General features: G+C 69.5%; 49 protein-coding genes and 1 riboswitch (1 of these 50 only partly in view). Of the genes, 16 read left to right on the top strand and 33 right to left on the bottom strand.

Translation table 11 applies throughout. The features are described from left to right. Positions 1–415, top strand: partial view of a 23S rRNA (adenine(2030)-N(6))-methyltransferase RlmJ gene (locus tag AC07YZ_RS17500; protein WP_494795661.1) — the 3' end only. It extends 500 nt beyond the left edge of the window; 415 of the gene's 915 nt are visible here — the last part of the coding sequence; its start codon lies beyond the left edge, outside the window; the stop codon is at positions 413–415. Between the two features lie 14 nt (positions 416–429). On the opposite strand, the gene AC07YZ_RS17495 is transcribed toward AC07YZ_RS17500, so the two are convergent. Continuing rightward, positions 430–1,029, bottom strand: coding sequence for a CAP domain-containing protein (locus AC07YZ_RS17495; protein WP_494795660.1), 600 nt, complete (start codon positions 1,027–1,029; stop codon positions 430–432). Between the two features lie 175 nt (positions 1,030–1,204). On the opposite strand from AC07YZ_RS17495, the gene paaA reads away from it, so the two are divergent. The 5 genes from paaA to AC07YZ_RS17470 all read left to right on the top strand — a co-directional run bounded on the left by paaA (position 1,205) and on the right by AC07YZ_RS17470 (position 5,147). Next, a complete protein-coding gene (paaA, locus tag AC07YZ_RS17490) occupies positions 1,205–2,227 on the top strand; it encodes a 1,2-phenylacetyl-CoA epoxidase subunit PaaA (protein WP_494795659.1) in 1,023 nt (340 codons plus the stop codon). After that, on the top strand, positions 2,224–2,571 hold the full coding sequence (gene paaB, locus AC07YZ_RS17485; protein WP_226490060.1) for a 1,2-phenylacetyl-CoA epoxidase subunit PaaB: 348 nt from the start codon (positions 2,224–2,226) through the stop codon (positions 2,569–2,571). Before paaA ends, paaB begins: the two co-directional genes overlap by 4 nt. Before the next feature lie 89 nt (positions 2,572–2,660). Then, a complete protein-coding gene (gene paaC, locus AC07YZ_RS17480) occupies positions 2,661–3,503 on the top strand; it encodes a 1,2-phenylacetyl-CoA epoxidase subunit PaaC (protein WP_494795658.1) in 843 nt (280 codons plus the stop codon). Positions 3,504–3,508: 5 nt separating this feature from the next. Beyond that, positions 3,509–4,033 (top strand): 1,2-phenylacetyl-CoA epoxidase subunit PaaD, encoded by a 525-nt coding sequence (gene paaD, locus AC07YZ_RS17475; RefSeq protein WP_494795657.1) that lies wholly within the window; start codon positions 3,509–3,511, stop codon positions 4,031–4,033. A gap of 4 nt (positions 4,034–4,037) precedes the next feature. Then, positions 4,038–5,147 carry a 2Fe-2S iron-sulfur cluster-binding protein gene (locus tag AC07YZ_RS17470; protein WP_494795656.1) on the top strand — a complete coding sequence of 370 codons (1,110 nt, stop codon included), beginning with the start codon at positions 4,038–4,040 and terminating at the stop codon, positions 5,145–5,147. A gap of 137 nt (positions 5,148–5,284) precedes the next feature. Here AC07YZ_RS17470 and AC07YZ_RS17465 read toward each other — a convergent pair whose 3' ends face one another. The 4 genes from AC07YZ_RS17465 to AC07YZ_RS17450 form a co-directional block, all read right to left on the bottom strand. Continuing rightward, positions 5,285–6,646 carry an O-acetylhomoserine aminocarboxypropyltransferase/cysteine synthase family protein gene (locus tag AC07YZ_RS17465; RefSeq protein ID WP_494795655.1) on the bottom strand — a complete coding sequence of 454 codons (1,362 nt, stop codon included), beginning with the start codon at positions 6,644–6,646 and terminating at the stop codon, positions 5,285–5,287. Positions 6,647–6,686: 40 nt separating this feature from the next. Further along, entirely contained in the window at positions 6,687–7,247 is a 561-nt protein-coding gene (locus AC07YZ_RS17460; protein ID WP_494795654.1) for a septal ring lytic transglycosylase RlpA family protein, read from the bottom strand. An 84-nt stretch (positions 7,248–7,331) separates the two neighbouring features. Continuing rightward, positions 7,332–8,894 carry a hypothetical protein gene (locus tag AC07YZ_RS17455; protein WP_494795653.1) on the bottom strand — a complete coding sequence of 521 codons (1,563 nt, stop codon included), beginning with the start codon at positions 8,892–8,894 and terminating at the stop codon, positions 7,332–7,334. Beyond that, positions 8,891–10,192, bottom strand: coding sequence for an SPFH domain-containing protein (locus AC07YZ_RS17450; protein WP_494795652.1), 1,302 nt, complete (start codon positions 10,190–10,192; stop codon positions 8,891–8,893). The genes AC07YZ_RS17455 and AC07YZ_RS17450 overlap by 4 nt, the downstream gene beginning before the upstream one ends. Before the next feature lie 184 nt (positions 10,193–10,376). On the opposite strand from AC07YZ_RS17450, the gene AC07YZ_RS17445 reads away from it, so the two are divergent. Next, positions 10,377–11,123, top strand: a complete 747-nt coding sequence (locus AC07YZ_RS17445; protein WP_494795651.1) for a response regulator transcription factor — start codon at positions 10,377–10,379, stop codon at positions 11,121–11,123. Continuing rightward, positions 11,120–13,294 (top strand): sensor histidine kinase, encoded by a 2,175-nt coding sequence (locus tag AC07YZ_RS17440; protein WP_494795650.1) that lies wholly within the window; start codon positions 11,120–11,122, stop codon positions 13,292–13,294. The genes AC07YZ_RS17445 and AC07YZ_RS17440 overlap by 4 nt, the downstream gene beginning before the upstream one ends. 101 nt (positions 13,295–13,395) lie before the next feature. On the opposite strand, the gene AC07YZ_RS17435 is transcribed toward AC07YZ_RS17440, so the two are convergent. The 7 genes from AC07YZ_RS17435 to ahcY form a co-directional block, all read right to left on the bottom strand. Continuing rightward, positions 13,396–13,992: an OmpW/AlkL family protein gene (locus AC07YZ_RS17435; protein ID WP_494795649.1), complete on the bottom strand. Its 597-nt coding sequence runs from the start codon at positions 13,990–13,992 to the stop codon at positions 13,396–13,398. 241 nt (positions 13,993–14,233) lie between these two features. Continuing rightward, entirely contained in the window at positions 14,234–15,214 is a 981-nt protein-coding gene (locus tag AC07YZ_RS17430) for a Bug family tripartite tricarboxylate transporter substrate binding protein (RefSeq protein ID WP_226490071.1), read from the bottom strand. Between the two features lie 127 nt (positions 15,215–15,341). Then, positions 15,342–16,607 (bottom strand): LysR family transcriptional regulator, encoded by a 1,266-nt coding sequence (locus AC07YZ_RS17425; protein ID WP_226490072.1) that lies wholly within the window; start codon positions 16,605–16,607, stop codon positions 15,342–15,344. Positions 16,608–16,661: 54 nt separating this feature from the next. Further along, positions 16,662–17,081: a septal ring lytic transglycosylase RlpA family protein gene (locus AC07YZ_RS17420; RefSeq protein ID WP_413465683.1), complete on the bottom strand. Its 420-nt coding sequence runs from the start codon at positions 17,079–17,081 to the stop codon at positions 16,662–16,664. Beyond that, positions 17,078–17,908 carry a methylenetetrahydrofolate reductase [NAD(P)H] gene (metF, locus tag AC07YZ_RS17415; protein WP_226490073.1) on the bottom strand — a complete coding sequence of 277 codons (831 nt, stop codon included), beginning with the start codon at positions 17,906–17,908 and terminating at the stop codon, positions 17,078–17,080. The genes AC07YZ_RS17420 and metF overlap by 4 nt, the downstream gene beginning before the upstream one ends. 36 nt (positions 17,909–17,944) lie before the next feature. Continuing rightward, positions 17,945–18,712 carry a TlyA family RNA methyltransferase gene (locus AC07YZ_RS17410; RefSeq protein ID WP_494795648.1) on the bottom strand — a complete coding sequence of 256 codons (768 nt, stop codon included), beginning with the start codon at positions 18,710–18,712 and terminating at the stop codon, positions 17,945–17,947. 150 nt (positions 18,713–18,862) lie between these two features. Next, positions 18,863–20,299 (bottom strand): adenosylhomocysteinase, encoded by a 1,437-nt coding sequence (gene ahcY, locus AC07YZ_RS17405; RefSeq protein WP_494795647.1) that lies wholly within the window; start codon positions 20,297–20,299, stop codon positions 18,863–18,865. 71 nt (positions 20,300–20,370) lie between these two features. Next, positions 20,371–20,458: riboswitch (S-adenosyl-L-homocysteine riboswitch) on the bottom strand. A 55-nt stretch (positions 20,459–20,513) separates the two neighbouring features. Between ahcY and AC07YZ_RS17400 the strand changes: the two genes are divergently transcribed. After that, the gene (locus tag AC07YZ_RS17400; protein ID WP_494795646.1) at positions 20,514–21,317 is read left to right on the top strand and encodes an HAD-IIB family hydrolase; all 804 of its coding nucleotides are present in this window, start codon (positions 20,514–20,516) and stop codon (positions 21,315–21,317) included. Further along, positions 21,314–22,567 carry an MFS transporter gene (locus AC07YZ_RS17395; protein WP_494795645.1) on the top strand — a complete coding sequence of 418 codons (1,254 nt, stop codon included), beginning with the start codon at positions 21,314–21,316 and terminating at the stop codon, positions 22,565–22,567. Before AC07YZ_RS17400 ends, AC07YZ_RS17395 begins: the two co-directional genes overlap by 4 nt. Before the next feature lie 202 nt (positions 22,568–22,769). On the opposite strand, the gene AC07YZ_RS17390 is transcribed toward AC07YZ_RS17395, so the two are convergent. Continuing rightward, complete coding sequence (locus AC07YZ_RS17390; RefSeq protein WP_494795644.1) at positions 22,770–23,891, bottom strand: YeeE/YedE family protein; 1,122 nt, start codon at positions 23,889–23,891, stop codon at positions 22,770–22,772. A 146-nt stretch (positions 23,892–24,037) separates the two neighbouring features. Between AC07YZ_RS17390 and AC07YZ_RS17385 the strand changes: the two genes are divergently transcribed. Further along, complete coding sequence (locus AC07YZ_RS17385) at positions 24,038–24,421, top strand: hypothetical protein (protein ID WP_494795643.1); 384 nt, start codon at positions 24,038–24,040, stop codon at positions 24,419–24,421. Between the two features lie 33 nt (positions 24,422–24,454). On the opposite strand, the gene AC07YZ_RS17380 is transcribed toward AC07YZ_RS17385, so the two are convergent. Further along, positions 24,455–25,186 carry a class I SAM-dependent methyltransferase gene (locus AC07YZ_RS17380; protein ID WP_494795642.1) on the bottom strand — a complete coding sequence of 244 codons (732 nt, stop codon included), beginning with the start codon at positions 25,184–25,186 and terminating at the stop codon, positions 24,455–24,457. Between the two features lie 85 nt (positions 25,187–25,271). Continuing rightward, on the bottom strand, positions 25,272–31,091 hold the full coding sequence (locus AC07YZ_RS17375; RefSeq protein WP_494795835.1) for an excinuclease ABC subunit UvrA: 5,820 nt from the start codon (positions 31,089–31,091) through the stop codon (positions 25,272–25,274). Positions 31,092–31,628: 537 nt separating this feature from the next. Here AC07YZ_RS17375 and AC07YZ_RS17370 point away from each other — a divergent pair. Further along, complete coding sequence (locus tag AC07YZ_RS17370) at positions 31,629–32,762, top strand: ABC transporter substrate-binding protein (protein WP_494795641.1); 1,134 nt, start codon at positions 31,629–31,631, stop codon at positions 32,760–32,762. A gap of 24 nt (positions 32,763–32,786) precedes the next feature. Here the strand turns inward: AC07YZ_RS17370 and AC07YZ_RS17365 are convergent, their stop codons facing one another. From AC07YZ_RS17365 to AC07YZ_RS17355, 3 genes are all read right to left on the bottom strand, one after another. Beyond that, a complete protein-coding gene (locus AC07YZ_RS17365; RefSeq protein WP_226490083.1) occupies positions 32,787–33,224 on the bottom strand; it encodes a universal stress protein in 438 nt (145 codons plus the stop codon). Positions 33,225–33,361: 137 nt separating this feature from the next. Next, a complete protein-coding gene (fdhF, locus tag AC07YZ_RS17360) occupies positions 33,362–36,271 on the bottom strand; it encodes a formate dehydrogenase subunit alpha (protein WP_494795640.1) in 2,910 nt (969 codons plus the stop codon). Beyond that, positions 36,268–38,043, bottom strand: a complete 1,776-nt coding sequence (locus AC07YZ_RS17355) for an NAD(P)H-dependent oxidoreductase subunit E (RefSeq protein ID WP_494795639.1) — start codon at positions 38,041–38,043, stop codon at positions 36,268–36,270. The genes fdhF and AC07YZ_RS17355 overlap by 4 nt, the downstream gene beginning before the upstream one ends. 88 nt (positions 38,044–38,131) lie before the next feature. On the opposite strand from AC07YZ_RS17355, the gene AC07YZ_RS17350 reads away from it, so the two are divergent. Next, positions 38,132–39,202 (top strand): substrate-binding domain-containing protein, encoded by a 1,071-nt coding sequence (locus tag AC07YZ_RS17350; RefSeq protein ID WP_494795638.1) that lies wholly within the window; start codon positions 38,132–38,134, stop codon positions 39,200–39,202. 31 nt (positions 39,203–39,233) lie between these two features. On the opposite strand, the gene AC07YZ_RS17345 is transcribed toward AC07YZ_RS17350, so the two are convergent. The 15 genes from AC07YZ_RS17345 to AC07YZ_RS17275 form a co-directional block, all read right to left on the bottom strand. Then, positions 39,234–39,926: a 2-hydroxychromene-2-carboxylate isomerase gene (locus AC07YZ_RS17345; protein WP_494795637.1), complete on the bottom strand. Its 693-nt coding sequence runs from the start codon at positions 39,924–39,926 to the stop codon at positions 39,234–39,236. A gap of 64 nt (positions 39,927–39,990) precedes the next feature. After that, complete coding sequence (locus AC07YZ_RS17340) at positions 39,991–40,266, bottom strand: DUF1289 domain-containing protein (RefSeq protein WP_494795636.1); 276 nt, start codon at positions 40,264–40,266, stop codon at positions 39,991–39,993. Positions 40,267–40,271: 5 nt separating this feature from the next. Beyond that, positions 40,272–40,796 carry a YbaK/EbsC family protein gene (locus tag AC07YZ_RS17335; protein WP_494795635.1) on the bottom strand — a complete coding sequence of 175 codons (525 nt, stop codon included), beginning with the start codon at positions 40,794–40,796 and terminating at the stop codon, positions 40,272–40,274. Positions 40,797–40,825: 29 nt separating this feature from the next. Beyond that, positions 40,826–41,488: a LysE family transporter gene (locus AC07YZ_RS17330; RefSeq protein WP_494795634.1), complete on the bottom strand. Its 663-nt coding sequence runs from the start codon at positions 41,486–41,488 to the stop codon at positions 40,826–40,828. A gap of 5 nt (positions 41,489–41,493) precedes the next feature. Further along, positions 41,494–42,426 carry a hydroxymethylglutaryl-CoA lyase gene (locus AC07YZ_RS17325; RefSeq protein ID WP_494795633.1) on the bottom strand — a complete coding sequence of 311 codons (933 nt, stop codon included), beginning with the start codon at positions 42,424–42,426 and terminating at the stop codon, positions 41,494–41,496. Between the two features lie 45 nt (positions 42,427–42,471). Continuing rightward, positions 42,472–42,885, bottom strand: a complete 414-nt coding sequence (locus AC07YZ_RS17320) for a hypothetical protein (RefSeq protein ID WP_226490091.1) — start codon at positions 42,883–42,885, stop codon at positions 42,472–42,474. 76 nt (positions 42,886–42,961) lie between these two features. Next, entirely contained in the window at positions 42,962–43,882 is a 921-nt protein-coding gene (locus tag AC07YZ_RS17315; protein ID WP_494795632.1) for a 2-hydroxyacid dehydrogenase, read from the bottom strand. A gap of 129 nt (positions 43,883–44,011) precedes the next feature. Beyond that, on the bottom strand, positions 44,012–46,018 hold the full coding sequence (locus AC07YZ_RS17310; RefSeq protein ID WP_494795631.1) for an acetyl/propionyl/methylcrotonyl-CoA carboxylase subunit alpha: 2,007 nt from the start codon (positions 46,016–46,018) through the stop codon (positions 44,012–44,014). 8 nt (positions 46,019–46,026) lie between these two features. Then, positions 46,027–46,761: a DUF4126 domain-containing protein gene (locus tag AC07YZ_RS17305; RefSeq protein ID WP_494795630.1), complete on the bottom strand. Its 735-nt coding sequence runs from the start codon at positions 46,759–46,761 to the stop codon at positions 46,027–46,029. Positions 46,762–46,791: 30 nt separating this feature from the next. After that, entirely contained in the window at positions 46,792–47,580 is a 789-nt protein-coding gene (locus AC07YZ_RS17300; RefSeq protein ID WP_494795629.1) for an enoyl-CoA hydratase/isomerase family protein, read from the bottom strand. Continuing rightward, positions 47,577–48,110 (bottom strand): DinB family protein, encoded by a 534-nt coding sequence (locus AC07YZ_RS17295; protein ID WP_494795628.1) that lies wholly within the window; start codon positions 48,108–48,110, stop codon positions 47,577–47,579. Before AC07YZ_RS17295 ends, AC07YZ_RS17300 begins: the two co-directional genes overlap by 4 nt. Beyond that, on the bottom strand, positions 48,098–48,505 hold the full coding sequence (gene vapC, locus AC07YZ_RS17290) for a type II toxin-antitoxin system VapC family toxin (RefSeq protein ID WP_226490097.1): 408 nt from the start codon (positions 48,503–48,505) through the stop codon (positions 48,098–48,100). The genes AC07YZ_RS17295 and vapC overlap by 13 nt, the downstream gene beginning before the upstream one ends. Beyond that, a complete protein-coding gene (locus AC07YZ_RS17285; protein ID WP_226490098.1) occupies positions 48,502–48,828 on the bottom strand; it encodes a type II toxin-antitoxin system VapB family antitoxin in 327 nt (108 codons plus the stop codon). The genes vapC and AC07YZ_RS17285 overlap by 4 nt, the downstream gene beginning before the upstream one ends. A 44-nt stretch (positions 48,829–48,872) precedes the next feature. After that, positions 48,873–50,495, bottom strand: a complete 1,623-nt coding sequence (locus AC07YZ_RS17280; RefSeq protein WP_494795627.1) for a carboxyl transferase domain-containing protein — start codon at positions 50,493–50,495, stop codon at positions 48,873–48,875. Between the two features lie 13 nt (positions 50,496–50,508). Continuing rightward, positions 50,509–52,236, bottom strand: a complete 1,728-nt coding sequence (locus AC07YZ_RS17275; protein WP_494795626.1) for an AMP-binding protein — start codon at positions 52,234–52,236, stop codon at positions 50,509–50,511. A 130-nt stretch (positions 52,237–52,366) separates the two neighbouring features. On the opposite strand from AC07YZ_RS17275, the gene AC07YZ_RS17270 reads away from it, so the two are divergent. From AC07YZ_RS17270 to AC07YZ_RS17260, 3 genes are read left to right on the top strand one after another with little or no spacing between them, the layout of a single operon-like run. Beyond that, complete coding sequence (locus AC07YZ_RS17270) at positions 52,367–53,434, top strand: AraC family transcriptional regulator (RefSeq protein WP_494795625.1); 1,068 nt, start codon at positions 52,367–52,369, stop codon at positions 53,432–53,434. Between the two features lie 52 nt (positions 53,435–53,486). After that, positions 53,487–55,121, top strand: a complete 1,635-nt coding sequence (locus AC07YZ_RS17265) for an AMP-binding protein (protein WP_494795624.1) — start codon at positions 53,487–53,489, stop codon at positions 55,119–55,121. A gap of 16 nt (positions 55,122–55,137) precedes the next feature. Beyond that, complete coding sequence (locus tag AC07YZ_RS17260) at positions 55,138–55,806, top strand: glutathione S-transferase family protein (protein WP_494795623.1); 669 nt, start codon at positions 55,138–55,140, stop codon at positions 55,804–55,806. Positions 55,807–56,091 lie beyond the last annotated feature (285 nt).

Here is a 56,091-nt window from a genome sequence, read left to right as displayed (position 1 = left end):
GCCCCCGTCGGCCACCGGCTCCAAGCGGGCCCTGGTGCTGATCGACCCCAGCTACGAGATCAAGAGCGACTACGGCAAAGTGAGCGCCTGCATACAGGAGCTCATCCGCCGCTTCCCGACCGGCACCTACCTGGTTTGGTACCCGATCATTCCGCGCCCGGAGGCGCACGACCTGCCACGCCGACTCAAGACCCTGGCCAACCAGGCGCAACGGCCCTGGCTGCACGCCACGCTGGCGATCGGGCAGGACCCGACGCACGGCCCGGACGACCGCCCCGGCCTGACCGCCAGCGGCATGTTCGTCATCAACCCACCGCACACGCTCAAGGCCGCGCTGCAGGCGACCCTGCCGCAACTGCTGGCCATTCTGGGACGCGGCCGGGGCAAGTCCCAGTCGCTGGACACCGGCGGCTGAGCCGTGCCGGCGCTTCAAGGACGCGCCAGCACCATCGTCCAGTAGCGGCCATAGGTGCTGCCACTGCGCTGCACGCAGGCCACGCCCACGTGCACATACCCCGTACGCATGAGGTTGCTGCAATGGCCGGGGCTGTCCAGCCAGCCTGACATCACGGCCGAAACGGATGACGGACCAGCGGCGATGTTCTCCCCCACCGAGGTCCAGGCGTAGCCCTCGGCCAGCACGCGCTGGTCGACGTTGCGGCCATCACGCCCGGTGTGCGAGAAATAGTTGTGCCCCGCCATGTCGGTCGAGTGGCGGGCCGCCGCTGAGAACAGGCGCGCGTCCCAGGCCAGCGGCGGCACCGCCGGCATGGCCGTCGAGCCACAGCTGCGCGCACGGGCCCTGGCCGCGTTGATCTGCTGGAGCAGGGTCGCCTGGAAGTCGGGCAGGCCGCAGCTGGTGCTGGCGTCCAGGGGCACCCAACCGCTGGCGGCCTGATCGGGCTCAGGGGCGTCGGCCCCATCGCCGCCGCCACAGGCGATCAACAGCGCCACCCCCACGGCCCCCACACCCATCCAGGCCGGCACACGCCGCGCCACCGGGCCAGGAAACACGAGGGAAGACATCATGAGGCGCGACTCTAGGGGCAAATGCCGCCCGTCGGGTAAGTGAATGTGTCGCCTCGCGGCACCTTCGGTAAAACCCTGATGCCGCTCCCCATAATTAACCAACCGATCGGTCGGTTAATTATCTATACTGCCGTCCTACCCGTGTCGCACCCACCGACCGGAGCAGGAGAAGCCCATGTACACCCAGTCTTTTTCGGTCGCGGACAGCGAGGCCAAGCCGGGCCTGAAGTCGGTGGCGCCACCGCCAGGCGCCGAAGAGGCGGCGCTGCAAACCCATTTCGATGCCGTGATCGACGCCGACGGCAAGATCGAGCCTCGCGACTGGATGCCCGAGGCCTACCGCAAGACCCTGGTGCGCCAGATCAGCCAGCACGCCCACAGCGAAATCGTGGGCATGCTGCCCGAGGGCAACTGGATCAGCCGCGCGCCCAGCCTGAAACGCAAAGCCATCCTGATCGCCAAGGTGCAGGACGAAGGCGGCCACGGCCTGTACCTCTATTCCGCCGCCGAGACGCTGGGGACCAGCCGCGACCAGATGCTCGACGGCCTGCACAGCGGCAAAGCGAAATACAGCTCCATCTTCAACTACCCCACGCTGAACTGGGCCGACGTCGGCGTGATCGGCTGGCTGGTCGACGGCGCGGCGATCATGAACCAGATCCCGCTGTGCCGCTGCAGCTACGGCCCCTACGCCCGCGCCATGATCCGCGTCTGCAAGGAAGAGAGCTTCCACCAGCGCCAGGGCTACGAGGCCCTGCTGGTGATGATGCAGGGCACGGCCGAGCAGAAGGCCATGGTGCAGGACGCGGTGAACCGCTATTGGTGGAAATGCCTGGCCATGTTCGGCCCGCCCGACGCCGACAGCCCCAACAGCGTGCAGGGCATGCGCTGGGGCATCAAGCGCATCAGCAACGACGACCTGCGTCAGAAGTTCATCGACGCGACCGTGCCGCAGGCCGAGGTGCTGGGCGTGACCCTGCCCGACCCCGACCTGAAATGGAACGAAGCGCGTGGCCATTGGGACCACGGCCCCATCGACTGGGACGAATTCTGGGCGGTGGTCAACGGCCACGGCCCCTGCAACAAGGAACGCCTGGCAACCCGCGTGAAGGCCCACGAACAAGGCCAGTGGGTGCGCGACGCCGCGATGGCGCACGCCGCCAGACAACAAGCCCGCAACCTGAAGGAGGCCGCATGAACAAAAGCCCTCACCCCAACCCTCTCCCCAAGGGAGAGGGAGCGCCCACATCGACACCCGCGCTCAAGGAATGGCCGCTCTGGGAAGTGTTCGTCCGCAGCAAGCAGGGCCTGGAGCACAAGCACTGCGGCAGCCTGCACGCCAGCGACGCACAACACGCGCTGCAGATGGCGCGCGATGTGTACACGCGTCGGCAGGAAGGCGTGAGCATCTGGGTGCTGCCGTCCAACGCCATCACCGCGAGCGAGCCCGACAGCAAGGACAGCTTCTTCGACCCGGCGGCCGACAAGATCTACCGCCATCCGACCTTTTACGAGATCCCTGAAAAAGTGGGGCACATGTGATGGCCGCGACCGACCCGAGCGCCGCGCAGGACCGCTCCAAGCCAGCGAGCGCCCCCTTGGGGGGCAGCGCACCACACAAAGTGGGAAGCGTGGGGGCTCCCATTGAGTATTTGCTGCACCTGGCCGACAACGCCCTGGTGCTGGGCCAGCGCAACGCCGAGTGGTGCGGCCACGGCCCCATCCTCGAAGAGGACCTGGCCCTGGCCAACAACAGCCTGGACCTGATCGGCCAGGCGCGGATGCTGTACCAGCACGCGGCCGGCTTCATCAACGCCGACCCGGCCGAGACGCTGCGATTCGCGCACCTGCAGGGTGCGCGCCAGAACGGCCTGATCACCGAAGACACGCTGGCCTACTTCCGCGACACCGCCGAGTTCCGTTGCCACACGCTGATGGAGCTGCCGCACCACGGCCCGCTGGTGGGCTATGCGGTGAGCGAACGCGACTACGCCGTGACCATCGCACGCAACTTCCTCGTCAGCGCGCTCATGGTGCTGGTGTGGGACCGCCTGCAGACCTCGAAGGACGCACAGCTGGCCGCCATCGCCGCCAAGTCCTTGAAGGAAGTGCGTTACCACCTGCGCCATGCGAGCGACTGGCTGGTGCGCTTCGGCGACGGCACCGAAGAATCCCACCGCCGCGCGCAGGCGGCCATCGACCACCTGCTGCCCTACTGCGAGGCCTTCTGGCAGCCGTCGCCCGCCGAGCAGGCGGCTTCGGCCGATGGCAGCGGCGTGGACACCGCCGCCCTGCGCGATCACTGGAACGCCCTCGTCAACGACACCCTGACCGAGGCCACGCTCTCGCGCCATGACCAGCCGCACGCGGGCTACGTGGCCCAGGGCCATGTGGGCGTGCACTCGGAGCACCTGGGCTTCCTGCTGGCCGAGATGCAGAGTCTGGCGCGTGCGCACCCGACCGCCATCTGGTGAACCCCATGGATGTGGCCACCCACCCCTCGCTGCAGGCCATCACCGAGGCACTGGCGCACCTGGCCGACCCGGAGATTCCGGTCATCAGCCTGCGCGAGCTGGGCATCCTGCGCGACGTGCGTGAAGGTGCAGACGGCGTGCCGGAAGTGGTGATCACACCCACCTACAGCGGCTGCCCGGCCATGGGCCAGATCGAAGACGACATCCATGCGGCCTTGACTGCTGCAGGACTGCCCGGTCGTGTCATCACGCAACTCTCGCCCGCCTGGACCACCGACTGGATGAGCGAGGGCGCGCGCGAGAAGCTGCGCGCCTATGGCATCGCGCCGCCGCAATGTGGCAGCCAGTCCGACACGCCCGCCGGGGTGGTGAAGTTCAGCCGCTACGCGGTGCGGCACACCGCGGTGCCCTGCCCGCAATGCGGCTCGCCCAACACCACACAAACCTCACCGTTCGGCTCCACCGCGTGCAAAGCCTTGTACCGCTGCCTCGACTGTCTGGAACCCTTCGATTACTTCAAGCCGTACTGACACCATGAGCCACGCCGCCCCCCGCTTCCACGAGCTCACCGTCTCGCGCATCCACCCCGAGGCCGCCGGATCGGTGGCGGTGTCGTTGCGCATTCCGCCCGAGCTGCGCGAGACCTTCGCCTTCGAGCCGGGCCAGTTCCTCACACTGCGCACAACCATCGCCGGGCAGGACGTGCGGCGCAGCTACTCCATCAGCAGCCCGCGCAGCCTGCTCACGCAACAGGGTGAACTCACGCTGGGCATCCGCCCGGTCGAAGGGGGCGTGTTTTCCAACTGGGCGGCGGCCGACCTCCAGGCCGGGGACACCCTCCGAGTGATGCCGCCCGACGGCCGCTTCACCGTGCACAAGCCGCGCGCCATCCACCGCGTGGGCTTCGCGGCCGGCTCGGGCATCACGCCCATCCTGTCCATCATGGCCAGCACGCTCGAAGAGTCGCCCGAAGCGAAATTCACGCTCGTCTACGGCAACCGCCGCATGGCCAGTGTGATGTTCAACGAAGCGCTGCAAGATCTGAAGGACCGTTACCCCGGCCGCCTCACGCTGATCCACGTGCTCTCGCGTCAGGCGCAGGAGGTGCCGCTGCTCGAAGGCCGCATCGACGGCGACAAGGTGCGCGCCATCATCGCTGCGCTGCTGCCGGTGGGCAGCATGGACGAGGTGTTCATCTGCGGGCCGGAGGCCATGATCGAGGCCACACAACAGGCGCTGCTGGAAGCCGGCGTGCGGTCCGACCGTGTGCACACCGAGCGCTTCACCTCGCCCACGCTGGAAGCCCTGCCCGCCGATCAGCGCCGGGCCGCGGTGCTGGGCCATCCGGCCGTGCCGACCAAAGGTGAAGTGGCGCTGACCGTGGTGCTCGACGGCAAACCCCACCAGCTGCGCATGGGCAAGGACGAACACGTGCTGGACGTGGCGCTCAACGCCGGCCTGGACCTGCCCTGGTCGTGCCGCGGTGGCGTGTGCTGCACCTGCCGCGCCAAAGTGGTGGAAGGCGCCGTCACCATGGACAAGAATTTCACGCTCGAACCCTGGGAGACCGACAAAGGCTTCGTGCTGAGCTGCCAGGCGCGACCGACCACGGACAAACTGGTGGTCAGCTACGACGAGCGCTGAACAAGACGGTCAGCGCTGCCGGCGCCCACCGGTCGAGCCGGAGCGCGTGCCCCACCCCCACACACGCCGAATATCCGGCTTCGCCGGTCCAAGGGTGTGGTCCCCCTGGGGGGAAGCCGCAACGCGGCGCAGGGGGGTCACACCGTGCCCAACGCCTGCTCCAGATCGGCGATCAGGTCGTCGATGTGTTCGATGCCGATCGACAGGCGGACCATGTCGGGGCTCACACCGGCCTTCTTCATCTCGTCGGGGTTGAGCTGGCGGTGCGTGGTGGTGGCCGGGTGGCAGGCCAGCGACTTGGCATCGCCGATGTTGACCAGGCGGGTGAAGAGCTGCAGCGCATCCTGGAAGCGCGCGCCGGCCGTGATCGCATCGCCAGTTTCAACGCCCCCACACTCCACCGCTTCGCGGGTCGCTGCCCCCCGAGGGGGCTGACCTTGCTCGGGGCGGCCCTTCGCAGCGGTCTTCAGGCCGAAGCTGATGATGCCGGAAGCCTTGCCGCCCATGGTCCGCTGCACCAGCGCGTGGTCGCGGTGATCGGGCAGGCCGGCGTAGTGGACCCAGGCCACCTTGGGGTGGTTCTGCAGGTGCGTGGCGACCTTGACCGCGTTCTCGCAGATGCGGTCCATGCGCAGCGCCAGCGTCTCGATGCCCTGCAGGATCTGGAACGCGTTCATGGGCGAGAGCGCCGCGCCCATGTTGCGCAGCGGCACCACACGGGCGCGACCGATGTAGGCGGCGGCGCCCAGCGCTTCGGTGTAGACCACGCCGTGGTAGCTCACATCGGGCTCGTTCAGGCGCTTGAAGCGGGCCTTGTGCTGGGCCCAGGGGAACTTGCCGCTGTCGACGATGGCGCCGCCGATGGTGGTGCCGTGGCCGCCCAGGTACTTGGTGAGCGAGTGCACCACGATGTCGGCGCCGTGCTCGAACGGGCGGCACAGGTAGGGGCTGGTCACGGTGTTGTCCACGATCAGCGGCACGCCCGCGGCGTGGGCCACGGCGGCGAGTGCGCCGATGTCGGTCACGTTGCCCAGTGGGTTGCCGATGGACTCGCAATAGATCGCCTTGGTCTTTTCGTCGATCAGCGCGGCGAACGCAGCCGGGTCGCGCGGGTCGGCGAAACGCACCGTGATGCCCTGCTGCGGGAAGGTGTGGGCGAACAGGTTGTAGGTGCCGCCGTAGAGCGTGGAGGCCGAGACGATGTTGTCGCCCGCTTCGGCGATGGTCTGGATCGCCGCCGTGATGGCCGCCATGCCCGAGGCCATGGCGAGCGCGCCCACGCCGCCTTCGAGCGCGGCCAGGCGCGCTTCGAGCACGCCATTGGTCGGGTTCATGATGCGGCTGTAGATGTTGCCGGCGACCTTGAGGTCGAACAGGTCGGCGCCGTGCTGCGTGTCGTCGAAGGCGTAGGCCACGGTCTGGTAGATCGGCACGGCCACGGCCTTGGTGGTGGGGTCGGGCGTGTAGCCGCCGTGCACGGCGATGGTTTCGATCCTCATGCTGTCGCTCTCCTGAGTGTGTTGTTGCGAATCCGCGCGCTCATTCTCTCAGCAGCTCCACCGCGGTCACCCCGCGCTGGCGCAGGCCCAGGGCGTTGATCGCCGCTTGGCTGAGATCGATGACGCGCCCGCGCCGGAAAGGCCCGCGGTCGTTGATGCGCACCACCACTTCCTGGCCGGTGCGCACGCTGCGCACCCGCACCCTGGTGCCGAAGGGCAGGGTCTTGTGGGCCGCCGTGAAGGCGTGCATGTCGTAGCGCTCGCCACTGGCGGTGCGCCGGCCGTGGAAACGCTTTCCGTACCAGGACGCGAGCCCTTGGTCGATCAAATCGTCGGGGGCAGATGGCGTCGCTGGCGCAGCGTGCGCCGCGGGAGCCTCCGCGCTGACAGGCCCGGGGGCTTCGGACGCGGGCGAAGGCGTCGGTGCGGCTGTCGGCTCGTCCGCCAGCGATGCGGGGGAACGGACCGCCGGGCCCGGCCGCGGCTCATCGGGTGCCTGCACGGACACGGGCGACGGCCCGGCGCAGGCAGCGACCAGGGTGGCCAGCAGGGCGATCGCGAGGCGCGGGCGGCAGGCGGTGGGGTTCGGTGCGGAGGGCATGGCATTTCCTGTCTGCTGATTGGAACCAGCCCCGCGACCTTACCCGAGCAGCGGGCACGTCACGCGCTCCCGAGCGCCCAGCCCTCAGCGCAGGCTCACGCTCTGCTGTTTCCACTGCGGCATCTGCCAGCGCTGGAAAGCGCCCAGCACGCTCGGGTCGCTGGCCTGGCGCTGGGGGGCGAGCGTGGCCAGATCGAGCACTTCGTAGCGGCGCTGGTACGCGCCCTCGCCCCGGGCTTCGCGCGCCACCAGCACCTGGCGCCCGCCCGGCACCCAGCCCGCGAGTTCGGCGTAGCCAATGCCCGGCAGGGTGGGCGCTGGCGGCAGCACGCTCAGCGTCCAGCCCCCGGCCTGCTTGCGCAGCAGCCAGAGTTCGCGCCAGCCCGCCATCGGCTGCACCGCCAGGGCCGCGGCGTTGCCTTCGCGGTTCACGCTGAACGAAGCCGTCCACACCACACCGTGGCTGCACTGCGTCAACAGCGGCGCGCTGCCCGCCGCCCCGCCGTGCAGACTCACGCAGGTCTGCCCCGCCTGCGCGCCGGGGCTGGTGCGCAGCTGCAGGCCCTTGCCCGGGGCCCTGGCGGGAACCGCCGCCCAGCGCGAGGCGTTCACGTGCATCACCGCGTCGTTCATCAGGCCCGCATCGGTGTCGGGCAGGCCCTGCGGGTCCACCCGCGCCAGCGCCTCGAGCGCGCGCTCGGCGGCGGTGGCGGCGTCTGCACCGCCCGGCGCCCGGCGCGAGCGCTCGAAAGCCACCGCCGACCAGACGCTGGCGCGGCGCATCTGCAAGCGGTTTTTCAACACCGGCGGCAGGCCCGGCGCGTCGGCCTGGTCCAGCAGGCGGGCGCTGTCTTCCTGGCGCTGGATGCGCTGCAGCACACCGAGCGCGGGGTCTTCGCACGCCGGGTCGGTCAGGGCCAGCGCGGCACGGGCGCGTTGCTCGGCACTGGCCGCGGGCATGGCCAGCACGCGGGTGAACAGTTCGCCGTCGTAACAGATCTGCATGCGGTCCCCGATCTCGTGGCTGTTGAAGCGGATGCCGTAGCGCCCCGCCGCGTCCAGCTGGCCGAGCAGCGCTTCCTGGGCGCTGCGGGACAGGCCCGCGGCCGAGGCCCGTTGCGCCAGCCGCTGCGCCGCACCGGCCACGGCGTCGAGCACCTCCGCCCCCACCGGGCCCGACAGCTGCGCCGGGCTGGCCGCCCGCAGCCAGGCCGCACCGTAGCCAAACCCCAGGCCTTCGCTGCCCGCGCTGTCCTTGACGAAACGCAGCACCGCCAGCAGCTCGTCGGCGTGGGCCGCGTCCAGCGACAGGCGGCGCAACTGGCTGGCCCGCACGTAGCCACCGCGCTCGCGCTGGTGGTCCCAGACCTGCACGTACTCCAGGCGCTCGCCGCGGATCTCCACCAGTTCGCCCTGCCACAGCCGGGCCTGCTGGGTCGCGGCGTCGCGTGGCGCGGCGCGCAGCGCCACGGCGTCCTGCACGATCAGCGCCTGCGGCGGCAGCGCCGGTGTTTGTGCCTCGGCGGCGTGGGCCGGGGGCGCCACGAACACCAGCAGCCAGGCCGCCGCCGCGGCCAGCGCGGCCGTGGCCACATAACGCAGACAGGTTTTCACGGCCGTCTCGGGTGGGTGTGCGAGGGCGTTCATTCTTCTTCCCCCTCATCGGCCGGCTCACCCCGGGCCAGCGCGACGGACTTGCCCGACTGGCCCAGCAGCCCCGAACCGATGAAGCCGCCGTCGGCCGGCGGCGCGGCGATGATGACCTGCACCTTGTCCGACAGCTTGTCGGCCATGACCTTCTGGATCAGCAGCGGATGGCGGCTCAGCAGGCTGCCTTCGCGCGCCATCTGTTCGGCGTTGGCCTTGCCCACGGCCTCCAGTCGGAACGCCTCGGCCTGGGCCAGGCGCTGGCGCGCCAATGCCTCACCGTCGGCTTCGATGCGCCGCGCCTCGGCGTTGCCTTCGGCGGTGCGGATGCGCGACTGCTTGTCGGCCTCGGCTTCCAGCTTGCGCTGTTCCACCTGGCGTTGTTTGAAGGGAAGCACGTGTTTCATGGCCTCTTCCTGCGCCTTGGCCGCGATCACCTGCACCTTGCCGGCGGCCTCGGCCTGCAACTCCTGCTGCACCATCTCGGCCCGGGCTTCGAGCTCGCTTTCCTTCACGCGTTTTTCTTTCAGCTCCAGCGTGTAGCGCATCTTTTCGCTGGCCATCTCTTCGGCCAGCAGGGTTTCCATGCGCTCGCTGTACTGGGGCGGCAGGTCGATCTTGCCCACCTGCACGTTGCGCAGGATCAGGCCCTCGGCGGCCAGCTTCGGCTTGAGTTCGGCTTCCATGGCCTGCTGGATCTCCGTGCGCCGGGTCGAGAAGATTTCCCGTGCCGTGTAGCGCGCGAAGGTCTTGTAGACCACGCCCTGCAGGGCCGGGTCCACCAGCTCGGCGCCCGGGTCCACCTGCAGCCGGCTGGCCACCAGCGCGAGCTGGGCCGGGTTGACCGCGAAGCGCACCGTCACGTCCACGCCCAGCGACAGCCCTTCCACCGACTGCACCGGCGCCGGCCCGTCGTGACGCGCCATCTCGGCCGACTTCCAGTTCTGGTCGCGCAGCGACAGCACCCGCAGGCGGTGCAGGCCGGGCAGCACCCAGACATTGCCCGCGCCCAGTTCCTGCTGGTGGCCGGTGAGCTGGTTGGTGCGCAGCGCCGCCTGGCCCGGGTTGATCGTGAGCGCGGGCGGGTGGCGCACCAGGGTGTAGCCGCCCGCCACCAGCAGCAGGGCCACCACCACCACCGGGGCGGTGTGCCGGGGCAGGCGCGGCAGTCGCAGCGGCGGGCGGGGCTGTGCCGGCGGCGCGCCGTCCTCGAACAGCGGCGCCGTGCTGGCGTCGGGCGCCGGCCGGGCGAAGGCCTGGCGCAGGCGGGCGGAGAGTTGCTTGAGCGAAAACGACATGGTGAAGACTCCTGGGGATCGGGGGGCAGACGCCGCTCAACCGATGAACCCGATTCTTCGCAAGGGCCCGGGAAGCTACAACGCGGGCGCCGGGCGAGAGGCTTCAGGCGGGCGGCGCATTTGCTTCGCCCACGGAAGATTCCTTCCGCGCCGCGCGCTGGGGGCCATTTCATAATGGCGCACCATGTCCAGCCCCACCCCGACCCTTTGCGTGGCCCTGATCGAGGACGATCAACCCACCAGCCGACAGCTGGCCACCTGGATCCGGTCGGCGCGGCCCGACATCCGGATCGACCAGTGGTTCAACCGCGACGACGCGGAAAACGCCATCAACCGCGTGCCCTACGACCTGGTGGTGCTTGACATCGAACTCGGCCACGAGCGCCACGCCGGCGTGGCCTTGATCAACGCGATCAACAAGAACCGCCAGGGCACGCCGGTGCTGGTGGTCTCGGCCATGCCCGCGGCCATCTACCGCAGCATCATGAAGGCGCTGGACGCCTGGGACTACCTGCAGAAGACCACCTTCGAAGAGCGCGATTTCATCGAGACCTTTCTGGACATCCTGCGCGTCTCACGCAAGCAGGCCGCGGTGGCCGCACCGGCGGCGCCCGCCGACGAACTGAGCCTGGACCCGCTGTGGCAGCGCACGCCGATCTGGCGCGGCCAGCGCATCAACCTGCCGCTGACCGCGCAGCGCATCCTGGCCACGCTGCACCAGCGCGCGGGCGAGGTGGTGTCGTACGAGGAGCTGTTCGACGTGGTCAAGAGCGGGCGCAACCGCGACAACGTGCGCAAGCACGTGAGCACCATCCGGGACGCGTTCCGCGAGGTGGACCCGCAGTTCGAGGGCATCGAGAACGTGCCGATGCGGGGCTTTCGCTGGGTCCGCGCGCCCCTGGTTTCCGCGCCCGGCCGAAAGCCCGCATGAAGGTGCCGGGCCTCGATCTGCCCCGCTTTCGCATGGGCAAGCTCGGCGTGCCGCGCCTGGGGCTGGCCGGCTTTCGGCGGCGCATCTTCTTTCGCGCCGTCTTTGCGCTGCTGGTGCTGGCCACGCTGGGCCTGGCGCTGACCGTGCTGCGGCACGAAAAAGAGCGCAGCTACCTCAACTACCAGAACAGCTTTCGCAAGACCCAGTCGGAGATCCTCGCGCGCCTGCGCCACCCGGCCGGTCAGCTCGCCCTGCTCAACCCGCAGCACGAACCGGCCGCGCCCGGCCAGGGCGCCGAGCTCTCGCCGTTGCTGCTGCCCTTTGGCGCGCTCGACTTCGACGACCCGTTCAAGGCCCAGCAGGCGCTGGAGAGCTCGGGCTGCGCCGTGTTGTTCCAGGACGGCTCCAGCGCTTGCGCGGCGATCGGCAGCAATCCCTACGCGGGCGGTTTCGTCTACCTCGCTGGCAGCTTCGTCAGCCCGCCATTGGTGGGCCGCCAGCGGGGGCAGCTGGAGCTGCAGGAGGTTCACCGCGCCCGGGTGCACCTGACGCTACGCGGCCAGACCACGCGCTGGATCGCACCGCTGGAGCTGGTGGCCAGCGCCGCCACCGGCCAGCCGCAGGCGCCGCTGGTGGGGCGTTGGGCCGGCTTTCGGGCACCCGCGGCCGGTGCCGAGCCCGACACGCTGCAACGCAAGACCCGCCCGGTGCGGGACTTCCGCGGCTGGGTCTGGCAAAGCCCGGACTGCGCCGACGAAGGCCAGGCGCAGCCCGACTGCCCGCGCCGCGCCTTCTATTCCATCCGCCTGCCCTCGGACGCCCTGCGCGTGGCGAATCTGCCGCCGGCCCGGGTGGTCTGGCCGCCCGCCGATCTCGCCGACATCCGCGTCGGGCTGCGGATCGTGGGGCCCGCGTCGGCGCAGTTGCTCGACACCGCCGCGCCGCGCCAGGCCGAGCCGTCCGCGCTGGCCGAGCTGGCGCAGTCCCTGCTGCCGGGCGAGAGCCTGCAGATCCAGCGCATGGCCAGTTCCCTCGCGCCCGGCCTCACACGCGCCCCCGCCACGCAGACCCTGCACGGCAGCGCCGACCCGGGCGAACGCGAATCGCCCTGGGTGCGCCACATCGTGGGCCTGCTGCCGGTGGACACCCGGGTGCCGCTGCTCCAGGCGGTGGACACCGTGGCCACGCCGGTGGGCCGCTTCGAGATCACGCTGACGGGCGACGTGCGCACGGTGGAGCGCCGCATCAGCATCGTCGCCACGCGCCTGCTCTGGTTGGTCGGCGCCATGCTGGGCGCGATCGTGCTGGCCTGGCTGCTGATCGAGATCGGGCTCATCCGCCGCGTGACCCAGCTCACGCGGCGCGCCGCGGCGGTGTCGTACAACGTGCAGGCGCCGCTGCCGGAAAACCGGCTGGCCGATCTGGACGTGAGCGACCTGCGCGGCAGCGACGAGCTCGGCATCCTGGCCGGGGGCCTGTCCGACCTGCTGCAGCGGGTGAAGAACGACATCTCGCGCGAGCACCAGCGCGCCCAGCAGGAACTGGACATGTGGCACGCCGTGGGCCACGAGATCATGTCGCCGCTGCAGTCGCTGATGGTGCTGCACGGCCGGCCCGAGGACCCGAGCCACCGCTATGTGCAGCGCATGCAGCAGGCCGTCAAGGTGTTGTACGGCCACGCCTCCCCGAGCGAGGCGATCGTCGCCGCCGACATGGCCAGCGAACGGCTGGACATCCACGCCTTCCTGCGGCAGATCGCCGACAACGCGCACTTCTCCGGCATCGACGGCGTGCGCTACCTGGACGCGGACGACCCCGCGCTGGCGGGCCTGCAGGTGCGGGCCGATGGCTTCGCGCTGGAAGACGTGGTCACGCACCTGCTGAGCAACGCCCAGCGCTGCCGCACACCGGACACGGCCATCACGCTGTCGCTGACGGCCGACCCGCAGCACGCCTGGATCGCGGTGCACAACCAGGGGCCTGCGATCGACGCGGCGCTGCTGCCGCGGATTTTTGACTACGGCGTGTCCGACCTGCCGCCCACCGACGGCCACCGCGGCCAGGGCCTGTTCGTGGTCAAGACCTACATGGGCAAGATGGGCGGTACGGTGCAGGCGCGCAACGTGGCCGATGGCGTGCTGTTCACGCTGGGATTGACCCGGATGGTCTGAGCGCACAACGGCGCCATCGGGCCGGGACGCGCGAAAAAAAGACCCGGAGCACCTTGGCGCCCCGGGCCACAACCCCTCACAAAAACCAAAAACGCTTTTTCTTAGAAGCGCCAGCCCAGGCCCATGCCGACCAGCAGCGGGTCCACCTTGAAGGTGCCGGCCTTGACGCCGCCCGCGAGCACGTCGGTCTTGATGAAGACCTTCTTCACGTCAAAGTTCAGGTACATGTTGCCCGTCAGCGGCACGTCCACACCGACCTGCAGGGCCGGGCCGAAGCTGTTGCGTTTGACGTCGGCGGCGCCGCCCAGCAGATTCACCGAGCTGAAACGGGTGTAGTTCAGGCCGGCGCCCACATAGGGTTTCACCCCGCCGAGGTCAAAGTGGTACTGCACCGTCAGCGTGGGCGGCAGGTGGCGCAGCGAGCCGATGTTGGCCCCGCCGGCGGTCATGGTGTGTTTCTGGGGCACGGTCAGGATCAGCTCGGCCGCGAGGTTCGGGCTGAGGAAATAGGTGAAGTCCACCTCGGGCAGCCACTTGTTGTTGATTTCCAGGCCCAGACCGGTGGTGTCCTTGTTGGCGCTGTCCAGGTGCACGGCGCGGGCACGCACCAGCAGCGAGCCTTCTTTGAAATCCTGCGCCATGGTGGCGCCCGATGCCAACAACGTTACAGCGGCAATCGCGATGATGTGTTTTTTCATGCTCATCTCTCAGTCCTCGACACGGGAACATTCCCGGTTGGGATTACAGAAGAGCGGGGCATGCGGGCGTTTGAGGATCGTCAAACCACGCCCTTGCACCCCCCTTGTGCGGCGTGGAATTGCCCGTAGATTGATCTGGATCAAACCGGGACATGCCCGGCTTCAAGGCCTGAGCAACACCGTCGAGACGGCGCCTTCAGCGGCTCAAAGGGCGTGCGAAGCGCTATGGGGGTGTCGCACCCTAGGGCGCTTTCATGTTGCTGATCCTGACCACTTCGGCCCAGCGCGGTATTTCCCGCACGATCAGTTCTCCAAACGCTTTCGGGGTGGTGGGCGTGGGCGTGGCGCCTTCGGTGGCGAGTTGTTGCGCCACATCGGGCAGCGCCAACGCCTTGTTGATCTCGGTATTGAGCAGGGAGACCAATGCCGGTGACATGCCCGCAGGCGCCACGATGCCGTACCACTGGTCGGCCTCAAATCCGGTATATCCGCTCTCGGCAACGGTGGGAACGTCGGGCAGAGAGGGCAGACGCTGCGGACTGGACACGGCCAGCGCGCGCAGCCTCCCGTCCTTGATGTGCGGGATGACGGCGGGCGAGCCGGTGAAGGTGGCATCCACCCGCCCTCCGATCACGTCCACCACCGACGGCCCGGTCCCCCGGTAGGGAATGTGCAACATGAAGGTTTTCGTCTTTTGCTTGAGGTATTCGAACGTGATGTGCGCAGCACTTCCGTTCCCGCCGGACGAGTGCGTCAGTCCACCCGGTCGTGCCCGTGCGGCATCGATCAACTGCTTGAAGTTCTGGATCGGGGAGTCGGCACCCACCACCAATACGTTGGGCACGCGGGCTACCCAGGCCACGGGCGTGAAGCTCTTGACGGGGTCATAGCTCAACCGGGGATAAATGGACGGGTTGACCGCCAAGGTGCCGATGTGCCCCATGAGAAGCACGCTGCCATCGGGTGCAGCTTTGGCCGCCTCGCCCGCTCCGATGGATCCCCCGGCACCGCCCCGGTTGTCGACCACCACGGTGGCACCCAGTGCGAGAGCGAGCTTGGGAGCGATGGCACGGGCCAGGATGTCGGTGGAGCCCCCCGGAGGGAAGGGAACGATCAGCCGGATGGTCTTGGGCATCTGCGCCTGGGCCCAGGGCCACGCGGCTGAAGCCAGGGCAACGGTGATGAACGTGCGGCGGTGCGTGCCGAAAACCGGGTCTGACATGAAAACTCCGTTGGCGAGAATGGGATGCGGATGAGGTTGCCAGAAGTGTCTCCACCACGGCCCCTCCGGACCAACGCTCAATGGGCTCGAACCTTCGCGTTTGACTTATACGGCCATGGGACAAACCCTAGCGATCCGGCACACCCGTGGTTTCAATACCCGTCCAGGAGCGACCCACCGCCTGCAACGCCGCCTGCAGCCCCTGGCATGCGAGGGACGGCAGGCCGTCGCGGCGCAGCGTGATGCCGATCCGGCGTTCGGTGCCCCTCAACACCAGGGGGAGCACTTCGAGCAAACCGGAGTCCACGTCCGTCTTGATCTGCTGGGGAGACAACAGGGCCACGACGTCCCCCATCAGCAGCATCGCCCGCACGACCGAAGGGCTGTTGGCCTGCAGGCAGACACGGGGCAACCAGCCCACCGCCGCGAACACGCCATCGAAGGCCCGTCGCGCCGGCGTCCCAGGCAGGGGAGCCACCCAGGTCGCCGTCCGCAGGGCCCCCAGCTGCAAGCGCCGATCCGCGAGCGCACAGGGATGACCCCGCCGGACCACCGCGACCAGAGAGTCCACGAAAAGCTCGTGCTCGACCATGTCGCCGGGCGACTGCTCACCGCGCAGCGGGCCGACCATCAGATCCACATCGCCTTGTCGCAACAGCCGCAACAGCGTCTCGTAGGTGCCATCCACCACGGTGGCCAGCACCCCCGGCTGGGTCCGCAGCAGACGGGACAAGGCCTGCGGAACCAAGGCCGTGCTGGCCATGGGCAAGGCCCCCACGACCAGTTCACCCCGCGGCTGACCAAGGAAGGTGGCCACCTCCTCGTGGGCGATGCGCAGCTCGCCCAGTGCGAGCTTCACGTGGCGCACCAGGCAGTCGCCGGCCTCCGTCAGTCGCGTGCCCTGTGCCGATCGCCTGAACAACGGCGTCGCGACCATGCGCTGCAACGCCTGGAGGTTTTGGTGTATGGCCGACTGCGAAAGACCCAGCTGCGCCGCCGCCGCAGACTCACCCGAAGCGCCCGACACCGCCACCAGCGACAGCATCATGGCGTCGGTCACCGTCCGCTCGAGAGCGGATGGCCGCGACCCGGAGCCAGCGGCACCCCAGCGCTTCTCGATCTCGGCATGTGCCGCGATCAGGTGGGCCAGGGCACGGTGGGTCCTGAGGGCAAGCACCCGACCGGCCGGCGTGCAGGCCATGCCCCTTGCCCCACGCTCGAACAACGGCAAGCCCAGACGCTGTTCGGCCTGTCGCAGCGAACGGGATACCGCCGAAACCGACCGGAAAAGCGGCTCAGCCGCGCGGGTGGCACTGCCGGTCTGGGCCACGGCAGACACGGCCCGCAGCCAGCGCAAGGGCAATCGTTCCGTGAGATGGGCAGCCCGATTCATGACAAGGGATTCGTCAGAGCGCCGTCGGGTGGACTCGTACCGGCAGGTTCGTCTTCAAGGCCTGAGCAACACCACCTGGGCCGTGCCGGACTGGACCAGCCCGATGGCCGCTGCGGCGGCGCGGCTGAGGTCGATGACACGGCCCTTGGCGAAGGGACCGCGGTCGTTGATGCGCACCACCACCTCCTGGCCGCTGCCCAGGTGGCGCACCCGCACCCGTGTGCCGAACGGCAGGGTCTTGTGGGCGGCCGTCAGCGCATGCATGTCGAACGGCTCGCCGCTGGCGGTGCGCCGGCCCTGGAACTGCTGGCCATACCAGGAGGCCATGCCGCGCTCGATCTCGCCGCCGCCCGGCCCGTCCCATGGCCCACCGGGCAACCCCAGGTCGGGCAGCGACGGCTCGCGCGTGGTGGAACAACCACCCAGCCACAGCGCCGTGGCCAGGGTCAGCAGCAGCGCGGCCCGCGAGTTCATGACAACCGCAGGCGCTGCACGATCTCCACCGTCGCGGCGCTCTGGTTCATGGTGTAGAAGTGCAGCCCGGGCACGCCGGCGCGGTGCAGGCGATCGCACAGGTCGCTCACCACGTCCAGCCCGAAGGCCTTGATGGACGCGGTGTCGTCGCCATAGGCCTGCAGGCGCATGCGGATCCAGCGCGGAATCTCGGCGCCGCAGGCGTCGGAGAAGCGCATCAGCTGGGTGGAGCTGGTGATGGGCATGATGCCCGGCACCACCGGCACGTCCACGCCCTGCTGGCGCAGGTCGTCCATGTAGCGGAAGTAGGCGTCGCTGTTGAAGAAGTACTGGGTGATGCCCGAGTTCGCGCCGGCCCGGACCTTGGCCACGAACGCGTCCAGGTCGGCCTGCGGCGACTTGGCCTGCGGGTGGGTTTCCGGGTAGGCCGCCACCTCGATGTGGAACTGGTCGCCGGTTTCGGCGCGCACGAAGGCCACCAGATCGCTGGCGTAGCGGAACTCGCCGCCCAGGCCGTAGCCGCTGGGCAGATCGCCGCGCAGGGCCACCAGGCGGTGAATGCCGGCACCCGCATAGGCCGCGAGCCGCTCGCGGATGGACTCGCGCGACTGGCCGATGCAGCTCAGGTGCGGCGCCGCCGAGCAGCCCTCGGCCATGATCTCGGTCACGGCCTGCAGCGTGCCGTCCTGCGTGGAGCCGCCGGCGCCAAAGGTGACCGAGCAGAACTCGGGCTTGAGCGCGTAGAGCCGCTGGCGCACGGCGCGCAGCTTCTCGGCGCCGTCGGGCGTCTTGGGCGGAAAAAACTCGAAACTCAGTGGCAGAGCCATGGTGTTGCCTCAGTGGGGTGGCACGGGGCGCCGGCCTCAGACCGTGCGCCGCGCCCAGACAAAAAATTCGCGGTTGCCGTCACCGCCGGTGATGGCGCTCTCAAAATAGTCCTGCATCGCCAGCCCGTTGTCCAGGCAGGCCTGTTCGATTCGCTCGCGCACCCGTGCGTAGCTCGTGGTGCTCTTCACCAGGCCGCCCTTGCCGATGTGTTCGGGCTGCAGCTCGAACTGCGGCTTGACCAGCATCAGCAAGTCGCCACCGTCTTTCAACAGCGGCACGATCGCCGGCCACACCAGGGTCTGCGAGATGAACGACAGGTCGCCCACGACCAGGTCGAACGGTGCCGCGGCGGCCTCGCCACCGGCTTGCGCCAGTTGCTCCGCCGTGAGTTCGCGGGCGTTGCATTTTTCGATGCAAACCACGCGCGCATCGCCGCGCAACTTGGGGTGCAGCTGACCCTGCCCGACGTCGACGCCCACCACCTGCGTGGCGCCGCGCTGCAGCAGGCAGTCGGTGAAGCCACCGCTGCTCTGGCCCACGTCCAGACAACGCAGCCCTGTCACATCGATGCCGCCGTGCAGGAGCGCGCCTTCCAGCTTCAGGCCGCCACGCGACACGAAACGCGACTCCGCCGTGTCCAGCAGCTCCAGCTCCACCGTCTCACGCAGTTCGTCGCCGTTTTTGGTGACGGCCTTCCAGTCGCCACCGGCCAGGCGCCAGCGCACGCCAGCGGCGATCAGCCGCTGGGCCTGCGAGCGCGAAGCGGCGAGGCCTCGCTCAACAATCAACTGATCAGCACGCATGGGTGGCACAGAGCAACGAATAGAGCAAGCTCGCCGGAGCGAAACGAGCGGTCCGAAGGCCGCGAGAGCCCCAGGGCGCCGCGGAACCGGCTTCGCCGGGCCGCCAGCGTCGCCCCCTGGGGGGTGACGCCGAAGGCGGCGCGGGGGGGATCAATACCTATACGTGTCGGGCTTGTACGGGCCTTGCTTGGGCACGCCGATGTAGGCGGCCTGCTCGTCGCTCAGCTCGCTCAGCATCGCGCCCACCTTCTTCAGGTGCAGGCGCGCGACCTTCTCGTCCAGGTGCTTGGGCAGCACGTAGACCTTGCCCACGTCGTAGCCTTCGGGGTGGGTGAACAGCTCGATCTGGGCGATGGTCTGGTTGGCGAAGCTCGACGACATCACGAAGCTGGGGTGGCCGGTGCCGCAGCCCAGGTTCACCAGCCGGCCCTTGGCCAGCAGGATGATCTTCTTGCCGTCCGGGAAGATCACGTGGTCCACCTGGGGCTTGATCTCTTCCCACTGGCAGTGGGCTTCCAGCTTGGCGACCTGGATCTCGTTGTCGAAGTGGCCGATGTTGCAGACGATGGCCTGGTCCTTCATGGCGGCCATGTGCTCGAAGGTGATCACGTCGCGGTTGCCGGTGGTGGTCACGAAGATGTCGGCCTTGTCGGCGGCGTACTCCATGGTCACGACCTTGTAGCCTTCCATCGCGGCCTGCAGGGCGTTGATGGGGTCGATCTCGGTCACCCACACCTGGGCAGAGAGGGCGCGCAGGGCCTGGGCCGAGCCCTTGCCCACGTCGCCGTAGCCGGCCACACAAGCCACCTTGCCGGCGATCATCACATCGGTGGCGCGCTTGATGCCGTCCACCAGGCTCTCGCGGCAGCCGTAGAGGTTGTCGAACTTGCTCTTGGTCACCGAGTCGTTCACGTTGATGGCGCGGAACAGCAGCGTGCCCTTGGCCGACATTTCCTTCAGGCGGTGCACGCCGGTGGTGGTCTCTTCGGTCACGCCGATGATCTGGGCGCTCTTGCGGCTGTACCAGGTGCTGTCCTCGGCCAGCTTGGCCTTGATGGCGGCGAACAGGATGCGCTCTTCTTCGCTGCCCGGGTGGGCCAGCACGCTCTGGTCGCGCTCGGCCTGCTTGCCCAGGTGCATCAGCAGCGTGGCGTCGCCGCCGTCGTCCAGGATCATGTTGGGGCCTTCGCCTTCGCTGCCCTTGGGGCCGAAGTCGAAGATGCGGTGGGTGTAGTCCCAGTAGTCGGTCAGGGTCTCGCCCTTGACGGCGAACACCGGCGTGCCGGCGGCGGCGATGGCGGCGGCGGCGTGGTCCTGCGTGGAGAAGATGTTGCACGAGGCCCAGCGCACTTCGGCGCCCAGGGCCTGCAGGGTCTCGATCAGCACGGCCGTCTGGATGGTCATGTGCAGCGAGCCGGTGATGCGCGCGCCCTTGAGCGATTGCTTGGGAGCGAATTCTTCGCGGATGGCCATCAGACCGGGCATTTCGGTCTCGGCGATGCGGATTTCCTTGCGGCCCCAGTCGGCCAGGCCGATGTCGGTGATGGCGCAGTCGGTGGCGACGGCGGCGGGAATGCGTGCGTTCATGGTTCGCTCCTGAGAAGGTTGAATGAACCACCCCACGCGCGAAACGGGAATAAAAAAGCCCATCGCACGGAAGTGGATGAGCGTCGTTGCATGGATTTCCGAGCCTCACGCCCCGCGCTGACCGGTGGTCAGGGGTGCGCTGCAACGCTCCTCGGATGGCAACGATTCTAACGCAGGCAACCGTTTTGGCTATCTGCGAAACTGGCGGGCCTTTATGACCCATCCCCCGCTATCCGACTGGCCGCTGGCCGAGCGCGCGCGCATCCACGGCGTGCTCACCGACATCGACGACACGCTCACCACCGAGGGCGTGATCACGCCCGACGCTCTGGCCGCCCTGCACGCGCTGCGCGCCGCCGGCCTGCCGGTGTTCGCCATCACCGGGCGCCCGGCGGGCTGGAGCGAGGCCTTTGCCCTGGCCTGGCCGGTGAACGCCATCGTGGCGGAGAACGGTGCCGTGGCGCTGTGGCGCGGCGCCGATGGCGCGCTGTGCAAGGCCTGGCTGCAGGACGAGGCCACCCGCCGCGCGAACTTCGCGCAACTGCAGGCGGTGGCGCAAAACATCCTGACCACACTGCCACACACCCGCTTGTCGCAGGACAGCCCGGGGCGCGAGACCGACATCGCCATCGACCACAGCGAGTTCGCCCACCTGGACGACGTGTCGATCCACGAGGTGGTGCGCCTCATGCGGGCCGGTGGCCTGAACGCCACGGTCAGCTCCATCCACATCAACGGCTGGATCGGCGGACACGACAAGCTCGCCGGCGCGCGATGGATCGTGCGCAGCCACCTGGCACGTGAGCTCGACGCCGAGCTCGACCGCTGGGTCTACGTGGGTGACTCCACCAACGACGCGCGCATGTTCGGCCACTTTGCGCACAGCGTGGGCGTGGCCAACGTGGCGCGCTTCTGGGACCAGCTGACGCACCGCCCGCGCTACGTGACGCCAGGCGAACGCGGCGCGGGCTTCGCCGAGCTGGCACACGCTGTGCTCACCGCGAAAGCGCTCGCATGATCGAGCACCCGCTGCCGCCCGGCCACGGCGGCTCGCCCCTGCCCGCAGCCCCCCCGGTCCATGCCCGGCTCGGCCTGGTGGCCATCTTCGGCGCCACCTTCTTCGAGCTGGTGGGCTATTTCATGCTGCTGCCGCTGCTGCTGTTGCGGCTCAAGGGCGACGGCGTGTCCACCACACTGGCCGGGCTGTTCGCGGCCAGCGGCTGGGTGGGCGTGTTTCTCATCACGCCGTTCGCCTCGGCCATCACCCAGCGGCTCGGGCGCCGGCCCACGCTGTGGCTGTCGGCGCTGATCCCGGTGATCTCCACCACCGGCTTTCTGCTCACCGACTGGCTGCCCGCGTGGTTCGTGCTGGACTTCATCGCCGGCGCGGCCTCGGGCCTGCGCTGGGTGCTGGCCGAGGCGGTGGTGGCCGAGTTCGCGCCGCCCCTGAAGCGCGGCCGCATGGTGGGCCTGTTCGAGACCATGGTGGGCACCACCTTCGTGATCGGCCCTGCCCTGCTCGCCGTGCTGGGGCCGCAGAACCCGGCGGCGCTGTGGCTGGTGCTGGCCAGCCTGTTCATCGGCCTGCTGTGGAGCCTGGCGATCCCTCCGCTGCCGCGCGCGGTCGACGCCCACAGCGCGCGCGTGGGCCTGCACGGCGTGTGGCATGCGCTGCGCGCGCACCCGCTGATCATGACGGTGGGCTTCGTCGGTGGTTTCTTCGAAAGCGGGCTCACCTCCATCCTGCCGCTGTACGGCCTGAGCCTGGGTCTGGGCGTCGCGGCGGCGGCCTTGCTGGTCTCGGCCAGCGGCCTGGGCAGCGCACTCATGATGCTGCCCGCCGGCCTGCTGGCCGACCGGCTGGGCGGCCTCCCGCGCTGGGGCGGCGCCCACCGCGCGCGGCTGGCGATCATGCACGCCTGCGCGCTGGTCACGCTGGCGGCCACGGCGCTCATTCCCTTCGTGGCCGGCACGCCCTGGCTGGCGGCGGCGGTGGCCTTCTTCTGGGGCGGCGCGGGTGGCAGCCTCTACACGCTGGCCATGATCGACATCGGCTCGCGTGAAGAGGGCATCACCCTGGTCAACAGCACCGCCGTGCTGGTGCTGTCGTACACCCTGGGCGGCGTGCTCGCCCCGGCCCTGGGCGCGGCCATGCTGGATTGGGCGCCGGTGCTCGGCTTCCCCGCGCTGCTACTGGCCGTGGCCGGGCCGGGCTGGTGGCTGTTGCGCAGGGAAAGCCGCTCTTCAAGGCCTCTGAGAAGCGCCTGAAGCAACACCAGACCAGGCCAGCGCGGAACTGGCTCCGCCAGGCCGCAGCTGATGGCCGCCGTGCAACGAAAGCCCCCTCAAAGCCTCAGAGCACCGCCCGAAGCAACGCCAACCCAGGCCAGCGCGGAACTGGCTCCGCCAGGCCGCAGCTGGCGCCCCCCGGGGGGGGGGTGACGCCGAAGGCGGCGCAGGGGGGGACCGTTCAAGGCGCAGCGGTCGGAGCGTTCGCCGCCCGCGGAGCCGGATCGTCCGACGGCGCTGGTGCGGGCGCGGGTTTGTTCGCGCCGTCGAACACGCGGTCGGCCACACCGCCACCGATCCACATGCCCGCCAGCGTGACCCAGGCCGTGAGCGCGAAGATCGCGCCGCCCGTCATGCCCGCGCCCACGGCGCAGCCCCCCGCCAGCATGGAGCCGAAGCCCATCAGGATGGCGCCGACGATGTAGCGCGGCATGGTGTAGCCGCCGCCGAAGCCTTCGAGCTTCCAGTCGCCCCCCACCAGGGCGCCGACCAGCGAGCCGAGGAACACCCCCGGCATCAGGCCCAGGCCAAAAGTCCAGGGTTCGCCGGGCGCACTGAGCACCCGCATCAGCCACTCGGCCGAGGGACCGCTGAAGGTCAGGCCCTGGATCTGCACCGGCTCGAAGGAATGCGCCATCACCTGGTAGGTGCCGGCCCAGGCCAGCGCCACCATCAGCCCAGTGCCGATGCCGCCGGCCCACTTCCAGAAGCCCCAGCCACTGCGGTAGGCGAAAAACAGCGCGGTCACCAGCCAGACCATGCCGAACGCCAGGCCGTCCCAGGGCCCGGCCCCGACCAGCGCGAGCAGGCTGCGCGAGGGGCCACCCTCCACCACCCACCAGGTCGACACGGTTTCGCGCCAGGGCGCGAGCACGCCGTTGAGCGAGGCCTGTGCCGTGACCGCGAAGATCAGCCCCGAGAGCAGCGCGCGCAGGTTGCCGTTGGCCGACAACACCAGCAGCCGGCTCGCGCAGCCGCGCGTCATGACCATGCCCACGCCGAAGATCAGGCCGCCCAGCAGCGCGCCCGAGAGGCTGCCGCGCGCCGAGAGCTGGCGCGCCGTGCTCACGTCCAGCAGCCCGGACAGCACCAGCAGCTGCGCGGCCACCACGGCGGTTGCGAACGCCAGCAGCCACACGGTGAGCTTGTCGCCGAAGCGGCCGTGCCAGAACTCGATCACCGCCGCGCGCAGGCAGAAACGCGAGCGCTGGGCAAAAAAGCCGAAGCCCAGCCCGGCCAACAGGCCGCACAGGGCCAGCACGCCCGGTTCCCCCACCCGCTCGATCCAGCTTGTCCAGTCCATGACGTCTCCGTTTATGAAGATATGCGCAAACGATCATGTTACGCCGACCAATCACCCCAAAGCTTGACGCGGCGCAACTTCTGGCGAACCCGGCGCGCCGGGTAAGCTCCAACGCCCCACCCGTACCCGCACCGAAAGGACTCCCCATGGCCATTCCCTGGCTGGTTGCGCTCAAAGTCATTCCCTGGGGCGATGTGATCGAACACGCGCCCAAGGTGCTCAGCGCCGCGCGCAAGCTGCTGGAGCGCCAGCGCGCGCAGACCCCGGCGACGCCCACCGCCGACGTCATCGAGATGCCGGCGGGCGAAACACCGAGCCTGGGAGAGCTGACAAACCGCCTGATCGCGGCGCAGCAGCAGATCCACCAACAGGCCCAGGCGCAGGAACAGCTGACCCAGACCGTGGCCGAACTGGCCGAACAGAACGCGCGCCTGGTCACGGCCGTGGAGGCGTTGCGCGTGCGCTCGCGCCTGCTGCTCTGGGGTTTTGTGGCGCTGGCACTGGCGCTGGCCTGGATGGCCTGGACCTGAACCGGCCGGCTCGGTTGTGTCGAACGGGTGGTCTCAGCGCCGGCGAAACGGCGCCTGGTAGAGCCACACCGGTTTGCCGTCCACGTTCTGCAGCCGGCCCTGCGGTGCCCAGCCGCCGGCCTCGAACTCCAGGCTCACCAGCCAGCTCCCGGGCCGCAGTTCGCCCGCCGCCTTGTCCATCGCACGCGGCATGCTCTCGGGCCGCTGAAACAGATAGACCAGGTCGTAGCCCGACCAGTCGGCGGCCCAGATATCGGCCCGGCGCACCTGGGCAAAACGGCAGCGCAAGGCGCACAACGCGGTGAGCGGCCAGCTCCATTCGAGGCCGTGGATGCGGGCCTGGGGGTATTCACCGTGCAGCGCCTTCAGGCCCGCGCCGAGCCCGCACCCGGCGTCCACCACCCGCGCGCCGTCCGGCAAGGGCGCCTTGTCCGCCAGGCCCCGCAGCGCCGTGGCCGGGGTGGGGAACAGCGGCGCATCGCGCCAGGTGTTGAGCGGGTAGAGCGCGAGCAGCAGCGCCAGCGGCAGCAGCCAGACCCAGGCCGGCAGACCGGCCGCCGCACCGCTGGCCAGCAGCGAGAGCGGGAACCCGGCCAGCATGAACACCCGGCGCCAGGGGGTGCGCCCGGTCCAGGCCGGCAGGCCCGAGACCAGCAACGCCAGCACAAAGGCCGCCACCGCGCCCAGCCCGGCCACGCGCAGCCCCAGGAAAACACCCCAGGCGAGCGCCCAGGTCAGCAGTGCGGGGAGCGGCCAGATCAGCATGGTGAGCGGCATTGTCGCCGCTGCCACCGGCCTGCCGGGCCACAGTCGTCGCCCCTGGAGAAAGGCACTCAGCGGCGCGAGGGGACTACACCCGCGCCAGCACCGGCCCGAGCACGCGCCCGGTGTGCGTGTCCAGCCGCACCACCTCGTCGGGCGGGGCCTCGGCCACCACACGGCCGCCGCCCCCACCGCCTTCGGGGCCCAGGTCGATGATCCAGTCGGCCTCGGCCATCACGTCCAGGTCGTGCTCGATCACGATCACGCTGTGGCCGCCGTCCACCAGGCGGTGCAGCACGCGGATGAGTTTTTCCACGTCGGCCATGTGCAGGCCGACCGTCGGTTCGTCGAGCACGTAGAGCGTGTGCGGTGCCTTCTGGCCGCGGCGTGTGACGTCGTCGCGCACCTTGCTGAGTTCGGTCACGAGCTTGATGCGCTGCGCCTCGCCGCCGCTCAACGTCGGGCTGGGCTGGCCCAGTGTGAGATAGCCCAGGCCCACGTCTTTGAGCAACTGCAGCGGGTGGGCGATGTTGGGCATGCTGGCGAAGAACCCGACCGCCTCGTCCACCTCCATCTGCAGCACGTCGCCGATGCTCTTGCCCTTCCAGCTGACGGCCAGGGTTTCGGGGTTGAAGCGCGCGCCGTGACAGACCTCGCAGGGCACTTTCACGTCGGGCAGGAAGCTCATCTCGATGGTGCGCATGCCCTGGCCTTCGCAGCCCGGGCAGCGGCCTTCGCCGGTGTTGAAGCTGAAGCGGCCCGGGCCGTAGCCGCGCGCCTTGGCTTCGAGCGTGTCGGCGAAGAGTTTGCGCACCGTGTCCCAGAAGCCGATGTAGGTGGCCGGGCAGGAGCGCGGCGTTTTGCCGATGGGGGTCTGGTCCACTTCGAGCACGCGGTCCACCACCTCGGAGCCCAGCAGCTTGTCGCAGCCGGTCCAGGTGGGGCGCTCGCCCGCGTCCCAGGCCGTGCGGCCGGCGAAGGTGCTGCGCTGGGACACGGCGGCCGCCGCGTTGGTGAGCAGCACGTCGCGCGCGAAGGTGGACTTGCCCGAACCGCTGACGCCGGTGACGACGACCAGGCGCTGCAGCGGGACGGCGACGTTGAGGTTCTGCAGGTTGTGCAGGCGGGCGCCACGGACTTCGAGCCAGGGTATGGCCCCCTCCCCCGCTGGGGGAGGGTTGGGGTGGGGGCCCGCCAGAGAAGAAGTGTCCGGCACGCCAGCCCCCATCCCTGCCTTCCCCCAAAGGAGGAAGGAGCCATTCGGGGTCACTGTGCGCCGCGGCTGCAGCGGGTGTTTCATCGCGTGCAGCAGGTAGCGCCCGGTGACGGATTCTTCGTTCGCCGAGAGGTCGGCCACCGTGCCCTGCGCCACCACGCGGCCACCGCGTTTGCCGGCGCTGGGGCCGATGTCGATGATGTGGTCGGCGCGGCGGATGGTGTCTTCGTCGTGCTCCACCACCACCAGGGTGTTGCCCTGGTCGCCGAGCTTGTGCAGGGCGTTGAGCAGGATGGCGTTGTCGCGCGCGTGCAGACCGATGGTGGGCTCGTCCAGCACGTAGCACACGCCCTGCAGGTTGCTGCCGAGCTGTGCGGCCAGCCGGATGCGCTGCGCTTCGCCGCCGGACAGCGTGGGCGCGCCGCGGTCGAGCGTGAGGTAGTTCAGGCCCACTTCTTCCAGGAAGGCCAGGCGGCTTTCGATTTCGGGCAGCAGGTCGCGTGCGATGTCGGCTTCGCGCTGCGTCAATAGCCCCCACGCGCCGCCGCTGACGCGGGTCGCTGCCCCCCGAGGGGGCTGATCCGGCTTGGGACGGCCCGGCGTCGGATCGTCGGCCACGCCGCCATCGCCCATCAGGGTCCGGACCCATTTCCGGACTTCGTTCACCGACAACCGCGCCACGTCGGTGATGCCCACACCGCCAAATTTCACCGCGCGGGCCTGGGCGTTCAGGCGGGTGCCTTCGCAGCTCGGGCAAGGCCGGTCCGCCAGGTCTTCCACATCGGGTTCGGCAAAGCTCTGCTCGCGCCCGCGCTCCCCGTCGTCGCGCACCGAGTCGTCGAGCGCCTTGCGCTGTTCGCGCGACAGCGCGAGACCCGTGCCCACGCAGTCCGGGCACCAGCCGTGTTTGCTGTTGTACGAAAACAGGCGCGGGTCGAGCTCGGGGTAGCTGGTGGCGCAGACCGGGCAGGCGCGGGTGGTGGAAAACACCTCCAGCCGACCCAGGCCCACGGTGGACGTGCCCTCGGCCAGCGCCTGGCTCAGGCCGTCGAGCGGGTGCAGCACATGCACCTGGCCTTTGCCGATCTCCAGCGCCTTCGCGAGCTGGCGGCGCCACCAGGTCTCTTCGTCGGGGCTGACCACGCCGTCGGCCACCGGCAGTTCGATGGTGTGTTCCTTGAAGCGGTCGATGCGCGGGAAGCCCGACGTGGGCAGGAACTCGCCGTCCACGCGCAGGTGCGTGTGGCCGCGCGGGCGCGCCCAGTCGGCCAGCTCGGTGTAGACGCCCTTGCGGTTGACCACCAGCGGCGCGAGCAGGCCGATGTGCCGGCCCGCGTAGCGCGTGAGGATGGCGGCGGCGATGCTCTCGGGGCTTTGCGGCATCACGGCCGCGCCGTCGTGCACGCAGTGCTGCGTGCCCAGCTTCACGTAGAGCAGGCGCAGGAAGTGCCAGACCTCGGTGGTCGTGCCCACCGTCGATTTGCGTCCACCACGCGAGAGCCGCTGCTCGATGGCCACCGTGGGCGGGATGCCGTAGACCGCGTCCACTTCGGGCCGGCCCGCGGGCTGCACGATGCTGCGCGCGTAGGCGTTGAGCGATTCGAGGTAACGCCGCTGGCCTTCGTTGAACAGGATGTCGAAGGCCAGCGTGGACTTGCCCGAGCCGCTCACGCCCGAGATCACGTTGAACCGCCCGCGCGGGATGTCCACGCTCAGGTTCTTGAGGTTGTGTTCCTTGGCGTTGACGATGCGGATGGTGTTGGGCTGCGGCGCGGCCACGTGCGCGGTCTTCGCCGCACCCGGCACGCGGGCGGGCGCCAGGTAATCCGCCACCCGGCCCTCGTGCGCTTCGTGCACCTCGCCCATGGACAACGCGTACTCGCGCAGCGACAGCGCGGTGTGGCTCGTGGGGTGCTTGCGCACATCCTCGGGCGTGCCTTCGGCCACCACCATGCCACCGCCCTCCCCGCCTTCGGGGCCGAGGTCGATCAGCCAGTCGGCGGCGCGGATCACGTCCAGGTTGTGCTCGATGATCACCAGCGAGTGCCCGGCCTCCAGCAGCTTGCGCAGGGAGCGCATGAGCTTGGCGATGTCGTCGAAATGCAGGCCGGTGGTGGGTTCGTCGAACAGGAACAGCGTGCCCTTGCGCGAAATCGGCTGGCGGCTGGCGCTCGCCGTCTTGGCGGCTTCGGCCAGGAAGCCCGCGAGCTTCAGGCGCTGCGCCTCGCCACCCGAGAGCGTGGGCACCGGCTGGCCCAGCTTCACGTACTCCAGGCCCACGTCCACGATGGGTTGCAGGGCGCGGATGACTTCGCGGTCGCCCGCGAACAGCGCCGCGGCCTCGCTCACGGTGAGGTCGAGCACGTCGGCCACGTTGAACGTGCGGCCGCCCCGTTCGATGCGCACCTCCAGAATCTCGGGCCGGTAGCGCTTGCCGTCGCAGTCCGGGCAGCGCAGGTACACGTCGCTCAGGAACTGCATTTCGACGTGCTCGAAACCCGAGCCGCCGCAGGTGGGGCAACGGCCGTCGCCGCCGTTGAAGCTGAACTTGCTCGCGGTGTAGCTGCGCTGGCGCGACAGCGGCGCGTCGGCGAACAGGGCGCGGATGGCGTCCCAGGCCCCGACGTAGCTCACCGGGTTGGAGCGCGCGGTCTTGCCGATGGGCGACTGGTCGACGAACACCACCTCGGACAGGAAGTCCGCGCCGAGCAGGCGGTCGTGCGCGCCGGGGGTGTCGGTGGTCTTGCCGAAATGGCGCAGCAGCGCGGGCGCGAGCACGTCCTGGATCAGGCTGGACTTGCCCGAACCCGAAACGCCGGTGACCACCACCAGGCGCTGCAGCGGGAAGTCCACGGTGACGTTTTTCAGGTTGTGTTCGCGCGCGCCTTCCAGGATGAGGCGCGGCGTGTTGTCGGTCACCATGCGCTTGAAGCCCATGCCGACCTGCTTGCGCGCGCCCAGGTAGGCGCCGGTGAGCGTGTCGGCATCGCGGATGGCTTCGGGCGTGCCGTCGAACACGATCTGCCCGCCGCGCTCGCCTGGGCCCGGGCCCATGTCGATCAGCCGGTCGGCCGCGAGCATCACCGCCGGGTCGTGCTCCACCACCACCAGGGTGTTGCCCGCGTCGCGCAGGCGCAGCATGGCCTTGTTGATGCGCGCCATGTCGCGCGGGTGCAGGCCGATGCTGGGTTCGTCGAGCACGAACAGCGTGTTGACCAGCGAGGTGCCGAGCGCCGTGGTGAGGTTGATGCGCTGCACCTCGCCACCGCTGAGGGTGCGGCTCTGGCGGTCCAGCGTGAGGTAGCCGATGCCGACCTCGCAAAGGTAGCGCAGGCGGGTGTTGATTTCGTCGAGCAGGAGCTTGAGGGCCTGCGCCTGGCCGGTGTGCGACTCCTTCCCCCCCTGGGGGAAGGCGGGGATGGGGGCCTGCAGGCCAACAGGCCCCCACCCCTGCCCTCCCCCAGCGGGGGAGGGAGAAAGCGATGCAAAGAACACCCTCAACTTGTCCAGCGGCAGCAGCATCAAATCGTGCAGGCACAGGCCGGGCAAGGCTTCGAGCTGCGCGCGCGACCACTTCACGCCCTGCGGCAAATAGCGCTTCTCGGGCGGCAGCACCGCGTCGGCCTGCTGTTTCGTGCCGATGCGCCAGAGCAGGCTGTCGGTCTTCAGGCGGGCACCGCTGCAGCTCGGGCATTCGGTGTAGCTGCGGTACTTGGACAGCAGCACCCGGATGTGCATCTTGTAGGCCTTGCTCTCCAGGTATTCGAAGAAGCGCGCCACGCCGTACCACTGCTTGCTCCACTGACCCTCCTTGTAGGTGGGCGTGCCGCCGATCACCCACTGCCGCTGCTCGGGCGTAAGCTTGCTCCAGGGCGTGTCGCGCGGGATGCCGGCGGTCTCGGCGTGGCGCATCAGGTCGTCCTGGCACTCCTTCCAGGCCGGCGTCTGGAACACCTTGATCGCGCCGTTGCGCAGCGTGAGCTTGTCGTTGGGAATGACCAGGCCGTAGTCCACCCCGATCACCCGGCCAAAGCCCCGGCAGGCCTCGCAGGCGCCCACGGCCGAGTTGAACGAGAACATGGACGGCGTGGGGTCGGTGTAGCGGATATCGCTCTCGGGGCAGTGCAAACCCGTCGAGAACCGCCAGATCTGTTCAGCACCGTCTTCGGGCAACACATAAACCATCAGCTTGCCGCTGCCACGCTTGAGGCCGGCTTCGATGGCTTCCATCACGCGGGCCTGCTCGGTGGTGCCGATGCGGAAGCGGTCGGCCACCACGTCGAGCACCTTCACCGACGCGCTGGCCGGGGCGGTCCGGGACACTTTGGCCTTCGTGGTCTTGGCGGCCTTGGCATCGGGCACGGGCGTGGCGCGCTGCACCACGCGCTCGGCCTGCACGCGCGTGTAGCCGCTGGCCGAGAGCCATTGTTCGATTTCTTCGGGCGTGGTGCTGGCGGGCAGCTCCACGGGAAAGGTCACCACCAGACGGGGATCAAAACCGTGTGCCCCCACACTCCCCAAGGGGGCTGATTCACCTTGGGGCGGCCCGGCGGTGAATCCCGCCGCTCGCTTCTGCAGCTCGGCGTAGATCGACTCCGGCGAGTCGTGCCGCACCGGCAGCGCGGTCTCGCGGTCGAACAGCTCGGCGCCGCGTGCGAACAGGAGCTTCAGGTGGTCGTTCAGCTCGGTCATCGTGCCCACGGTCGAACGCGAGGACCGCACCGGGTTGGTCTGGTCGATCGCGATCGCGGGTGGCACACCTTCCACCCGGTCCACCGCCGGCTTGTCCATGCGGTCGAGGAACTGGCGCGCGTAGGCGCTGAAGGTCTCGACGTAGCGGCGCTGGCCCTCGGCGAACAGGGTGTCGAACACCAGGCTGGACTTGCCCGAGCCGCTGGGCCCGGTGACCACCGTGAGTTCACCGGTGCGGATGTCGAGGTCGATGTTCTTCAGGTTGTGCTGGCGCGCGCCGCGGATGCGGATCAGCCCGGTGCCGCCCTCGGCCGTGCGGCCCGCCTCCCCGGCGACGGCTGGAGAAACAGGCGTATCGGCCGACAAGAGTTCGGCGGGCAGGAAGGCGTCGGACATGCGGGGGGGCTCCAGTGGGGGAGGCAAACATTCTACGGAGGGGTGACGGGGGTCACGGTCGCGTAGGTAATATCCACAATGCGGCACCCGGGCGAACTCACCAGACTCCCCCATGCGACAGATACAACCGGAGACAAACCCATGCAAACGACCACCTCGGGCACGCGCCGCGCGCTGACCCTCTGGGGCCTCGCCGCCCTGCTCGCCCTGAGCGCACCCGCCTGGGCCCAGTTGCGCATCGGCCAGCCTTCGGGCTTCACCGGCTCGGTGGCCGCTGGCGTGAAAGAGAACACCGAGGGCGCCAAGCTGTACCTGGACGCGGTGAACGCGCGCGGTGGTGTCAACGGACAGAAGATCGAGCTGATTTCGGTGGACGACAAGTTCGACCCGAAAGTCACGGTGGAGGCCGCGCGCGAGCTGGTCACCCGGCAAAACGTGCTGGCCCTGTTCCTGAACCGCGGCACACCCCACGCACAGGCCCTGCTGCCGCTGCTGAGCGAGCTCAAGGTGCCGCTGGTGGGCCCGAGCACCGGCGCCATGGCGCTGCACGATCCGGTCCACCCCTGGTTGTTCAACGTGCGCGCCACCTACCAGCGCGAGGCGGCCAAGGCCATCGAGCACCTGGCCAGCATCGGCATCGCACGCATCGCCGTGCTGGAAACCGACGACTCCTTCGGCGCCGATTCGGCCAAGGGCGCACTCGCCGGTTTCGCCAAAGCGGGCATCCAACCGGTGCTGCAGGACAAGTTTCCCCGCGACAAACCCGACTTCGCCGAGCTGGCCCCCAAGGTGCACCAGAGCAACGCCCAGGCGGTCATGATCATCGGCTCGGCCGGCAACACGGCCAACGCGGTGAAAGCGATCCGCGCTGCGGGTTCGCGCGCGCAGATCGTCACGCTCTCCAACAACGCCTCGGAAGGTTTCATCAAGCTGCTGGGCGAACACGCGCGCGGCGTGATCGTGACCCAGGTGTTTCCCAACGAGCGCTCGGTGGCGTTTCCCTTGATCAAGGAAGCGCTGGACCTGGCCAAGGCCAAGGGGCTGGACGGGGTGTCGCCCGCCATGATGGAAGGCTTTGCCGCGGCCAAGGTGCTGGTGGAAGGCCTGCGGCGCGCGGGCCCCAACCCGACGCCGGTGGCACTGCGCGACGCGCTCGAAGGCATCCGCAACTTCAACCTGGGGGGTCTGTCGGTCAGCTACAGCCCCACCAACCACACCGGGCTGGACTTCGCCGACCTGTCCATCGTGGACGCCACCGGCAAGTTCAGACGGTGACGCCCTCAGGTCGCCAGGACGTTCTCAGGACTTGGCGATCAGCACCGGCACCTTGGCGTGCGTGAGCACCTTCTGCGCCACGCTGCCCAGGATCAGCGCCTTGATGCCCTGGCGGCCGTGCGAGCCCATCACCACGAGGTCGCAGCCTTCCGCCTCGGCGGTTTCCAGGATGCCTTCGTACACCACGTTGCGCTCGATGGTGTCGCCCACGAAAGGCACGCCTTCGTCGGCGCAGACCTTGCCCAGCGCGTCCAGCGCCTGGCCGGCGGCCGACTTGGCCTCGGTCAGGTAGGCCTGCAGGCCGACCGCGGACGCGTCGCCAATGCCGATGTAGGGAAACGGGTCGAGCACATACACACCCACGACCTGGGCGCCCTGGCTCTTGGCGAGCCGCGCGGCGATGGTCGAGGCGTGGGCCGCCTGCTGGGAACCGTCGGTGGGAACGAGGATTTTCTTGAACATGGCATGCCTCCTGATGGGGGAAGTTGTTGCAGAAAGAACGCCACGGGTTTGCCGCAACGTCCGCGAAACCCATCTTAGCGGTCTGGCACGGCGCTGCGCTTGAGACGCGTCAAGATGGACGCCGCGTTCATGCCGTATCAGTTTGTCTTCATCGGCTGTACGTCCACCGCGCAGTACTTGAGTTCGGCGATCTTGCCCACCGGATCGAGCGCGGGGTTGGTCAGCAGGTTGGCCGCGGCTTCGGCGTAGGCGAACGGGATGAAAGCGGTGTCGCGCGGCATGCCGGCGTCGAACCGCACCGCCAGCGCCACACTGCCGCGCCGCGAACGCACCTGCGCCGCCTCGCCCGCCACCAGGCCGAGCCGCGCCGCGGTCTCGGGGTGCAGGCTGACCACCGGGCCGGGCTCCACCGCGTCCAGCACCTGGCTGCGCCGCGTCATGCTGCCGGTGTGCCAGTGTTCGAGCTGGCGCCCGGTGATGAGCACCAGCGGGTAATCGGCGTCGGGCGTCTCGGCCGGCGGCGTGAGCGCGGATGGCACCAGGGTGGCGCGGCCGGTGGGCGTGGGGAAATGGTCGGTGAACACCACCGGGTGACCGGGGTCGCTCTCGTTGTCCACCGGGTAGGTGACGGCTCCTTCGCGCTGCAACCGCGCCCACGACAGCCCGGCGATGCTGGGCATGAGCGCGCGCATTTCCTCGAACACGGCGCCGATGCCGTGGTCCGCGTCCACGCTGGCCGTGCCGTCGGGCGCGACGTCGTAGGCCCAGCCCAGGCCGAGGCGGCGCGCGAGCTGCTCGGTGATCCAGGCGTCGGCCCGTGCCTCGCCGGGCGCTGGCACGGCCTTGCGGCCGAGCTGCACGCAGCGGTCGGTGTTGGTCACGCTGCCGGTCTTCTCGGGCCAGGCGGTGGCGGGCAGCACCACGTCGGCCAGGCTGGCGGTCTCGGTCAGGAAGATGTCCTGCACCACCAGGTGGTCCAGCCGCGCCAGGGCCTCGCGGGCGTGGTGGGCGTCGGGGTCGCTCATGGCGGGGTTTTCGCCCTGGATCAGCATGGCGCGGATCTGGCCGTCATAAGCCGCGTTGACGATTTCCACCACGGTCAGGCCGGGCTCGCTGCCCAGCGTGCCGGCGGGCACGCCCCAGAGCCGCTCGGCTTTCTCGCGCGCGGCGGGTTCGGAGACGCGGTGGTAGTCGGGCAGCACCATGGGGATCAGGCCGGCGTCGCTCGCGCCCTGCACGTTGTTCTGCCCGCGCAGGGGGTGCAGGCCGGTGCCCGGGCGGCCGATCTGGCCGGTGATGAGCGAGAGCGCGATCAGGCAGCGCGCGTTGTCGGTGCCGTGGGTGTGCTGGCTGATGCCCATGCCCCAGAGGATCATGGCGCTCTGGGCCGTGGCGTAGGCGCGCGCCACCTCGCGCAGCGTGGCCGCATCGATGCCGCAGACCGGGGCCATGGCTTCGGGGCTGAAGTCGGCCACATGGGCCTTGAGCAGCGCGAAGTCCAGCGTGTGCTGCTCAATATAGGCGGTGTTGGCCAGCCCCTCGAAGATGATGGTGTGCAGCAGCGCGTTGAGCAGGGCCACGTCGGTGCCCGCCTTGAAGCCCAGGTGTTTCCAGGCCTGGCGCGCCAGCTCGGTGCGGCGCGGGTCGATCAGCACCAGCTTCATGCCGCGTTGCCTGATCGCGTTCTTGATCCAGGTCGCGCCCACCGGGTGGTTCTGCGCCGGGTTGGCGCCGATGATGAGCACCAGGTCGGCGTGCACCACGTCGCGCAGCGGGTTGGTGACCACCGCCGAGCCCAGGCCTTCCATCAGCGCGGCCACGCTGGAGGCGTGGCACAGGCGGGTGCAGTGGTCCACGTTGTGCGTGCCAAACGCGCTGCGGATCAGCTTCTGGAACAGGTAGGCCTCTTCGTTCGTGCCCTTGGCCGAACCGAAACCCGCCACCGGCCCCAGACGGCCACGTGCGGGAGTGCTGGCCATGGCCCGGCGCAGGCCGGTGGCGGCGGCGTCCAGCGCCTCGTCCCAGGTGGCTTCGCGGAACAGTTCGCGCCAGTCGCGCTGCATCACGCTGGCCGGGTCCTTGGGCGCGTCGGCGCGGCGGATCAGCGGGCGCGTGAGGCGCTCGGGGCTGTGCGCGTAGTCAAAGCCGAAGCGCCCTTTCACGCAGAGCCGTCCTTCGTTGGCCGGGCCCGCCTTGCCCTCCACGTGTTCGATCTTGCCGTTGCTCACGTGGTAGGTCATCTGGCAGCCGACGCCGCAGAAGGGGCAGACCGAATCCACCCGCTGCTGCGAGGCTTTGGCGTAGGCGCCGTTGGCGGGGGCGATGGCCCCCGTGGGACAGGCCTGCACACATTCACCGCAGGCCACGCAGGTGCTCGCACCCATGGGGTCGTTCTGGTCGAACACGATCTGCGCGTGGCCGCCCCGGAAAGCCAACCCCAGCACGTCATTGCCCTGCGTCTCGCGGCAGGCGCGGATGCAGCGCGTGCACTGGATGCAGGCGTCGAGGTTCACCGTCATGGCCGGGTGAGAGGTGTCCCTGCCCCCACGCTCCGCCGCTGGAAGCGGGTCGCTGCCCCCCGAGGGGGCTACCCCGCCTTGGGGCGGCCCGGCGGCGGGGCCGTTGTGCCCGACAAAGGGCTGGGACCGGGCCGGGAAGCGCCCCGGCCGCGCGCCGGCCACGCCGGCCCAGTGCGCCAGCTCGCTGTCGTGCTTGAGCGCCGTGGTGTCGGGCGCATCGGCCAGCAGCAGTTCCAGCACCGTTTTCTGCGCCGCTGCGGCGCGCGGGCTGTCGGTGTTGACCGCCATGCCGGGCTGCGGCGCGCGGCAGCACGAGGGCGCGAGCACGCGCTCGCCCGCCACCTCGACCACGCAGGCGCGGCAGTTGCCGGGGCTGCGCAGGCCGTCCTTGTGGCACAGGTGCGGGATCGCGATGCCCACGCGCTGCGCCACTTTCAGAATGCTCTCGCCCGGCGCGGCCTCCACCGGCCGGCCATTGAGCGTGAAGGCGACGGGCGCCATGCCCTGGGGCAGATCGCGGGCGTTCATGCGTTCACCCCGTCGCGCCGGGCGCCATTCACCTCGTGCGCGAAAAACCGCAGCACCGAGTCCATCGGATTGGGCGCCGCCTGCCCGAGGCCGCAGATGGACGCGTCGCGCATCACCTGCGAGAGCTCGCCGAGCAGCGGCGCGTCCCACACCGGCGCCCGCATCAGCGCCACCGCCTGGGTGGTGCCGGCGCGGCAGGGCGTGCACTGGCCGCAGGACTCGTGTTCGAAGAATTGCATGAGGTTGAGCGCGGCGTCGCGCGCGCTGTCGTGCTGGCCCAGCACCACCACCGCCATGGAGCCGATGAAGGCGCCGTGGTCGGCCAGGGTGTCGAAGTCCAGCGGCACGTCGGCCAGCGCCGCGGGCAGGATGCCGCCCGACGCGCCGCCGGGCAGGTAGGCGTAGAGCGTATGGCCCTCGGCCATGCCGCCGGCGTGTTCATCGATCAGTTCGCGCAGCGTGATGCCGGCGGGCGCGAGATAGACGCCGGGCTGGCGCACGCGGCCCGACACCGAGAAGCGGCGCAAGCCGCTGCGCCCGCGCCGGCCCTGCGCGGCCAGCCAGGCCCCGCCCCGGGCCAGGATCTCGGGCAGCCACCAGAGCGTCTCCAGGTTGTGCGCGAGCGTGGGCCGGCCGAACACGCCGTGCGTGGCCACGATGGGCGGGCGCAGGCGCGGCATGCCGCGTTTGCCCTCCAGCGATTCGATCAGCGCCGACTCTTCGCCGCAGATGTAGGCACCCGCGCCGCGCCGCAGCTCGATCTGCGGCGGCGTGTAGCCGGGGTATTGCCCGGCCAGGCCCTGCAGCCGGGTGTGCAGGGTGCCAAGCTCGCGCGCCAGCAGGCCGCGCGCGTCGTGGTATTCGTCGCGCAGGTAGAGCCAGATGCGCTCGGCGCCCACCACCTGCGCAGCGATCAGCATGCCTTCGAGCACTTGGGGCGCGCCGCCCTGCGGGCTGGTGAGCAGGTGGCCGTCCTTGAAGGTGCCGACCTCGCCCTCGTCGATGTTCACCACCATGTGGCGCGGCCCGGGCTGCGCGCGCACAGTTTCCCATTTGCGCCAGGCCGGAAAACCCGCGCCGCCCAGGCCGCGCAGGTTCGAGGTCTTGAGCTCGGCCAGCACCTGCTCGGGCGTGAGCGCGCCCGACAACAGGCGCTGCAGCTGCGGCAGGGCCGACGCGGTGGGCGCCGGCAGCTCGCGCGGCCCGCTCTCGCCCCGCGCCAGCAGGGTCTGCACCGCGTCCACGCTGGCGCGCGGCAACTGGCGCTGGCCCACGCAGGCGGCGGGCGCCTGGTGGCACTGGCCGATGCACGGCGCCGCCTGCACCCGCACTGAGGCGTCACCGGCCAGCCGCGTCTGCAGATCGCTCAGCAGCGAGGCACTGCCCGCCAGCGAGCACGACAGGCTGGTGCAGACCCGCACCACGGTGGCCGGCACGGGCGCGTCGTCGGCCACGATCTCGAAGTGGTGGTAGAAGCTCGCGACCTCGAACACCTCCACCTGGCTCAGGCGCAGCCGCTCGGCCAGCGCCGCCAGGTGGCCGTGGCGCAGCGCGCCCTCGGCGTCCTGCAGGCGGTGCAGGTGCTCGATCAGCAGATCGGCGCGCAGCGCCAGCCCCTCGCACAGCGCGGCCACGCGCGCGCTGGCCGCTGGTTGGACCTGCCGGCCCTTCGGCGTGAAGCGCGGCCGGGCACGGCCGGGCGCCCCGACGGGGCGGATGGGGATCACCGGCGTGGCCAGCGTGGCGCGCGATTCGTGGGGGCTGTTCGTCATGGATTCAGCGTAGCACCGGAGGGGGGATTTAATATGTTTGAAATTTCATAAAGTCGGTCATTCCCCCACCCCACGCCCTCCTACCCGCATGCTGCGCATCACCCTCCAGCCCCAGTGGCGCATCGGCCACGAAGACGCCGCAGCGCTCGACGCCAACACACTGCTGCGCCTGCTCGCCGCCGTGCAGGACTCGGGCAGCATCTCGCAGGCCGGGCGCGACCTGGGGCTGTCGTACCGGCACGCCTGGGGCCTGGTGCGGCAGGCCGAGCAGCTGTTCGGCCAGGCGCTGCTCACCCGCGGGCGGGGCCGCGGCTCGCTGCTCACCGCGCTGGGCCAGCAGCTCATCTGGGCCGACGCCCGCATCGGCGCGCGGCTGCAACCGCTGCTGGAGTCGCTGGCCTCGGAGCTGGAGGGCGAGCTCGGGCGCGTGCAGCGCCGCGAGCGCGCGGTCCCGCGCTTGCACGCGAGCCACGGTTTTGCGGTGGCGGCGCTGCGCGAGCAACTGGCGGCGCGCCAGGTGGCAGTGGAGCTGCGCTACCGCAACAGCCTGGAAGCCGTGGCGGCGCTGGCCCAGGGCGACTGCGATCTGGCCGGTTTTCACGTGCCACTGGGCACATTCCAGGCGGCGGCCGCGCAGCGCTACCTGCACTGGCTCCGGCCCGAGACCCACCGGCTGGTGCAGCTGGCCGTGCGCACCCAGGGCCTGTTCGTGGCGCCCGGCAACCCGCTGGGCCTGAGCGGCCTGGGCGATCTCACCCGCCCGGGCCTGCGTTTCGTGAACCGGCCCGAAGGCTCGGGCACGCGGGTGCTGACCGAGCTGCTGTTGCAGCGCCAGGGCATCGCGCCGCGCCAGATCGCCGGCTACGACAACACCGAACTCACGCACGCCGCCGTCGCCGCCTTCGTGGCCAGCGGCATGGCCGACGTGGGCATCGGCGTGCAGACCGCCGCGCACCGCTTCGGCCTGCATTTCATCCCGCTGCTCAAGGAACGCTACTTTTTCGCGCTCACGGCCGGCGCGCTGGAGCGCGACGAACTCCGACCGGTGCTGGCGGTGTTGCAGTCGCCCGCGTTCCGCGCGCGGGTCGCGGCACTCAAAGGCTACGAAGCCGCCGACACCGGCCGGGTGTTGACGCTGGAAGACGCCTTCCCGGCCTGAGACTGACGGAGGGCTTGGGCCGGTGGCCCCGTCAGGTGGGGTTTCGCTGCACACCCGTCGGCAGGCGGGCCGCCGCCTCCCAGGCGCCGGAGCGGAACCAGGCGTCGCCGTCCAGGTAGGCCCGCAGCATGGGCAGGGCGTCGTGGCCCCAGAACACGCGGCCGTCCACCACCAGCGCGGGCACGCCGAACAGGCCGAGCGCGAGCGCTGCGTCGGTGTTGTCGCGCAGGCGCTGTTTCACGGGTGCGCTGTCCGGCGCGGCCCAGGGCTTCTGGCGCTGGGCCATGTGGTCCTGCAGCAGGGTCTGCAGCGCGGCCAGACGCACCGGGTCGGTGGCGTTCTGCCCGCCGCGCCAGACGTGGTGGAACAGCAACCCGGTCACGTAGCGGTTGGTCTCACCCGAGGCGTCGTCGGTGGCGGTGCACAGGCCCAGACGCAGCAGCGCCAGCGGGTTGAACGGGTGCGCGGCCGGCAACTCCAGCGGCACGCCGTGTTGCTGCGCGAGCCAGCCCACCTGGCGGTAGGTCCAGTCGCGCTTGGCCGGAATTTCGGCCGGCCCGAGCTGGCCGTGGGCCTGCAGCAGCGCGGCAAACAGCACCGGCCTGTAGCGCACCCGCACGCTCAGGCCCATGAGCGCTTCGGGCAGGCGCTCGAAAGCGAGGTAAGCATAGGGCGAGATCGGGTCGTACCAGAAGCCGATGTCGTGCAGGGTGTCGGTGCTCATGGGTTGGTCTCCACGATCAGTGCCGCCCCCTTGAGGGGGTCGCGCGCAGCGCGGCGGGGGTGCTTCATCGTGGGGCCTGGCGCGCCTCGATGCGCTCCCAGACCACCAGGCGCTGCGGGTCGTCCAGTGTGCTCCAGTCCGCGATTTCTTCCAGCGTGCGGTAGCAGCCGCTGCACAGCTGGGTGGCCGGGTCCATCTGGCAGACCGAGATGCACGGCGAGGGCACCTCGGGGTCCACGTGGCGGGCGCGCGCGTCGTCGAGGTTGATCAGCGGCCTCGGCTTGGGCGCGGGCGCTGGCGCTGGCGCCGCGCGGCGCGAAAACAGTTTCTTGAGCAGCATGGGGGTCAGGGCGTGGGCGGCGGTGCGGTCACGTCGTGCACCGGCGCGCCGGTGAGCCGCTGGAGGTCGTCCGGCGTGAGGCGGAACACGCCATGCGGATGGCCCGCCGCGGCCCAGATCACGTCGAAGCGGAACAGCTGATCGTCGATCAGGGTGACGGGCGCGGTGGCGTGTGCCAGCGGGGACACGCCACCGATGGAAAACCCGGTGCGTGCCTTGACGAAATCGGCGTCGGCGCGGCCGAGCTTGCCGCCTTCGGCGCAAACGATGGCCTGCACCTTCTTTTCGTCCACGCGCAGGTCGCCCGAGGTGATGACCAGCACGGCGGCGTCATCGCTCTTGCGGCGGAAGATGATGCTCTTGGCGATCTGGCCCAGCGCCACGCCCAGCGCGTCGGCGGCCTGTTGGGCGGTGCGCGCGGCGTCGCTCAGCATCACCGGGGCGTGGGCATGGCCCAGCGCGGCCAGCGCTTCGGTGACGCGCAGCACGCCGGCGGGCAGATCGAGGGTGTTCGGGGATTCTTCGCTCATGGTCGGCAATGGTAGCGGCCCGGGCGGGCTCAGTTGGCCGCGCGCTTGACCACCAGCAGGCTCGCCCCCATGGCCATGAGCACGCCGCCAAACACCCGGTTCTGCGCGCGGCGGGCCCGGGCCGTGGCCAGCCAGTCCTTGGCGCGCGAGGCCAGGAAGGCGTAGCCGTGCATCACCAGCACGTCCACCCCCACCGAGGTCAGCAGCAGGATCAGCAATTGCAGCCACAGGGCGCGGGTCGGGTCGATGAACTGCGGCAGCACGGCCACCATGAAGACGATGCCCTTGGGGTTGGTGACGTTGGTCATGAAGCCGATCAGCAGCCGCTCGCGGACCGAGGGCAGGCCGTTCGCATCACCCGCCGGTGCGCCGTCGGCCGCATCGGAGCCGGGCAGCTTCGCGGCACCGCTGGGCGCGCGCCACTGCTTCCAGCCCAGCCAGATCAGGTAGGCCGCGCCCAACACCTTGACGACCAGAAACGCGGTGCTGGAGGCCAGCAGCAGCGCGCCCACACCGACACCCGCGATCAGCAGGATCACCGCCAGGCCCAACTCCAGCCCCACGATGGTCGCGCCCGCGCGGCGCACGCCGTAGGCCAGGCCGTGGCTCATGGACAGCACCGCGCCCGAACCGGGCGACACCGCGATCACCCAGGACGCGGCAAAAAAAGCCAGCCAGACATTCAAATCCATGGTGCTCACCCCGCCCGCTTCGCCAGCAAGGCGCGCGCCACGCGCGAGCCGCTCGGCCGGCCCAGCTGTTCGCTGATGTACTGGCCGGCGTCCACCAGGGCGTCGAGGTCGATGCCGGTTTCGATGCCCATGCCGTGCAGCAGGTAGACCACGTCTTCCGTGGCCACGTTGCCGGTGGCGCCTTTGGCGTAGGGGCAGCCGCCCAGGCCGGCCACCGAGGCATCGAACTGCCAGATCCCCATTTCCAGCGCCGCCAGGGTGTTGGCCAGCGCCTGGCCGTAGGTGTCGTGGAAATGGCCGGAGATCTCGTCCACCGAATACACCGACAGGGCCGCGTCCAGCGCGCGCTGCACCTTCAGCGGCGTGCCCACGCCGATGGTGTCGGCCACCCCGATGTGTTGCACGCCGATGCCGCTCATCAGCGTGGCCACGTATTTCACGCTCTCCGGCGGCACGAAGCCCTGGTAGGGGCAGCCCACCGAACAGGAGATGGCGCCGCGCACGAAGATGCCGGCGGCGCGGGCCGCGTCCACCACCGGGGCGAAGCGTTCGATGCTCTCGGCGATGGAGCAGTTGATGTTCTTCCGGCTGAAGGCTTCACTGGCCGCGCCGAACACCACGATCTCGTCGGGCTGGTCGCGCAGCGCCGCCTCGAAGCCCTTGAGGTTGGGCGTGAGCACCGAGTAGCGCACCCCGGGCAGGCGCTGGATGCCTGACATGACCTCGTGGTTGTCGGCCATCTGCGGCACCCACTTCGGGCTCACGTAGCTGGTGACCTCGATCTCTTTGAGGCCTGCGGCCTGCAGGCGGTGCACCAGCTCGATCTTGACCGCCGCCGGCACCGGCTGCTTTTCGTTCTGCAGACCGTCGCGCGGCCCCACGTCCACGAGCTTGACCCGCGAGGGCATGATGGAAGGGAAGTGGATCGGGGTCTGCATGGTGGTCTGAATCCGGGTGGTGTGTTGGTGGGTGGCCGGCGCCGGTCAGCCCGGCGCCACACTGGCGCGCAGGTCGGCCGTGTCGGGTGGGAGTGTTCTGAGGTCAAAAAATCCGATCAGTTCCGGATGCCCCTCGCCCCGGCACCGGAGCAGCAGGGCTTTTCTGTCCCTCGCCCTGGCGGCAGCGACGCCATCGCCGGCGGCGTTGGCCGCCAGCAGCTCGGTCTGGGCGCGGGCCACGAAGGTTTCCAGCCGGCCCTCCAGAGACAGGGTGGCCCGCTCGAACAGATCAAAGCGCTGTCGCTTGTTCATGGTCGGCGCGAGTTCGATCGCGTTCAGGGCCTGCTGCAACTCCGCGATGAGCGAAGGATGGTCCTTCAGTGCGTCCCGCAGCACCTGGGGCACGGGCGGGCGGCGCACGGCGGGCGGGCACACCCCGCCCAAGGGTTCTTTGAACATGTTGTCCTCCTGAGACTTCTTGTACGAACACGAATGCAAAGCCTTGCTATTGTGCAGTCTCGGTCTCAGGGCGGACTCAATATCCCCGCGCCGTGTCCACCACCCCGGCCACCGGCTCACCGCGCTCCAGCGCCGCGATCTTGCGGGCGATCTGCGCGATGCTCTCGTCGCGCAGGGTGCGCGCCGAGGTGTGTGGCGTGACGGTGATCTTCGGGTGGGTCCAGAACGGATGCCCCGCCGGCAGCGGCTCGGTGCGGAACACGTCGAGCGTGGCGCCGGCCATGTGGCCGCTCTCCAGCAGGGCGAGCAGGTCGGCCTCGACCAGGTGCGCGCCGCGCGCCACGTTGATCAGGTAGGCATCGGGTTGGAGGCGTCCGAGCGTGTCGCGGTTCAGGATGTCCTGCGTCTCGTGCGTGAGCGGCAGCAGGTTCACCAGCACGCGGCAGGACGACAGGAAGGTCTGGAACCCGACCTCGCCGCTGTGCGTGAGCACACCCTCGACGGCCTTGGGCGTGCGGCTCCAGCCGTGCACCGGGAACTCGAACACCCGCAGCGCCTTGGCCACGCGCTCACCGAGCACACCCAGGCCCATCACGCCGACCGGGAAGTCCTGGCGATGGCGCGGCTTGCGGTACGACCACTGGCCCGCTTTCACGTCGGCCTCGTAGGCGTCGAACTCGCGGAAGTGGCGGATCACCGCGTGGCACACGTATTCGGCCATCTGCACCGACATGCCGGCGTCGTCCAGCCGAACCACCTTCACGCCCGGTGGCAACCGCAGCTTGAGCAGCGCGTCCACGCCGGCGCCGATGTTGAACAGGCCCTTGAGCGCCTGCTGTTCGTCCAGGAACTGCTGCGGTGGCGCCCAGACCACGGCGTGGTCGGCCTGCGGTGCGCCGGGTTGCCAGACCTCGACGGTGGCGCCCGGCAGCGCCGCGCGCAGGCCTTCGAGCCAGGGTTCGGCCTTGGTGTCGGTGCAGCAGAAAGTGATGTTCATGCGGCGAGCTTATGGCAAGACGAATAGCCCGTGGACGGAGAGGCCCGTTGGCGCCGAGGGCTTCGACAGGCTCAGCCCGAACGGAGGTTGGAGATCCCCGCGGCCGGGACATCCCGGCCAGAGGAGCCGTCAGGCCGTGGCGATCTTCAGCAGCTCCGCGCCTTCGGCCACCTGATCGCCCGGCGCGTACAGCAGCTCGGCCACGGTGCCGTCGGCCGGCGCGGCGATGGTGTGCTCCATCTTCATGGCCTCCATCACCGCCAGCGGCTGGCCCTTCTTGACCACGTCGCCGGCCTTCACGGCAAACGACACCACCTTGCCCGGCATGGGCGCGGTCAGGCGCCCGCCGTCGTGCGCGGCTTCGCCGGCGTGGGCCAGTGCATCGAGTTCGATGATCTGCGTGGCGCCCAGGGCGCAGAAGACGTGCACGACCTCTTCGCGCTGCCAGGTCTGCACCGTCTGGCGCTGGCCCATGAAGCGCAGGTCCATCAGCGTGCCGTTGGGCGCTGGCAAGGCGTCGAACGTCAGCAAGCCGCTGACCTCAGCAAAAGCCAACTGAAGCGCGCCATCGTGCAGGTAGGTCAGGTTGGCCTGCATCGCCTCGCCCTGGTATTCAAAGTCGAAGCGGCGCACGGTCAGGCCGTGCGGGCGCCAGCCGTCGCGGCGCGAGAACGGGTCTTTGCCTTCGCTCGCGCGCTCGGCCAGCAGGGTCTGCGCCACGGCGGCGGCCACGGCCAGATTCAGACCCACCTTGTCCTGGTTGAACAGCACACCCGCTTCGCGCGGGATCAGCGCCGTGTCCAGATTCGCCTGCGCGAACGAGGGGCTGGCGACCACGTGGCGCAGGAACTGCACGTTGGTGGACAGGCCGACGATGCGGGTTTCGGCCAGCGCGGCGTCGAGCCGGGCCAGTGCTTCGGCGCGGGTGCGGCCGTGCACGATCAGCTTGGCGACCATGGAGTCGTAGAAGGGGCTGATGGCGTCGCCTTCGCGCACGCCGTCGTCGATGCGCACCGAACCGCGGGTGAAACCGGTGCAGGCGGGCTTGCGGTAGACGTCGAGCCGGCCGGTGGCGGGCAGGAACTGGTTGTCCGGCGTTTCGGCGCAGATGCGGGCTTCGATGGCGTGGCCCTGGATGTGCAGGTCTTCCTGCTTCAGCGGCAAGGGCTCGCCGCTGGCCACGCGCAATTGCCATTCGACCAGATCAAGCCCCGTGATCGCTTCGGTCACCGGGTGCTCGACCTGCAGGCGCGTGTTCATCTCCATGAAATAGAAGCGCATGCCGCCTTCGGGCGGCTGCTCCACGATGAACTCCACCGTGCCGGCGCCCACGTAGTTCACGGCGCGCGCCGCAGCCACGGCGGCCAGACCCATCTGCTGGCGCAGCTCGGGCGTCATGCCCGGCGCGGGCGCTTCTTCCAGCACCTTCTGGTGGCGCCGCTGCACCGAGCAGTCGCGCTCGAACAGGTAGACGCAGTTGCCGTGCGTGTCGCCGAACACCTGGATCTCGATGTGGCGCGGGCGCTGGGCGTATTTCTCCACCAGCACGGCGTCGCTGCCGAAGCTGTTGATGGCCTCACGCTTGCACGAAGCGAGCGCAGCGGCGAAGTCTTCAGATTTCTCCACCGCACGCATGCCCTTGCCGCCGCCGCCCGCGCTGGCCTTGATCAGCACCGGGTAACCGATGCGGTCGGCCTCGTGCTTGAGCATGGCCGGGTCCTGGTCGGCGCCGTGGTAACCCGGCACCAGCGGCACGCCGGCACTTTCCATCAGGCGCTTGGACTCGGCCTTCAGCCCCATGGCCTGGATCGCGCTCGCGGGCGGGCCGATGAACACCAGCCCGGCTTCGGCACAGGCGTTGGCGAAGGCTTCGTTTTCGCTCAGAAAACCATAGCCTGGGTGGATGGCCTGCGCGCCGGTGGCCTTGGCCGCGTCGAGGATGCGCTGCCACTGCAGGTAGCTGTCTTTCGGCGCGCTGCCACCGATGTGCACCGCCTCGTCGCAGGCGGCCACGTGTTTGGCGCTGGCGTCGGCGTCGGAGTACACGGCCACGGTGCGCACGCCCATGCGGCGGGCGGTGGCGGCGACGCGGCAGGCGATCTCGCCTCTATTCGCAATCAGGATTTTGGTGAACATTCGGGGCCTCAGGCGTTGGCAGAAGAAAACAGGGACTGCGCCCGGCGGAACACCGCGCGCAGGAACTTGAACAGCATCCAGGTGACGATCCACATCAGCACCACGGCGATGACCAGCAGCACGCCGAACACCAGCGGGTGGTTGGTGGCCAGCCAGACCGCGCCGACCACCAGGCCGTCTTCGACCAGGCTCATGGCGATGTTGGAGAACGGCTCGGGCGAGGTGTTGATGGCCGCGCGCGTGGTGGTCTTGGCGGCCTGGCTGCTGGCCGCGAGCGTGCCGCCGAGCAGCGCGCCCACCAGGGCCATGGTGCTGCCGTCAGCGCCCAGCGCCCCCGCCGCCAGCGCGGCGCCGGCGGGGATGCGGATCACGCTGTTGACCATGTCCCACAGCGAGTCGAGCCCCGGGATCTTGTCGGCAAAAAACTCCACGAACAGCAGCGCGCCGCTGGTGATGAGCATGGCCGGGTGCTGCAGCACCTGCAGGCCTTCGGGCAACGGCATCCAGCCCAGAGCGCCCGACGCACCCACCAGGAACACCACCGCGTAAAGCCGGAAGCCACTGACCCAGCCCAGCGCCGCGGCCAGCGCCAGCAGGCTGGGCATGTCGAGCTGGCTGGCGGCGGCGCTCACGCCGTCGATCACCTGGCCCCCCATCTGCACGCCCACGTCGGCCGCGCCGTCGCCCACCTGGGCGCCCCAGGACCGGAGCCACGCCACGAACGAAGTCCAGATCGATGCCATGCCGGGTGCTGTGGGTGTGGAAGGGGCCGCTCAGCCCGCCAGCCAGGCCGGCTTGCGTTTCTGCAAAAAGGACTGCACGCCTTCGCGACCTTGTTCGCTCGCGCGGATGTCGGCAATGCCCTGCACCGTGGCGGCGATCAAGCCGGCGTCGATGGCGCGCTCGGCCACGTCCTGCACCAGCCGCTTGCAGGCTTTCACCGCCGCCGGGCTGGCGCTCACCAGCGCCTGGGCCAGCTCGTTGACCTTGGCGTCCAGCGCATCGGCATTGCTCACCAGCTCGTGCACGAAGCCGATGCGGTGTGCCTCTTCGGCGGAGAAGCGCTCGGCCGTGAGGAAATAGCGGTGCGAAGCCCGCGCGCCCATGGCGCGGATCACGTAGGGGCTGATGGTCGCGGGGATCAGGCCGAGCTTCACTTCGCTCAAGCAGTAGGTGGCGCTGTCCACGCTCACGGCCATGTCGCAGACCGCGACCAGCCCCATGCCACCGGCGAACACGTCGCCCTGCACGGCGGCGATGGTGGGTTTGGGGCACTCGTAGATGGATTTGAGCGTGGCCGCGAGCTGGCCGGCATCGGCCACGTTTTCGTCGCGCGTGTAGTCGGCCATGCGGCGCATCCAGTTCAGGTCGGCCCCGGCGCAGAAGGCCGGTCCCACGGCGGCCAGCACGACGGCGCGCACGTCGTCGCGCGCGCCCACGGCTTCAAACGCGGCCTTGAGTTCCTGGATCACAGCGTCGTTGAAAGCGTTGCGCAGCTCGGGACGGCTGAGCGTGATGCGGGCGATGCGGTCTTGCACCGCGACGGTCAGGGCTTGGCTCATGCGGCTTTCTCCCGGGCAGCTTCTTCGTGCAGGCAGTAAGCGAAATCCAGCTCCGGGCAGGGCTGGCCGAGCGCGGTGAGCGCGGCCGTGATCTGGCCGCGGTGGTGCGTGCCATGGTTGAACACGTGCGCCAGCGTGGCGGCGAACGGCAGCGAGACGGGCACGCCCTTGGTGGTGGTGTAGTCCAGCGTGCCGTCGAAGCGCTCCGCCGGCCAACTGGCGATCAGCGGCGCCCAGCGAGCCGCGCCGTCGCGCAGGGCCTGGGTCAGGCGTGCGCGGTCGGGCTCCACCTCGGCGTCCAGTTGGACCACGGGGGAGGCGCCGTGGGCAAAACGCTGGAACCACAGCGCGTGTTCACCCACCAGCAGGTGGTTGAGCGTGCCGTGGATGCTTTTGAAGAACAGGCCCACGTCCTTGCGGTAGTCGGCGTCGGACAGCGGCGCCACCGCGTCGAGCAGGCGCGCGGTGGCCCAGACGTTGTAACGGGCCAGTCGGGCAAAGTGGGTGTGCCACGGATTCAGTTCGGCCATGTCTCAAGTCCTCCCAGCGTTTTGAGCGATTCAAAATCGGCGTCGCGGTGCAGCAGCATGTGACCGTGGGTGATGCAGTAGCTGGCGAGCAGCACGTCGATGGGGCTGCGCACGGTGCGGCCTGATTTGCGCAGTCGCTGGTACAGCGTGGCGGCCTGCAGGGCGTTGTCCAATCCGCCGATCTCCACCACCTCCAGCGCCAGCAACAGATCGCGCGCCCGGGCCTGCGCGGCGGCGGTGGAGAAACCGCGCACCACCTCGAACACCACCAGATCGGCCACACCAATGTCTGGCGGGCCGTCCTTGCCCGACAGCCATCGCCTGAGCTGTTCGGTCTGTGGGTTGTTGGTGCCTCGAAAGTGATCGATGAGCACGCTGGAGTCCACCAGGATCATGCTGCCTTGCTCCGTTTGCCGGGCTTGGCGCGCGTCTCGGTGGCTCGGGCTTGTCTGGCCTTGGCTGCGGGCTTGACCACGTAGCTCGCAGCAGGCTCCTGCACGGTGGCCTCAAGCAGTTCCTCTTCTTCACGCGCTTTCGCCCAGGCTTCGTCGGAATCGTCCCAGAACAGGGTGCCGCGTGCTGCCAGCAAAGCCGCGTAAGCCTTTTTCCGTTTGAGCAGACGCAAGCCCTCTTCGACCGCTTCTTTCTTGGTCTTGAAATCACCGCTGGCCATGACATCCGCCATGAGTTTGTCGTCAATCACGATGTTGGTCCGCACGGGAAACCTCCTTCAATGTGTATGAAATACAAAAATCATACACATCACATGCGGAAAAGTCCAAACTTCGTCTCGGGGATCGGCGCGTTCAGCGAAGCGCTCAGGCCCAGGGCCAGCACGCGGCGCGTGTCGGCCGGGTCGATCACACCGTCGTCCCACAGGCGCGCGGTGGCGTAGTAGGGGTGGCCCTGCACCTCGTACTGCTCCTTGATCGGCGCCTTGAACGCGGCTTCTTCTTCCGCGCTCCAGCTGCCGCCCTTCGCCTCGATGCCGTCGCGCTTGACGGTGGCCAGCACGCTCGCGGCCTGCTCGCCGCCCATCACGCTGATGCGCGCGTTCGGCCACATCCAGAGGAAGCGCGGGCTGTAGGCGCGGCCGCACATGCCGTAGTTGCCGGCGCCAAAGCTGCCGCCGATGATGACGGTGAACTTGGGCACCGCAGCCGTGGCCACGGCGGTCACCATCTTGGCGCCGTTGCGCGCGATGCCTTCGTTCTCGTACTTGCGGCCGACCATGAAGCCGGTGATGTTCTGCAGGAAGACCAGCGGCGTCTTGCGCTGGCAGCAGAGTTCGATGAAGTGCGCACCCTTGAGCGCCGACTCGCTGAACAGGATGCCGTTGTTGGCGATGATGCCGACCGGCATGCCTTCGATGCGCGCGAAGCCGCAGACCAGCGTCGTGCCGAAGCGCGACTTGAACTCGTCGAAGTCCGAGCCATCGACGATGCGGGCGATGATCTCGCGCACGTCAAACGGCTTGCGCGTGTCGGTGGGGATCACGCCGTACAGCTCTTCGGCCGGGTACAGCGGCGCCACCGGGTCGATGGTGGTGATGGGCGGGACCTTGCGGGCGTTGAGGTTCTTCACCGCCTGGCGCGCCAGCGCGAGCGCGTGCAGGTCGTTCTGCGCCAGGTGGTCGGCCACGCCCGAGAGGCGCGTGTGCACGTCGCCACCGCCCAGGTCCTCGGCGCTCACCACCTCGCCCGTAGCGGCCTTCACCAGCGGCGGGCCACCCAGAAAAATCGTGCCCTGGTTCTTGACGATGATGGTTTCGTCGCTCATGGCCGGCACGTAGGCGCCGCCCGCCGTGCACGAGCCCATGACCACCGCGATCTGCGCGATGCCCTGCGCGCTCATGTTGGCCTGGTTGAAGAAGATGCGGCCGAAATGGTCGCGGTCGGGGAAGACCTCGTCCTGGTTCGGCAGGTTGGCGCCGCCCGAGTCCACCAGGTAGATGCAAGGCAGGTTGTTCTGCTGCGCCACTTCCTGCGCGCGCAGGTGCTTCTTGACGGTGAGCGGGTAGTAGGTGCCGCCCTTCACGGTGGCGTCGTTGCAGACGATCATGCAATCCACACCGCTCACTCGGCCGATGCCCGCGATGACCCCGGCGCAGGGCGCGCTGTCGCTGCCGTCGCGGTCGGGGTACATGCCCATCGCGGCCAGCGGGCTCAGCTCCAGGAAGGGCGTTCCCGGGTCGAGCAGCATCTGCACGCGGTCGCGTGGCAGCAGCTTGCCGCGCGCGGTGTGTTTGGCGCGTGCCGCGTCGCCACCGCCGAGCGTGGCTTTTTCCACCTGCCCCTTGAGGTCTTCCACCACCGCGCGCATGGCGGCGGCGTTGGCCTGGAAGTCGGCGGAGCGGGCGTTGAGTTTCGTGTCGAGTGCGGGCATGGGGTTCTCTCGGTCAGGCTGTTTTGGCTTCGGCCAGCCCCAGCTGGTCCTTCATGGCATCGCGGATCTTGAACTTCTGGATCTTGCCGGTCACGGTCATGGGGAAGGCGTCCACAAAGCGGATGTAGCGCGGCACCTTGTAGTGGGCGATCTGGCCCTTGCAGAAGGCGCGCACCGTGTCTTCGTCCAGCGCCTGGCCGGGCTTGACGATGACCCAGGCGCACAACTCTTCGCCGTACTTCGCATCGGGCACGCCCACCACCTGCACGTCCTGCACGGCGGGGTGGCGGTAGAGGAATTCTTCGATCTCGCGCGGGTAGATGTTCTCGCCGCCGCGGATCACCATGTCCTTGATGCGGCCGACGATGTTGACGTAACCCTCGGCGTCCATGGTGGCCAGGTCGCCGGTGTGCATCCAGCCCTCGGCGTCGATGGCCTCGGCGGTCTTGGCCGGGTCGTCCCAGTAGCCGTGCATGACCGAGTAGCCGCGCGTGCACAGCTCGCCCGACTGGCCGGGCGCCACCACCTCGCCACTGTCGGGGTGGACGATCTTCACTTCCAGGTGCGGCTGCACCTGGCCCACGGTGGACACGCGCCGGTCCAGCGGCGTGTCGGTGCTGCTCTGGCAACTCACCGGGCTGGTTTCGGTCATGCCGTAGGCGATGGTGATTTCAGACAGGTGCATGTCGCTCACCACGCGCTGCATCACGGCGGTGGGGCACGGTGAACCGGCCATGATGCCGGTTCGGAGGGTGGACAGGTCGAATTCCTTGAAGCGCGGGTGGTCCAGCTCGGCGATGAACATGGTGGGCACGCCGTGCAGCCCGGTGCAGCGTTCGTCCTGCACCGTCTGCAGCACGGTCAGCGGGTCGAAGCCGTCGTTCGGGTAGACCACGGTGGCGCCGTGCGTGAAGCAGGCCAGGTTGCCCAGCACCATGCCGAAGCAGTGGTACAGAGGCACGGGGATGCACAGGCGGTCGGCCTTTGTCAACTTCATGCACTCGCCGATGAAGAAACCGTTGTTCAGGATGTTGCGGTGCGTCAGCGTGGCGCCCTTGGGAAAGCCCGTGGTGCCGCTGGTGAACTGGATGTTGATCGGGTCGCTCGCCTGGAGCGTGGCCGCCACCTGCGCCACGCGCGGGTCGGTGGCGTCGCCCTGGGCGAGCAGCGCCGAGAAGCGCAGCAGGCCCGCCTCATCCATGCCCTGCCCCGGCTCGTCGATCCAGACCACGGTCTTCAGGTGCGGCAGTTGCTGCGCTTCGAGCGCGCCCGGCTGGCCGTGCGCCCACTCCGGTGCCAGCTCGCGCAGCATGCCCAGGTAGTCGCTGGTCTTGAAGCGCGCCATGGTGACGAGCAGCTTGCAACCCACCTTGTTGAGCGCGTATTCCACTTCAGACGTGCGGTAGGCCGGGTTGATGTTCACCAGCACCAGGCCCACCTGCGCCGTGGCCAGCTGCATCAGCACCCACTCGGCGTTGTTGTGCGACCAGATGCCCACGCGGTCGCCCGGCTGCAGGCCCTGCGCCAGCAACGCGCTGGCCAGGCGGTGCGCGTCGGCCTGCAGCGCACGGTAGCTGTAGCGCCGCCCCTGGTGCACGCTCACCAGCGCCTCGTGCTCGGGCTGGCGCGCCACCATGGCGTCAAAAAACGCGCCGATGGTCTGTTCGATCAGCGGCACGTCGGTCGCGCCACGCGCCAGGCTTTGCGCCAGCGGTGCGGCGGTGGAAAGGGCTGCGCTCATGGGTGTGTCTCCTCCGAAGGCGGTCGCCCGGATCGGACCGGGCCTGAAAGCGCAAGCATAGAAGCTCGGGCCGTGCACCGGTTGCCAGAATGGTTGCAAATCGTGCCGCAACTAAGGCACACTGACCGCCATGCCAAGCCCCAACCCGACACCCCTGGCCCCACGCAGTGAGCTGCGCACGGCACGCGCCGCAACGCCCATGGCCTTTGTGCGGGCCATCGTGCGGGCGTACCGGCTCCGCGGCATGGACCCGGCGCCCGCGCTGGCGCAGGCACAGATCGCGCCAGCCCTTTTGCAGCAACGGGTGGGCCACATCACCGCCGCGCAAATGGAGGCCGTGTCGGGCGCGGCCATGCGCGAACTGGACGACGAAGCCCTGGGCTGGTTTGCCCGGCCCCTGCCCTGGGGCAGCTACGGCATGCTCGCGCGCGCCTCGCTCTCGGCCCCCACGCTGGGCGCCGCGCTCAAGCGCTGGTGCCGCCACCACGGCCTGCTCACCCCCGACGTCACGCTCGCCGTGACCACCAGCGGCGACGTGGCCAGCATCGGCCTCACCGAACACCGCCCGCCCGGTGGCGACGGCAGCCTGCGCGAGTTCTGTTTCGTCTCGGTGCTGCGCAACAGCCTGGGCCTGGCCTGCTGGTTCGTGGACTCGCGCATCCCGCTGCTGGGCGCGAGCTTTCCGTTTGCCGCGCCACCGCACGCCGAGGCCTACCGCGTGCTGTTCGACGGCCCGACGGTGTTTGACGCACCCGAGGCCGCCATCCGCTTCGACGCGCGCTACCTCGCCCTGCCCGTCAAGCGCGACGAAGCCGCCATGAACCAGATGCTGCAGCGTGCCCTGCCGATCCAGGTGCGCCCCTACCGGCGCGACCGCCTGCTGGTGCAGCGCGTGCGCCAAGTGCTGATGACCCAGCCGCTGGACGCGCACAACGCCAGCGACCTCGCCGCCCTGCTCAACACCTCGGCGCGCACGTTGCACCGGCAACTGAAAGACGAGGGCGCCACGCTGCAGGCGTTGAAAGACGAGGTGCGCCGCGACCGCGCGCTCGACCTGCTGCAGCGCACCACCCGCCCCATCAAACAGGTGGCCGAAGCGGCCGGGTTTCAGAACGAGAAGAGCTTCATCCGCGCGTTCAAGGGCTGGACGGGGGTGGCGCCGGGGGATTTTCGGAGCCGGACCCCACCCTTGGCCTGATCTGCAACCCCGATGGCGCAGCCATGACCACCACCCTGTCTAGACTGCCCACATGATCGCCATCGACGACGACACCACCATCGGCCAGGCCTTCTTCGAGGCCTGCGACCGCTACGCCGGCCACAGCCTGCTGGCCGTGCCCGCCAACGCCGCCCGCAGCTACGACCCCGCCGGTCGCGACATCAGCTACAGCGACGCGGCCACCGAAGTGCGCACGCTGATGGCCATGTACCGGTCGGCCGGTTACGGCCTGGGCCACCGCGTGGGCCTGTTCCTGGAAAGCCGGCCCGAGCACCTGCTGCACAAGCTCGCGCTCAACGCGCTGGGCGTGTGCGTGGTGCCGATCAACCCGGACCACCGGCCGCGCGAACTGGCCTATGTGGTGGACCACGCGCGGCTGGACCTGATGGTGGCGCTGACCGCGCGGGCCGACGCGGTGCGCGAGGCGCTGGCCCTCGCTCGCCACCAGCCCGCCGTGGCGTGGCTGGAGAAGCTGGACACCCAGCAGGCCCTGCCACCACCGCCCGCCACGGCCCAGCCCGGCGAACCGGTGGGCGACACGCCCGCCAGCATCCTCTACACCTCGGGCACCACCGGCCAGCCCAAGGGCTGCGTGCTCTCGCACACCTACGAGCTGGCCGCCGGCCACTGGTACGCCACCCAGGGCGGCCTGGGGGCGGTGCGCGAAGGCGTTGAGCGCCTCTACAACCCGCTGCCGCTGTTCCATGTGAACGCGTCCATCCTGTCGTTCTACTGCATGCTGCTCAGCGGCGGCTGCCAGGTGCAGACCGACCGTTTCCAGCCCGGCCGCTGGTGGACCGAGGTGGTCGAGAGCCGCGCCACCATCGTGCACTACCTCGGCGTGGTGGTGCCCATGCTGCTCAACCAGCCGGTGAGCGATCTGGAGCGCGCGCACCAAGTGCGCTTTGGCTACGGCGCCGGCGTCGAGCCCCAGCTGCACGCGGCGTTCGAGGCGCGCTATGGCTTCCCGCTGCTCGAACTCTGGGGCATGACCGAAATGGTGCGGCCCCTGTGCGACTGCCACGAACCCCGGCAGGTCGGCACGCGGGCCTTCGGCCGCGCACGCCCGGGCCTGGACGCCTGCGTGATGGACGAGGCCGGCCAGGTGCTGCCCGACGGCACGCCGGGCGAGCTGGTGGTCCGCCACTCCGAAGCCACGCCCCGGCGGCACTTCTTCAGCGGCTACCTCGACAACCCGCAGGCCACCGCCGAGGCCTGGCGCGGCGGCTGGTTCCACACCGGCGACATCGTGAGCCGGGGCGAAGACGGCATGTTCCATTTCGTGGACCGCCGCAAAAACATCATCCGCCGCTCGGGCGAGAACATCGCTGCCGCCGAGGTCGAGGCCCTGCTGCTCACCCACCCCTGGGTCGCCAACGTGGCGGTCATGGCCCTGCCCGACGAGGTGCGCGAAGAAGAGGTGCTGGCCTGCGTGGTGCTGAAAGACCGGGCCGGCCACGAAACGGCGGAGACGGCGCGCACGCTATTTCACTTCTGCCACCAGCAACTGGCCTACTACAAGGCGCCCGGTTGGCTCTGGTTTGCGGCCGAGATCCCCACCACCGGCACCCAGAAGATCCTGAAGCACCGCATCTTTGCCGAAGGCACCGACCCACGCACCCTGCCCGGCATGCACGACTTGCGGCCGTTCAAGAAGCGCCACTGAACCCGAAACCCGCCCCATGATCGTTCTGCACCACTGCGTCAGCGCCCGGTCTTTGCGTCCCCTGTGGATGCTGGAAGAGCTGGGCCTGCCCTACGAGCTGCGCATGCTGCCCTTCCCGCCGCGCGTGCACGCCCGGCCCTACCTGGACCTGAACCCGCTGGGCACCGTGCCTCTGCTGGAAGACGGTGGCACCCGCATGACCGAGTCGGCCGCGATGTGCCAGTACCTCGCCGCGCGCCACAGCCCGCGCGTGCTGGACGTGCCCGTCGACGATCCAGCCTATGGCAACTACCTGAACTGGCTGCACATGAGCGACGCCACGCTCACCTTCCCGCAGACGCTGGTGCTGCGCTACACCCACTTCGAACCGGCCGAGCGCCTGCAACCCCAGGTGGCCACCGACTACGCGCGCTGGTTCCTGGCCCGGCTGCGCGCGGTGGACGCCGCCCTGCAGCACAACGAGCACCTGTGCGCCGGCCGCTTTACGGCCGCCGACGTGGCCGTGGGCTACGCGCTGGTGCTGGCGCAGCACCTCGGCCTGGACGCCCAGTTCCCGCCGGCGGTGGCGGCCTACTGGCAACGGCTGCAGGAACGCCCCGCTTTCCAGCGCGCCCTGCGCGTGGAACGCGATGCGGCCCTGGCCCAGCGGGTGGACCCCACGCCTTCTCCTGACTTGCGGTTTTGAGGTTTCGGCACACTGGGATCAACCCAGTCGAAGGCTCACAGTGCGGTCGGGGTTCAGGATCAGAAGAGCTTCATCCGCGCGTTCAAAGTCTGACCGGGTAACGCCGGGGGAGGGGTGAGGGACAGCTTGCGACCAATTGTGTTGAAAAACTCCGCTGAGGCCTGTTTCTGGCCCATGGTTTGCATGCGCTTCGTCATCGACGGAGGTACACACCATGATGGGTCAGACGGCTTCGCAGGATCAGCTCTTCTACGCTTTCAACCTCACTGATCACGTTCCGCGCGA

It is taken from the genome of Hydrogenophaga sp. GW101-3F08 (assembly GCF_059424585.1).
The sequence above is the reverse complement of the archived record's forward strand: the minus strand, read 5'-3'. Positions and strand labels throughout refer to the sequence as shown.

Bases quoted from the DNA above. Each gene is read 5' to 3' on its own strand.
- AC07YZ_RS17495 (WP_494795660.1), bottom strand. From the start codon at position 1,029: ATGATGTCTTCCCTCGTGTTTCCTGGCCCGGTGGCGCGGCGTGTGCCG.
- paaA (WP_494795659.1), top strand. From the start codon at position 1,205: ATGTACACCCAGTCTTTTTCGGTCGCGGACAGCGAGGCCAAGCCGGGC.
- paaB (WP_226490060.1), top strand. From the start codon at position 2,224: ATGAACAAAAGCCCTCACCCCAACCCTCTCCCCAAGGGAGAGGGAGCG.
- paaD (WP_494795657.1), top strand. From the start codon at position 3,509: ATGGATGTGGCCACCCACCCCTCGCTGCAGGCCATCACCGAGGCACTG.
- AC07YZ_RS17470 (WP_494795656.1), top strand. From the start codon at position 4,038: ATGAGCCACGCCGCCCCCCGCTTCCACGAGCTCACCGTCTCGCGCATC.
- AC07YZ_RS17465 (WP_494795655.1), bottom strand. From the start codon at position 6,646: ATGAGGATCGAAACCATCGCCGTGCACGGCGGCTACACGCCCGACCCC.
- AC07YZ_RS17460 (WP_494795654.1), bottom strand. From the start codon at position 7,247: ATGCCCTCCGCACCGAACCCCACCGCCTGCCGCCCGCGCCTCGCGATC.
- AC07YZ_RS17455 (WP_494795653.1), bottom strand. From the start codon at position 8,894: ATGAACGCCCTCGCACACCCACCCGAGACGGCCGTGAAAACCTGTCTG.
- AC07YZ_RS17450 (WP_494795652.1), bottom strand. From the start codon at position 10,192: ATGTCGTTTTCGCTCAAGCAACTCTCCGCCCGCCTGCGCCAGGCCTTC.
- AC07YZ_RS17445 (WP_494795651.1), top strand. From the start codon at position 10,377: ATGTCCAGCCCCACCCCGACCCTTTGCGTGGCCCTGATCGAGGACGAT.
- AC07YZ_RS17440 (WP_494795650.1), top strand. From the start codon at position 11,120: ATGAAGGTGCCGGGCCTCGATCTGCCCCGCTTTCGCATGGGCAAGCTC.
- AC07YZ_RS17435 (WP_494795649.1), bottom strand. From the start codon at position 13,992: ATGAAAAAACACATCATCGCGATTGCCGCTGTAACGTTGTTGGCATCG.
- AC07YZ_RS17430 (WP_226490071.1), bottom strand. From the start codon at position 15,214: ATGTCAGACCCGGTTTTCGGCACGCACCGCCGCACGTTCATCACCGTT.
- AC07YZ_RS17425 (WP_226490072.1), bottom strand. From the start codon at position 16,607: ATGAATCGGGCTGCCCATCTCACGGAACGATTGCCCTTGCGCTGGCTG.
- AC07YZ_RS17420 (WP_413465683.1), bottom strand. From the start codon at position 17,081: ATGAACTCGCGGGCCGCGCTGCTGCTGACCCTGGCCACGGCGCTGTGG.
- metF (WP_226490073.1), bottom strand. From the start codon at position 17,908: ATGGCTCTGCCACTGAGTTTCGAGTTTTTTCCGCCCAAGACGCCCGAC.
- AC07YZ_RS17410 (WP_494795648.1), bottom strand. From the start codon at position 18,712: ATGCGTGCTGATCAGTTGATTGTTGAGCGAGGCCTCGCCGCTTCGCGC.
- ahcY (WP_494795647.1), bottom strand. From the start codon at position 20,299: ATGAACGCACGCATTCCCGCCGCCGTCGCCACCGACTGCGCCATCACC.
- AC07YZ_RS17400 (WP_494795646.1), top strand. From the start codon at position 20,514: ATGACCCATCCCCCGCTATCCGACTGGCCGCTGGCCGAGCGCGCGCGC.
- AC07YZ_RS17395 (WP_494795645.1), top strand. From the start codon at position 21,314: ATGATCGAGCACCCGCTGCCGCCCGGCCACGGCGGCTCGCCCCTGCCC.
- AC07YZ_RS17390 (WP_494795644.1), bottom strand. From the start codon at position 23,891: ATGGACTGGACAAGCTGGATCGAGCGGGTGGGGGAACCGGGCGTGCTG.
- AC07YZ_RS17385 (WP_494795643.1), top strand. From the start codon at position 24,038: ATGGCCATTCCCTGGCTGGTTGCGCTCAAAGTCATTCCCTGGGGCGAT.
- AC07YZ_RS17380 (WP_494795642.1), bottom strand. From the start codon at position 25,186: ATGCTGATCTGGCCGCTCCCCGCACTGCTGACCTGGGCGCTCGCCTGG.
- AC07YZ_RS17375 (WP_494795835.1), bottom strand. From the start codon at position 31,091: ATGACCGAGCTGAACGACCACCTGAAGCTCCTGTTCGCACGCGGCGCC.
- AC07YZ_RS17370 (WP_494795641.1), top strand. From the start codon at position 31,629: ATGCAAACGACCACCTCGGGCACGCGCCGCGCGCTGACCCTCTGGGGC.
- AC07YZ_RS17365 (WP_226490083.1), bottom strand. From the start codon at position 33,224: ATGTTCAAGAAAATCCTCGTTCCCACCGACGGTTCCCAGCAGGCGGCC.
- fdhF (WP_494795640.1), bottom strand. From the start codon at position 36,271: ATGAACGCCCGCGATCTGCCCCAGGGCATGGCGCCCGTCGCCTTCACG.
- AC07YZ_RS17355 (WP_494795639.1), bottom strand. From the start codon at position 38,043: ATGACGAACAGCCCCCACGAATCGCGCGCCACGCTGGCCACGCCGGTG.
- AC07YZ_RS17350 (WP_494795638.1), top strand. From the start codon at position 38,132: ATGCTGCGCATCACCCTCCAGCCCCAGTGGCGCATCGGCCACGAAGAC.
- AC07YZ_RS17345 (WP_494795637.1), bottom strand. From the start codon at position 39,926: ATGAGCACCGACACCCTGCACGACATCGGCTTCTGGTACGACCCGATC.
- AC07YZ_RS17340 (WP_494795636.1), bottom strand. From the start codon at position 40,266: ATGCTGCTCAAGAAACTGTTTTCGCGCCGCGCGGCGCCAGCGCCAGCG.
- AC07YZ_RS17335 (WP_494795635.1), bottom strand. From the start codon at position 40,796: ATGAGCGAAGAATCCCCGAACACCCTCGATCTGCCCGCCGGCGTGCTG.
- AC07YZ_RS17330 (WP_494795634.1), bottom strand. From the start codon at position 41,488: ATGGATTTGAATGTCTGGCTGGCTTTTTTTGCCGCGTCCTGGGTGATC.
- AC07YZ_RS17325 (WP_494795633.1), bottom strand. From the start codon at position 42,426: ATGCAGACCCCGATCCACTTCCCTTCCATCATGCCCTCGCGGGTCAAG.
- AC07YZ_RS17320 (WP_226490091.1), bottom strand. From the start codon at position 42,885: ATGTTCAAAGAACCCTTGGGCGGGGTGTGCCCGCCCGCCGTGCGCCGC.
- AC07YZ_RS17315 (WP_494795632.1), bottom strand. From the start codon at position 43,882: ATGAACATCACTTTCTGCTGCACCGACACCAAGGCCGAACCCTGGCTC.
- AC07YZ_RS17310 (WP_494795631.1), bottom strand. From the start codon at position 46,018: ATGTTCACCAAAATCCTGATTGCGAATAGAGGCGAGATCGCCTGCCGC.
- AC07YZ_RS17305 (WP_494795630.1), bottom strand. From the start codon at position 46,761: ATGGCATCGATCTGGACTTCGTTCGTGGCGTGGCTCCGGTCCTGGGGC.
- AC07YZ_RS17300 (WP_494795629.1), bottom strand. From the start codon at position 47,580: ATGAGCCAAGCCCTGACCGTCGCGGTGCAAGACCGCATCGCCCGCATC.
- AC07YZ_RS17295 (WP_494795628.1), bottom strand. From the start codon at position 48,110: ATGGCCGAACTGAATCCGTGGCACACCCACTTTGCCCGACTGGCCCGT.
- vapC (WP_226490097.1), bottom strand. From the start codon at position 48,505: ATGATCCTGGTGGACTCCAGCGTGCTCATCGATCACTTTCGAGGCACC.
- AC07YZ_RS17280 (WP_494795627.1), bottom strand. From the start codon at position 50,495: ATGCCCGCACTCGACACGAAACTCAACGCCCGCTCCGCCGACTTCCAG.
- AC07YZ_RS17275 (WP_494795626.1), bottom strand. From the start codon at position 52,236: ATGAGCGCAGCCCTTTCCACCGCCGCACCGCTGGCGCAAAGCCTGGCG.
- AC07YZ_RS17270 (WP_494795625.1), top strand. From the start codon at position 52,367: ATGCCAAGCCCCAACCCGACACCCCTGGCCCCACGCAGTGAGCTGCGC.
- AC07YZ_RS17265 (WP_494795624.1), top strand. From the start codon at position 53,487: ATGATCGCCATCGACGACGACACCACCATCGGCCAGGCCTTCTTCGAG.
- AC07YZ_RS17260 (WP_494795623.1), top strand. From the start codon at position 55,138: ATGATCGTTCTGCACCACTGCGTCAGCGCCCGGTCTTTGCGTCCCCTG.